The sequence below is a fragment of the Streptomyces sp. NPDC002130 genome, from assembly GCF_040296465.1.
Taxonomy (GTDB): domain Bacteria; phylum Actinomycetota; class Actinomycetes; order Streptomycetales; family Streptomycetaceae; genus Streptomyces.
Genome location: NZ_JBEOXI010000034.1, coordinates 1 through 46,104, shown reverse-complemented (window position 1 = coordinate 46,104; position 46,104 = coordinate 1). Strand labels below are relative to the sequence as shown.

41 protein-coding genes and 4 pseudogenes are annotated in these 46,104 nt (G+C 70.9%); 18 read left to right on the top strand and 27 right to left on the bottom strand.

The features are described 5' to 3' along the window. Positions 1-565 (bottom strand): bile acid:sodium symporter (locus ABT116_RS09370; protein WP_351630078.1); only part of this gene is annotated, 565 nt, incomplete at its 3' end. Between the two features lie 313 nt (positions 566-878). On the opposite strand from ABT116_RS09370, the pseudogene ABT116_RS09365 reads away from it, so the two are divergent. Further along, a pseudogene (locus ABT116_RS09365) lies at positions 879-1,805 on the top strand (inorganic phosphate transporter); the annotation flags it as partial. A gap of 17 nt (positions 1,806-1,822) precedes the next feature. After that, entirely contained in the window at positions 1,823-1,972 is a 150-nt protein-coding gene (locus ABT116_RS09360; protein WP_351630075.1) for a hypothetical protein, read from the top strand. 110 nt (positions 1,973-2,082) lie between these two features. Here the strand turns inward: ABT116_RS09360 and sodN are convergent, their stop codons facing one another. Continuing rightward, positions 2,083-2,478: a superoxide dismutase, Ni gene (gene sodN / locus ABT116_RS09355; protein ID WP_031140564.1), complete on the bottom strand. Its 396-nt coding sequence runs from the start codon at positions 2,476-2,478 to the stop codon at positions 2,083-2,085. Here sodN and sodX point away from each other — a divergent pair. Next, positions 2,390-2,875 (top strand): annotated as a pseudogene (gene sodX / locus ABT116_RS09350) (nickel-type superoxide dismutase maturation protease); the annotation flags it as partial. The gene sodN and the pseudogene sodX sit on opposite strands and share 89 nt — an antisense overlap. 65 nt (positions 2,876-2,940) lie before the next feature. On the opposite strand, the gene ABT116_RS09345 reads toward sodX, so the two are convergent. Beyond that, entirely contained in the window at positions 2,941-3,600 is a 660-nt protein-coding gene (locus ABT116_RS09345) for a CGNR zinc finger domain-containing protein (RefSeq protein ID WP_351630072.1), read from the bottom strand. Positions 3,601-3,695: 95 nt separating this feature from the next. Between ABT116_RS09345 and ABT116_RS09340 the strand changes: the two are divergent. Next, positions 3,696-4,254: pseudogene (locus ABT116_RS09340) on the top strand (class I SAM-dependent methyltransferase); the annotation flags it as partial. A gap of 59 nt (positions 4,255-4,313) precedes the next feature. On the opposite strand, the gene ABT116_RS09335 reads toward ABT116_RS09340, so the two are convergent. The 3 genes from ABT116_RS09335 to ABT116_RS09325 are packed head-to-tail and all read right to left on the bottom strand — an operon-like array spanning position 4,314 to position 6,993. Further along, the gene (locus tag ABT116_RS09335) at positions 4,314-5,075 is read right to left on the bottom strand and encodes an amino acid ABC transporter ATP-binding protein (protein WP_033313541.1); all 762 of its coding nucleotides are present in this window, start codon (positions 5,073-5,075) and stop codon (positions 4,314-4,316) included. Continuing rightward, the gene (locus tag ABT116_RS09330; protein ID WP_351630069.1) at positions 5,072-6,010 is read right to left on the bottom strand and encodes an amino acid ABC transporter permease; all 939 of its coding nucleotides are present in this window, start codon (positions 6,008-6,010) and stop codon (positions 5,072-5,074) included. Before ABT116_RS09330 ends, ABT116_RS09335 begins: the two co-directional genes overlap by 4 nt. A 32-nt stretch (positions 6,011-6,042) precedes the next feature. Beyond that, positions 6,043-6,993, bottom strand: coding sequence for an ABC transporter substrate-binding protein (locus ABT116_RS09325; RefSeq protein WP_351630066.1), 951 nt, complete (start codon positions 6,991-6,993; stop codon positions 6,043-6,045). Positions 6,994-7,618: 625 nt separating this feature from the next. On the opposite strand from ABT116_RS09325, the gene ABT116_RS09320 reads away from it, so the two are divergent. The 4 genes from ABT116_RS09320 to ABT116_RS09305 all read left to right on the top strand — a co-directional run bounded on the left by ABT116_RS09320 (position 7,619) and on the right by ABT116_RS09305 (position 11,100). Continuing rightward, positions 7,619-8,851, top strand: coding sequence for an NAD(P)-dependent malic enzyme (locus ABT116_RS09320; protein WP_351630063.1), 1,233 nt, complete (start codon positions 7,619-7,621; stop codon positions 8,849-8,851). Between the two features lie 400 nt (positions 8,852-9,251). Next, positions 9,252-10,217: a zinc-binding dehydrogenase gene (locus ABT116_RS09315; protein WP_351630060.1), complete on the top strand. Its 966-nt coding sequence runs from the start codon at positions 9,252-9,254 to the stop codon at positions 10,215-10,217. A 101-nt stretch (positions 10,218-10,318) separates the two neighbouring features. Then, positions 10,319-10,528, top strand: coding sequence for an HTH domain-containing protein (locus ABT116_RS09310; RefSeq protein WP_003992902.1), 210 nt, complete (start codon positions 10,319-10,321; stop codon positions 10,526-10,528). Continuing rightward, a complete protein-coding gene (locus tag ABT116_RS09305) occupies positions 10,528-11,100 on the top strand; it encodes a Clp protease N-terminal domain-containing protein (RefSeq protein WP_351630058.1) in 573 nt (190 codons plus the stop codon). Before ABT116_RS09310 ends, ABT116_RS09305 begins: the two co-directional genes overlap by 1 nt. A 19-nt stretch (positions 11,101-11,119) precedes the next feature. On the opposite strand, the gene ABT116_RS09300 is transcribed toward ABT116_RS09305, so the two are convergent. Together ABT116_RS09300 and ABT116_RS09295 are read right to left on the bottom strand one after the other, a co-directional pair. Next, a complete protein-coding gene (locus ABT116_RS09300; protein ID WP_351630054.1) occupies positions 11,120-12,187 on the bottom strand; it encodes a PadR family transcriptional regulator in 1,068 nt (355 codons plus the stop codon). Between the two features lies 1 nt (position 12,188). Beyond that, positions 12,189-13,160 (bottom strand): DUF4097 family beta strand repeat-containing protein, encoded by a 972-nt coding sequence (locus ABT116_RS09295; protein WP_351630082.1) that lies wholly within the window; start codon positions 13,158-13,160, stop codon positions 12,189-12,191. 148 nt (positions 13,161-13,308) lie between these two features. Between ABT116_RS09295 and ABT116_RS09290 the strand changes: the two genes are divergently transcribed. Further along, on the top strand, positions 13,309-14,145 hold the full coding sequence (locus tag ABT116_RS09290; protein WP_351630053.1) for a hypothetical protein: 837 nt from the start codon (positions 13,309-13,311) through the stop codon (positions 14,143-14,145). Between the two features lie 138 nt (positions 14,146-14,283). Here the strand turns inward: ABT116_RS09290 and ABT116_RS09285 are convergent, their stop codons facing one another. From ABT116_RS09285 to ABT116_RS09265, 5 genes are all read right to left on the bottom strand, one after another. Further along, on the bottom strand, positions 14,284-14,463 hold the full coding sequence (locus ABT116_RS09285) for a DUF6104 family protein (RefSeq protein WP_003992906.1): 180 nt from the start codon (positions 14,461-14,463) through the stop codon (positions 14,284-14,286). Positions 14,464-14,551: 88 nt separating this feature from the next. Beyond that, entirely contained in the window at positions 14,552-18,373 is a 3,822-nt protein-coding gene (locus tag ABT116_RS09280; protein ID WP_351630052.1) for a multifunctional oxoglutarate decarboxylase/oxoglutarate dehydrogenase thiamine pyrophosphate-binding subunit/dihydrolipoyllysine-residue succinyltransferase subunit, read from the bottom strand. 281 nt (positions 18,374-18,654) lie between these two features. Beyond that, positions 18,655-19,764: a HAMP domain-containing sensor histidine kinase gene (locus tag ABT116_RS09275; protein ID WP_351630050.1), complete on the bottom strand. Its 1,110-nt coding sequence runs from the start codon at positions 19,762-19,764 to the stop codon at positions 18,655-18,657. After that, positions 19,761-20,501, bottom strand: a complete 741-nt coding sequence (locus ABT116_RS09270; RefSeq protein ID WP_030851757.1) for a response regulator transcription factor — start codon at positions 20,499-20,501, stop codon at positions 19,761-19,763. Before ABT116_RS09270 ends, ABT116_RS09275 begins: the two co-directional genes overlap by 4 nt. A 135-nt stretch (positions 20,502-20,636) precedes the next feature. Next, the gene (locus tag ABT116_RS09265; RefSeq protein WP_351630047.1) at positions 20,637-21,314 is read right to left on the bottom strand and encodes a spermine/spermidine synthase domain-containing protein; all 678 of its coding nucleotides are present in this window, start codon (positions 21,312-21,314) and stop codon (positions 20,637-20,639) included. Between the two features lie 179 nt (positions 21,315-21,493). On the opposite strand from ABT116_RS09265, the gene ABT116_RS09260 reads away from it, so the two are divergent. After that, positions 21,494-22,291 carry a rhomboid-like protein gene (locus ABT116_RS09260; RefSeq protein ID WP_351630080.1) on the top strand — a complete coding sequence of 266 codons (798 nt, stop codon included), beginning with the start codon at positions 21,494-21,496 and terminating at the stop codon, positions 22,289-22,291. 43 nt (positions 22,292-22,334) lie between these two features. On the opposite strand, the gene ABT116_RS09255 is transcribed toward ABT116_RS09260, so the two are convergent. Continuing rightward, positions 22,335-22,994 (bottom strand): GNAT family N-acetyltransferase, encoded by a 660-nt coding sequence (locus ABT116_RS09255; RefSeq protein ID WP_351630045.1) that lies wholly within the window; start codon positions 22,992-22,994, stop codon positions 22,335-22,337. Positions 22,995-23,170: 176 nt separating this feature from the next. Here ABT116_RS09255 and lon point away from each other — a divergent pair, with 176 nt between their 5' ends. Both lon and ABT116_RS09245 read left to right on the top strand, forming a co-directional pair. After that, positions 23,171-25,585, top strand: coding sequence for an endopeptidase La (gene lon, locus ABT116_RS09250; RefSeq protein WP_351630042.1), 2,415 nt, complete (start codon positions 23,171-23,173; stop codon positions 25,583-25,585). Between the two features lie 190 nt (positions 25,586-25,775). Further along, positions 25,776-26,267, top strand: a complete 492-nt coding sequence (locus ABT116_RS09245; protein WP_351630037.1) for a MarR family winged helix-turn-helix transcriptional regulator — start codon at positions 25,776-25,778, stop codon at positions 26,265-26,267. A 14-nt stretch (positions 26,268-26,281) separates the two neighbouring features. Here the strand turns inward: ABT116_RS09245 and ABT116_RS09240 are convergent, their stop codons facing one another. Then, positions 26,282-27,067 (bottom strand): protein phosphatase 2C domain-containing protein, encoded by a 786-nt coding sequence (locus tag ABT116_RS09240; protein ID WP_351630034.1) that lies wholly within the window; start codon positions 27,065-27,067, stop codon positions 26,282-26,284. Positions 27,068-27,424: 357 nt separating this feature from the next. On the opposite strand from ABT116_RS09240, the gene ABT116_RS09235 reads away from it, so the two are divergent. Genes ABT116_RS09235 through ABT116_RS09215 form a run of 5 tightly spaced genes read left to right on the top strand, consistent with a single transcriptional unit; the run spans position 27,425 to position 33,466 of the window. Beyond that, on the top strand, positions 27,425-30,613 hold the full coding sequence (locus ABT116_RS09235; RefSeq protein WP_502983845.1) for a sensor histidine kinase: 3,189 nt from the start codon (positions 27,425-27,427) through the stop codon (positions 30,611-30,613). Next, positions 30,610-31,134 (top strand): roadblock/LC7 domain-containing protein, encoded by a 525-nt coding sequence (locus ABT116_RS09230; protein ID WP_351630030.1) that lies wholly within the window; start codon positions 30,610-30,612, stop codon positions 31,132-31,134. Before ABT116_RS09235 ends, ABT116_RS09230 begins: the two co-directional genes overlap by 4 nt. Next, the gene (locus ABT116_RS09225; protein WP_351630029.1) at positions 31,131-31,553 is read left to right on the top strand and encodes a DUF742 domain-containing protein; all 423 of its coding nucleotides are present in this window, start codon (positions 31,131-31,133) and stop codon (positions 31,551-31,553) included. Before ABT116_RS09230 ends, ABT116_RS09225 begins: the two co-directional genes overlap by 4 nt. Then, the gene (locus ABT116_RS09220; protein WP_351630026.1) at positions 31,534-32,181 is read left to right on the top strand and encodes a GTP-binding protein; all 648 of its coding nucleotides are present in this window, start codon (positions 31,534-31,536) and stop codon (positions 32,179-32,181) included. Before ABT116_RS09225 ends, ABT116_RS09220 begins: the two co-directional genes overlap by 20 nt. 13 nt (positions 32,182-32,194) lie before the next feature. Continuing rightward, on the top strand, positions 32,195-33,466 hold the full coding sequence (locus ABT116_RS09215; RefSeq protein ID WP_351630024.1) for a styrene monooxygenase/indole monooxygenase family protein: 1,272 nt from the start codon (positions 32,195-32,197) through the stop codon (positions 33,464-33,466). On the opposite strand, the gene ABT116_RS09210 is transcribed toward ABT116_RS09215, so the two are convergent. From ABT116_RS09210 to ABT116_RS09155, 12 genes and pseudogenes are all read right to left on the bottom strand, one after another. Continuing rightward, positions 33,421-34,680, bottom strand: a complete 1,260-nt coding sequence (locus ABT116_RS09210) for a C40 family peptidase (RefSeq protein ID WP_351630021.1) — start codon at positions 34,678-34,680, stop codon at positions 33,421-33,423. The two genes, ABT116_RS09215 and ABT116_RS09210, sit on opposite strands and share 46 nt — an antisense overlap. Positions 34,681-34,786: 106 nt before the next feature. Beyond that, the gene (locus ABT116_RS09205) at positions 34,787-35,086 is read right to left on the bottom strand and encodes a DUF8847 domain-containing protein (RefSeq protein ID WP_351630018.1); all 300 of its coding nucleotides are present in this window, start codon (positions 35,084-35,086) and stop codon (positions 34,787-34,789) included. 4 nt (positions 35,087-35,090) lie between these two features. After that, the gene (locus tag ABT116_RS09200) at positions 35,091-35,750 is read right to left on the bottom strand and encodes a TetR/AcrR family transcriptional regulator (protein ID WP_351630016.1); all 660 of its coding nucleotides are present in this window, start codon (positions 35,748-35,750) and stop codon (positions 35,091-35,093) included. A gap of 27 nt (positions 35,751-35,777) precedes the next feature. Continuing rightward, positions 35,778-36,912: pseudogene (locus ABT116_RS09195) on the bottom strand (RNA-guided endonuclease InsQ/TnpB family protein). A 168-nt stretch (positions 36,913-37,080) separates the two neighbouring features. Continuing rightward, on the bottom strand, positions 37,081-38,019 hold the full coding sequence (locus ABT116_RS09190; RefSeq protein ID WP_351630013.1) for an AurF N-oxygenase family protein: 939 nt from the start codon (positions 38,017-38,019) through the stop codon (positions 37,081-37,083). 171 nt (positions 38,020-38,190) lie between these two features. After that, on the bottom strand, positions 38,191-38,700 hold the full coding sequence (locus tag ABT116_RS09185) for a DUF3291 domain-containing protein (RefSeq protein ID WP_351630010.1): 510 nt from the start codon (positions 38,698-38,700) through the stop codon (positions 38,191-38,193). A gap of 48 nt (positions 38,701-38,748) precedes the next feature. Beyond that, a complete protein-coding gene (locus tag ABT116_RS09180; protein ID WP_351630001.1) occupies positions 38,749-40,215 on the bottom strand; it encodes a penicillin-binding transpeptidase domain-containing protein in 1,467 nt (488 codons plus the stop codon). Continuing rightward, positions 40,212-41,576 (bottom strand): FtsW/RodA/SpoVE family cell cycle protein, encoded by a 1,365-nt coding sequence (locus tag ABT116_RS09175; RefSeq protein WP_351629999.1) that lies wholly within the window; start codon positions 41,574-41,576, stop codon positions 40,212-40,214. The genes ABT116_RS09180 and ABT116_RS09175 overlap by 4 nt, the downstream gene beginning before the upstream one ends. Positions 41,577-41,628: 52 nt before the next feature. Beyond that, positions 41,629-42,135: an SH3 domain-containing protein gene (locus ABT116_RS09170; protein WP_351629997.1), complete on the bottom strand. Its 507-nt coding sequence runs from the start codon at positions 42,133-42,135 to the stop codon at positions 41,629-41,631. Positions 42,136-42,249: 114 nt separating this feature from the next. Further along, complete coding sequence (locus ABT116_RS09165) at positions 42,250-43,497, bottom strand: ATP-binding protein (protein WP_351629994.1); 1,248 nt, start codon at positions 43,495-43,497, stop codon at positions 42,250-42,252. After that, positions 43,494-44,339 carry a hypothetical protein gene (locus ABT116_RS09160; RefSeq protein ID WP_351629992.1) on the bottom strand — a complete coding sequence of 282 codons (846 nt, stop codon included), beginning with the start codon at positions 44,337-44,339 and terminating at the stop codon, positions 43,494-43,496. The genes ABT116_RS09165 and ABT116_RS09160 overlap by 4 nt, the downstream gene beginning before the upstream one ends. 160 nt (positions 44,340-44,499) lie before the next feature. Next, positions 44,500-45,003, bottom strand: coding sequence for a protein-tyrosine phosphatase family protein (locus tag ABT116_RS09155; RefSeq protein WP_351629990.1), 504 nt, complete (start codon positions 45,001-45,003; stop codon positions 44,500-44,502). Positions 45,004-45,122: 119 nt separating this feature from the next. Between ABT116_RS09155 and ABT116_RS09150 the strand changes: the two genes are divergently transcribed. Further along, the gene (locus ABT116_RS09150) at positions 45,123-45,926 is read left to right on the top strand and encodes a nuclease-related domain-containing protein (protein WP_351629987.1); all 804 of its coding nucleotides are present in this window, start codon (positions 45,123-45,125) and stop codon (positions 45,924-45,926) included. Positions 45,927-46,104: the final 178 nt, after the last annotated feature.

Below are 46,104 nucleotides of genomic sequence, written 5' to 3'. Positions count from 1 at the left end.
GGATGATCGATCCACGATCAACGTACTTGGTGGGTTCGGCGTACTTCTGCAGCCATCCGATCACCAGCGGGCGGATCAGCTGACCGACGATGAACGGGATCAGCAGCTGCACGACGATGTCGAGGATCGACGAGAAGTCGACGGTCGCCTGGCCGGTGGTGTTCATCAGCAGAACCACCAGCAGCGGCGTGACGAAGACGCCGATCAGGTTGGAGAACGACGCACTGACGATCGCGCCGGCGACGTTTCCCTTGGCGATCGAAGTGAACGCGATCGACGACTGAACCGTCGACGGAACGAGGCACATGTAGAGGAGGCCGGTGTAGAGGTCGTCGCTGATCAGGGTCGGCGACAGGAATCGCAGAGCTAGGCCGATCAACGGGAAGAGCACAAATGTCGCGGCAAGGACGACGGTGTGCAGTCGCCAGTGCTTGACGCCCTTCCAGGCTTCCTGCGGCGAGAGTCGTGCGCCGTAGAGCAGGAACAAGAAGCCGATGGCGATCTTGGTGGCCCAGTTCAGAATGCTCTCCGCGGTACCCGATACCGGGAACACACTTCCGAGCACGCCGGCGATGATGATGCCGAGGATGAACCCGTCGATGTAGAACCTACTGAGAAACTTCACCTGGCTAAGGATAACGGCGTGCGTCGACGGGCGGCCCGATGTGCCACTCGATCACTTTCTGGCGTCAACCTTCGTACCGACTTCGTGTCACACTGCGAGGCTCACAACTCGCCAACATCACCCGCATAGACAACGTGCTCAGCGATCGCGGATGGACGCGAGATCTCACCCCTCCGCCAGCAAGTTTCGACCAGCGGCCGCCGGAGACAGGGTTAACGCCATCATGAGCGACGACGAACACGACGCCTGGCACGTCTCCCCGGGCATGATCTTCGCGGGGCTGGTCGGCGCGATCCTGTGGAATCTGCTGACCTGGCTGATCGGTCTGCCCTCGAGCTCCTCGCACGCCCTGTTCGGCGGGCTGATCGGGGCCGTGTGGGTCGGGGCGGGCAGCCACGGCGTCGACTTCGGCAAGGTCGTCGAGAAGGTGCTGGTGCCGGCGGTGGCCTCGCCCGTCGTGGCCGGTGTCGCCGCGCTGCTCGCCACCCACCTCGCCTACCGGCTCACCGACCGGGCCGGCGGCGACTCCGTCACCCGGGGCTTCCGCATCGGCCAGATCGCCTCCGCCTCGCTGGTCTCCCTCGCCCACGGCACGAACGACGCGCAGAAGACCATGGGCGTCATCACCCTCACGCTGATCTCGGCCGGTGCCCTCGGCCACCATGCCGGTCCGCCCCTGTGGGTCGTCGCGTCCGCGGGCCTGGCCATCGGCCTCGGTACCTACCTCGGCGGCTGGCGGATCATCCGCACGTTGGGCAAGGGCCTCACCGAGATCCGGTCGCCGCAGGGCTTCGCCGCCGAGACCGCTTCCGCGACCGTCATCCTGACCTCCACGCACCTCGGCTTCGCGCTGTCCACCACCCAGGTGGCCTCGGGCAGCATCCTGGGGGCGGGTCTCGGCCGCAGGCTCGCGGAGGTCCGCTGGGGCGTCGCGGGCCGGATGGCGGTCGCCTGGACGGTCACCCTGCCCGCCGCCGCGCTGGTCGGTGGACTGGCCGCCGCCATCGTGCGGGTCGGCGGTGACATCGGCACGGCTGCCGTCGCCCTGGTCGGCGCGGCCCTCGCCGTGGGCATCGTCGCCGTCTCGCGCCGCGACCCGGTGCACGCGCACAATGTCAACGACGCCCGAGAGCCCGCCATCCGCACCGAGCCGTCGGCCGAGGTCGGCACGGCTGCCTGAGCGACAGGGAAGCGAACGTGGAGGACATCGATCTGGCGGCCGGAGGCGGCAGCGGCTTCTGGCCCACCGGCGTCGTGATGCTCGTCGTCATCACCGTCATCGTGGTGCTGATCGGTGCCCGGCGAAACCGCAACGCCAGAAAGGGAACCGGAGGGCCGGGGAAGTAGGAAGGGCGAAGAGCGAAGGCCCCGTACCCGGCACGGGTACGGGGCCCACCGTCCCCTCTTCCCTTCTCACCCGACCGGCGACATCGCGGGTCAAGCGATACGGAGGAGGATCAAGCCTTCTTGGTCTCCCAGAAGATCTTGTCGATCTGGGCGATGTAGTCCAGCGCCTTCTGGCCGGTGGCCGGGTCGGTCGAGCCCTTGGCGGCCGAGAGGGCCTTCAGGGTGTCGTTGACCAGCTGGTGCAGCTCCGGGTACTTCTCGAAGTGCGGGGGCTTGAAGTAGTCGCTCCAGAGCACCGAGACGTGGTGCTTCGCGAGCTCGGCGCGCTGCTCCTTGATGACGGTGGCGCGCGCCTGGAAGTGCGGGTCGTCGTTGGCGGCCATCTTCTCCTGCACGGCCTTCACCGACTCCGCCTCGATGCGGGCCTGGGCGGGGTCGTACACACCGCAGGGAAGGTCGCAGTGGGCACTGACCTTGACCTTGGGGGCAAACAGGCGGGAAAGCATGGAGCATTCCTTCCTCGTGATCGTCTTCTCACAGGGGACATTACTCCGTGAGGGACGGCTTTTGGCGGGTGCCCCCATGGGCTTAGGACAAAAGTCCGGGGTGAGACTGAGACTGGTGGAGGAAGAACCGGGGAGGTGCCGGGTGATGCCGGAGCTGTCGCAGGAGTCCGGGCGGGGGAGGCCGGCCCCGCCCTTCGGGGTGGCCGAGGTCACCGGGCCGTCCATGGTGCCCACGCTGTACCACGGGGACCGGCTCCTGGTGCACTACGGAGCCCGGGTCGGGCCCGGCGACGTCGTCGTGCTGCGGCACCCCTTCCAGCAGGACCTGCTGGTCGTCAAGCGGATCGCCCAGCGCCGTGACGGCGGCTGGTGGGTGCTCGGGGACAACACGTACGCCGGCGGCGACAGCACCGACTACGGCGTCGTGCCCGACGACCTGGTGCTGGGGCGGGTCCGGTTCCGCTACCGGCCGCGCAGGTCCGGTCGGCGGTCGCCCTGGGCGCTGCTGGGCTGGGCGCTGTCGGCGGCCAGGCCCGTGCTCTCGGGCAGGTCGGGCCGGGTGGCCTCCAGGCGCTTGCGGGCGCGGTAGGCCGCCACGTTGGCGCGGGTCGCGCACCGGTCGGAACAGTAGCGCCGGGAGCGGTTGGTGGAGGTGTCGAGGTAGGCGTTGCGGCAGGGCGCGGCCTCGCACAGGCCGAGGCGGTCCGCGCCGTGCTCGGTCAGGTGGAACGCCAGGCCCATCGCCGCGATCGCCGCGTAGCCCGCCGTCGCGTTCGACGGGTGGTCCGCCAGGTGCATGTGCCACAGGGGGCGGCCGTCGTCGTCGCGGAAGTCGTGCCCGGAGATCTGCGGGCTCACCGGGAACTCCAGCAGCAAGGAGTTCAGCAGGTCGACGGCGAGCCTCTCGTCGCCGATGTCGGCCGCCTCGAAGACGGCACGCAGCCGGGCCCGGACCGAGCGGAAGCGGGTCACGTCCGCGTCGGTGGCGCGGCGGGCCGCCGACTGGCTGGGCCCGAACAGATCGCGGACGGCCTCCACCGACGTCAGGGCGTCCTTGCCCCGGGCCGGTTCCTCGGTGTTGACGAGGCGCACGGCGTAGTCCGAGTAATAGGCCAGTTCCACTTATAGTCCTTACGAAGGGGCTTTGAGGTCGAGAGCGTGCACGTGTAAGAGCTGATGGCGCTTCCAGGGTATTACGAGGGAGGGGCAGGGGCTCGATGACGGACGCCGACACCACCACGGCCACCGCCGGCTGGCATGCCTGGCAGGAGAGCTGGGACCGGCAGCAGGAGTGGTACCTGCCCGACCGCGAGGAGCGGTTCCAAGGACCCCGACTGGCCGTCGAAGCTGCCGTACGACTCGTACGACGCCGTCCTGACCGCGACGGCCCTGCACTGGCTGCACCGGGAACCCCTCGCGGACCTCTACGGCCGGATCGCGGGACTCGTCCGCGCCGGCGGTGTCTTCATGAACGCGGACCACATGATCGACGAGACGACGCCCCGGATCAACGCGGCGGAGCACGCGCAGCGGCACGCCCGTATGGATCAGGCCAAACGGGACGGCATCCTCGACTGGGCCGAGTGGTGGCAGCTCGCGGCCGAGGACCCGGTCCTCGCGGAGCCCACCGCCCGGCGCCACGAGATCTACGGCGAGCACGCGGACGGCGACATGCCGTCGGCCCAGTGGCACGCGCGCGTGCTGCGCGACAAGGGGTTCGGCGAGGCCAGGCCGGTGTGGTGCTCGCCCTCGGGCACCCTGCTGCTGGCCCTCAAGCAGCACAGACGAAGGGGGCGGCACGGAAACTCCGTACCGCCCCCTCGCCGTGCGTACCGTCAGAGCACCTTGGACAGGAACGACTTCGTCCGCTCGTGCTGCGGGTTGGTCAGCACCTCGCGCGGGTGACCGGATTCGACCACCACACCGCCGTCCATGAAGACCAGGCTGTCGCCCACCTCGCGGGCGAAGCCCATCTCATGGGTGACGACGATCATCGTCATGCCGGACTCGGCCAGGTCGCGCATGACGTCCAGGACGTCACCGACCAGCTCCGGGTCGAGCGCCGAGGTCGGCTCGTCGAACAGCATCAGCTTCGGGTCCATGGCGAGGGCCCGGGCGATGGCGACGCGCTGCTGCTGACCGCCGGAGAGCTGGGAGGGGTAGTTGCCCGCCTTGTCGGCGAGGCCCACCCGGTCCAGGAGCTCCTGGGCGCGCGTGCGGGCCTGACTCCTGCTCACGCCCTTGACCTGGACCGGCGCCTCCATGACGTTCTCGACGGCCGTCATGTGCGGGAACAGGTTGAAGCGCTGGAAGACCATGCCGATGTCCCGGCGCTTGACCGCGACCTCGCTGTCCTTCAGCTCGTAGAGCTTGTCGCCCTTCTGCCGGTAGCCGACCAGCTCGCCGTCGACGTACAGACGGCCGGCGTTGATCTTCTCCAGGTGGTTGATGCACCTCAGGAAGGTCGACTTGCCGGAGCCGGAGGGGCCGATGAGGCAGAACACCTCGCCGGACTTCACCTCCAGGTCGATCCCCTTGAGGACTTCTACGGGGCCGAAGGACTTGTGGACGCCCTCGGCCTTGACCATGGCGGTCATGCGGTGCCTCCCGTCGACGAGCGGTTGGACAGGGACAGCACGTTCGCCTTGATCTTCTGGAACGGGGTGGCCGGCAGCGACCGGCTCGAACCACGCGCGTAGTACCGCTCCAGGTAGTACTGGCCGATGCTGAAGACCGAGGTCAGCAGCAGGTACCAGGCTGCCGCCAGGAACAGCATCTCGGCGGGGGCGCCGGAGGTCTGGCCGATGTCCTGAGCCGCTCGCAGCAGCTCGGGGTACTGGACGACCGAGACCAGCGAGGTCGTCTTCAGCATGTTGATGACCTCGTTGCCCGTCGGCGGCACGATGACGCGCATCGCCTGCGGGATGACGATCCGGCGCAGCGTCTTGGTGTGGCTCATGCCCAGCGCGTGCGACGCCTCGGTCTGGCCCTCGTCGACCGAGAGCAGACCGGCACGGCAGATCTCCGCCATGTACGCGGCCTCGTTCAGGCCGAGGCCCAGCAGCGCCGTCAGGAACGGGGTCATGAAGTCCGACCACTCGTCCTTGTAGAACGGCCCGAGGTTGATGTACTCGAAGACCAGGCCCAGGTTGAACCAGACGATCAGCTGGACCAGGACCGGGGTGCCGCGGAAGAACCAGATGTAGAACCACGCGATCGACGAGGTCACCGGGTTCTTCGACAGGCGCATCACGGCGAGCAGGACGCCGCCGATGATGCCGATCGCCATGGACAGGACGGTCAGCAGGAGGGTCTTGCCGACGCCGTCCAGGATGCGGTCGTCGAAGAAGTAGTCCGGGATCGCGTCCCAGTTGATCTTGCCTTGGGAGAACGCGTAGACGATGCCGCCCAGCAGGGCGAGCGCGACGACGGCGGAGACGTACCGCCCGTAGTGCCGGACCGGGATGGCCTTGATGGCCTCCGGCCCGGCAGGGGGCGTGTCAGCCGGCGTCTTGTCGATGTCAACAGTCACGGGTGTTGCCTTTCAGTGCCGCTAGGGCGCGGTCACTTGCCGCCGTTGATGGTGGCTTCCTGCACGGAGCCGTCCGTGACGCCCCACTTCTTCATGATCTTCTCGTACTCGCCGTTCTTGATGACGGCGTCGAGGGCGGCCTTGAGGGCGTCCCGCAGCTGCGTCTGGTTCTTGGCGACCGCGATGCCGTACGGGGCGGCCTCGACCTGCTCGCCGACCAGCTGGAAGTCCTTGCCGCCGCCGGAGGTCTTCACCGCGTACGCGGCGACCGGGAAGTCGGACGAGCCGGCGTCGGCGCCGCCCGCGCGCAGGCGGGTCTGGGCCTGCTGGTCGTTGTCGAAGGGCTCGATGGCGATCTTCTTGCCGGCCGGGCACTTCTTCGACTCCGCCTTGGCGAGGTCCTCGGAGACCGTGCCGCGCTGCAGCACGATCTTCTTGCCGCACAGGTCGGACCAGGTCTTGATGCCCTGGTCGTCGCCCTTCTTGGTGTAGATCGACACACCGGCCGTGAAGTAGTCCACGAAGTCGACGCCTTCACCGACCTTCTTGCCGGTGTCGGAGTCGATGCCCTCCTGGCGGTCCTTGGTGTCGGTCATCGCGGACATGGCGATGTCGTACCGCTTGGAGCGCAGACCCGTGATCAGCGTGTCGAAGGTGCCGTTCTCGAACTGGAAGTCGACCCCGAGCTGCTTGCCCATGGCAGCGGCGAGGTCCGGGTCGATGCCGACCGTCTTGCCCGAGTTGTCCTTGAACTCGACCGGGGCGTAGGCGATGTCGGAACCGACCTTGATGACACCCTTGTCGCGGATGGCCTGGGGCAACTTGTCGGCGAGCGGGGCCGAGGCCGCCGTGTCGCTGGAGCCGTTGTCCTTGGTCTGGTCACCGCATCCGGTGAGCATCAGCGCGCCTGCGACCGCGATCGCACCGACCGCTGCTAGCCGGGAGTGCGCGGCGGTCGTACGACGGGTGGAGCTTGCGGTCATGGTGGGTTCCTCCGGCGGATGGGTGGAGTTGCCGATGGGGCGGGCCGCTGCCGATGGGTTCGGTACGGCCGAGGCATGCCGAAGGGTTCGGCAGTGCCGTGGGTCGACGAGAGCACACCTCTTCGAGTGTCGCGACCTCGTGTGATTACGGCATCTTGCCATTCGGACTGCGCGATTCTGGGGGCCAGCCATGTCAAAATCGGATAACGGGCGACCCCCGAACCGCACCACTCCGGTACATCACGGCCGGACCTTCTGCAGGAATCACCCGTTCCGGCCGGAAGATCTTCGGTAAATCCCGAGATTTCGATACGGGGACCGCGGGCTTCACAGATGGTTGAGTGGGTGTGGCTGGTTTGTCCAGGTCTTGTCCCGGTTTTGGACGAAGAGTCAGGGCCTTGTCATGTGACCTTCGCGTTATGGACTCGTCCCCGATGCCGTCCGTCCGGTAAGAAGGGTCTTTACACCCCTCATCCGGGGCTCAGGGCGCGTGTGCGGCGCGCCCGTCGCGTACGCGCCCGTACGAATACACGTACAAGCACGACATGGGTCTACGCGGTGCCCGCCCACCCCTCACCAGGAGTGGCCACCCTCAAAACAATGAAGATTTAAGGGGTAAAACGAAGTGGCAGCGGAGATCGTCAATCCTCGCAGCGAGAGCAAGACCGGCGATACGGAACACGAGGGCAGTGCGGAGCCCCTCGACTCCTTCGATCCGGCGTTCGCCCTGCACCGCGGCGGCAAGATGGCCGTGCAGGCCACCGTGCCGGTCCGTGACAAGGACGACCTGTCCCTGGCGTACACGCCCGGCGTCGCGAAGGTGTGCAGCGCGATCGCGGAGCAGCCGGAGCTCGTGCACGACTACACGTGGAAGTCGTCGGTCGTGGCCGTCGTGACGGACGGTACGGCCGTGCTGGGGCTCGGTGACATCGGGCCCGAGGCCTCCCTCCCGGTCATGGAGGGCAAGGCGATTCTGTTCAAGCAGTTCGGCGGCGTGGACGCGGTGCCGATCGCCCTGAACTGCACGGACGTCGACGAGATCGTCGAGACCGTGGTGCGGCTCGCGCCGTCGTTCGGCGGGGTCAACCTGGAGGACATCTCGGCACCCCGGTGCTTCGAGGTCGAGCGGAAGCTGCAGGAGCGGCTCGACATCCCGGTCTTCCACGACGACCAGCACGGTACGGCCGTGGTGACGCTGGCGGCCCTGCGGAACGCCGCGCGGCTGAGCGGGCGGGCGCTCGGTGAGCTGCGGGCGGTCATCTCCGGCGCCGGTGCGGCCGGTGTCGCCATCGCCAAGATGCTGGTCGAGGCCGGCATCGGGGATGTCGCGGTGGCCGACCGCAAGGGTGTCGTGTCGGCGGACCGGGACGACCTCACGGCGGTCAAGCAGGAGCTGGCCGGGTTCACGAACAAGGCCGGGATCACCGGGTCGCTGGAGGCGGCGCTGGACGGGGCCGATGTGTTCATCGGTGTGTCCGGTGGCACGGTTCCGGAGTCCGCGGTGGCGACGATGGCCGAGGGCGCGTTCGTCTTCGCCATGGCGAACCCGAACCCCGAGGTGCATCCCGAGGTCGCGCACAAGTACGCGGCGGTCGTCGCGACCGGGCGGTCGGACTTCCCGAACCAGATCAACAACGTGCTGGCGTTCCCGGGGATCTTCGCGGGTGCGCTGCAGGTGCGGGCCTCCCGGATCACCGAGGGGATGAAGCTGGCCGCCGCCGAGGCACTGGCGGCCGTGGTCGGGGACGATCTCGCCGCCGACTACGTCATTCCGTCGCCGTTCGACGAGCGGGTCGCTCCGGCGGTCACGGCCGCGGTGGCGGCGGCGGCTCGGGCCGAGGGTGTGGCCCGGCGCTGACGTGACGCCGGCGTTTGTGTGATGTGGCCCCGCCCGAGATCGGGCGGGGCCATTTCTTTGCGTTCGGGTGGGGCTGTTCGGGTGACTGTTCGGGTGGTGCGGGTCGTGTCGCCTGTGGCTGCTCGGTGGGGGTGCGCGTCTTCGCGTGCCGCCGGGGGTGGGTCGGGCCGCGCCGGGGGGTGTCCGTCCTCGGAACGGCGCGATGGGGTTGCACGCCGCCTGACTGTTCGTTGACGCGCCAACCGCTGCGGGCGGACACCCCCCGACACGGCCCCTTCTCGCCGTGCGCGGGTGCGGGCCGCTCGTACGGCGGCACCGACCCCCGGACCTTGGCAAGAGGGTGTGTCTCACAGACGTCGGTGGTTCCACTCGGCAGGTGGGGGAACCTATCGTCAAGGTCATGTTCGCTGTCTACGCCGCCCGAATCGACCGCGACCAGCCGCTGTCCGGCCTGGAGTTGGGGGAGCGTCCGGCTCCCGAGGCCCGTCCCGGCTGGAGTACCGTCACGGTCAAGGCCGCCTCCCTCAACCACCATGACCTCTGGTCCCTGCGTGGCGTGGGCCTCGCAGAGGACAAGCTGCCGATGATCCTCGGCTGTGACGCCGCCGGGGTCGACGAGGACGGCAACGAGGTCGTCCTGCACTCCGTGATCGGACAGAGCGGGCACGGGGTCGGACCCAAGGAACCCCGTTCCATCCTCACCGAGCGTTATCAGGGCACCTTCGCCGAGCAGGTCTCCGTGCCGACCTGGAACCTCCTGCCGAAGCCCAAGGAGCTCTCCTTCGCGGAAGCCGCCTGCCTGCCCACGGCGTGGCTGACCGCCTACCGGATGCTGTTCACCAATGCGGGGGTACGGCCCGGGGACTCCGTGCTGGTGCAGGGCGCCGGTGGTGGTGTCGCCACGGCGGCGATCGTGCTGGGGAAGGCCGCGGGGCTCCGGGTCTTCGCCACCAGCCGGGACGAGGCCAAGCGGAAGCGGGCCCTGGAGCTGGGGGCCGTGGAGGCCCTTGAGTCCGGGGCGCGGTTGCCTCAGCGCGTCGACGCGGTGATCGAGACCGTCGGGGCTGCCACGTGGTCCCACTCGGTGAAGTCGCTGAAGCCCGGCGGCACGCTGGTCATCTCCGGCGCCACCAGCGGCGACCGGCCCTCGCACGCCGAGCTGACACGGATCTTCTTCCTCGAACTCAAGGTCGTCGGGTCCACGATGGGGACCAAGGACGAGCTGGAGGACCTGCTGTCGTTCTGTGCCGCCACCGGGGTGCGGCCCGTCATCGACGAGGTCATGCCGATGGACCGGGCGCGTGAGGGCTTCGAGCGGCTGGCCTCGGGTGAGCAGTTCGGGAAGGTCGTGCTGACGAATCCCTGAGTTCCCTCCGAGGTGCGTTGACGGTCGGTCCCGGGAGGGCCGGCCGTCTTCTTGTGTCAACTGTGGTTGACGTGGATGGGTTGTCAACGTAGGTTGACTGCATGACCGAAGCAACGGATCTGGCCGAGCGTGCGGGTGACCGCGATCCACGGGTCGGCCTGCGGGCCGTCGCCGCGCTGCGTCGGCTGCTGGAGCAGCTGGAAGCCGTGCAGGTGCGCAATGCGCGCAACCAGGGCTGGTCGTGGCAGGAGATCGCCACCGAACTCGGTGTGAGCAGGCAGGCCGTGCACAAGAAGTACGGGAGGCATTGATGTTCGAGCGGTTCACCGAAGACGCCCGTGATGTGGTGAAGGGCGCTTACGCGTATGTGGAGGGGGGCGGCGGGGGCGGGCGGTGTGTGGAGCCTGAGCATCTGCTGCTGGCTCTGCTGGACAGGGAGGGGAGTCGGGGGTCCTTCGCGCTCGCCGCTCTCGGGCTCGGTGAGGGGCGGGAGTCCGTGCGCGAGGCGCTGCGTGAGGCGCGGCGGCGGGCCGGGCTGACGCAGGCCGAGACCGATGCGCTCGCGGGGCTGGGGATCGACGTGGCGGAGGTCGTCGCCCGGGTGGAGGAGGCGCACGGGGTCGGCGCCTTGGCCGGTGACCGGACGGACAAGCGATGGTGGTCGGGGCGCACCTCCTTCGGGCGGGGGGCCAAGGACGTGCTGGAGCGCTCCTTGCGGGCCGCTCTCGCCCAGCGGGACCGGCACATCGGAGACGAGCACATCCTGCTGGCCCTGACCATCCGTCCCGGAGTGCCGGCCGAGGTCCTCGCCGACCACGGGGTCACGTACGCGTCCCTGGTGCGGGTGCTGTACGGGAGTGGCGGCGAGGCCAAGGCCGGCTGACGGGCTGCGCCCCGGGCGCCTACTTCTGCTGCGTGCGCAGGAGGGCTCCTATGTGGGCCGCCGCCGTCGAAAGATGGCGGCGGGCGTCCCGCAGTTGGTCGGGGGTGACGCCGTGGTCGCGGGCCGCGTCACGGATGTCGTCCCGGAAGCGGTCGAGCAGGCGGTCCAGGTCGCGGGCCGGGTCGCCGGTGGAGTCCGCGGTGTCCTCGTGGGCCCAGGCCGGTTCATAGGCGGCCGGGAAGTCCTCCGGGGGCTGGGCGTGAGTCGGCTCCGCGGCGGGCTTGCCGGTGCCGGGCCAGTCGAAGCCCAGGTCCTTGCCGAAGTCCTTGCCGTAGTCCTTGCCGAACTCGCCCACTTCCTTGACCAGTTCGCTCAGACCCTCACGCAGACCCGTCGGCCAGTCGCCGCGGGCGAAGTGGTCCTGCACCTGTTCCTGGACGCGGCGGGTGATGCGCTGCACCTGCTCCTGGGCCTGGACCCGGGCCTGCTCCTGGGCCTCCTTCGCCTGGCGGCGGGCGCGCTGGGCGTCCTCGCGGGCGCGGCGGCTTTCGTCCTTGGCGCGCCGGGCCTGCTCCTTCCACTCCTGCCGGGCGCGGCGCATCTCCTCCTTGGCGATGCGCCAGGCCTCCTTGTCGCCGTACTGCGAGAAGTCGCCGTAGGGGGTGCCCGTCGTGCCGTCGGTCGTGGTGCCGTTGCCCCGGCGGGCCTCCGTCGCCGCCGCGCGCATCTCGCGGCGCAGGTCTCCGGCGGCTCCACGCACGTCGGCCTGGATCTCCGCGGCCAGTTCCGCGACCGACTCCCGGATCTCCAGCTCCAGGTCGGCCAGCTCGCCGCTGCGGTCGGCCAGTTCTGCGCGGCCCGCGTCCGTGATCGAGTAGACCTTGCGGCCGCCCTCGGTGGTGTGGGTGACCAGGCCCTCGGCCTCCAGCTTGGCCAGGCGCGGGTAGACCGTGCCCGCCGACGGCGCGTACAGCCCCTGGAAGCGCTCCTCGAGGAGGCGGATCACCTCGTAGCCGTGGCGGGGCGCCTCGTCCAGCAGCTTCAGCAGGTAGAGGCGGAGGCGGCCGTGGGCGAAGACGGGGGGCATGTCAAAGCACCTTCTTGTCGGTTGTGCCGTCGGCCGGGAGGGTGGTGGGGTCATCGCCCGGGCCGGAGACGGAATTGTCTCCCGAGCCGTCCCGGGGGCCGCTCGCCGGGGCTGCCGCCGCGCCGCTGCCGCCGGGCCGGGCATCCCATGGTTCGTCGTGATCGTCCTCTCCGGCCGGGCGGCGGAGCAGGGCGATCGAGCCGGAGACGGTGGTGGCGCGCAGTTTGCCGGTGCCCGCGCCGAGCCGGCCCGTGATCTTGTGGGCTCCCCACTGGCCGTGCACCCGCAGGCCCTCGAAGGCGTTGGAGAGGGAGCCGCTCGCCGTGTTCGCCTCGACCTCCGCGTCCGCCGGGTACGGCAGCCGGATGGCGATCTCGCCCGAGACGCTGGTCAGCCGGACGTCCGTCGGGCCGTTCGGGTCGAGGTCGACGATCATCGAGCCACTGACCGAGTCCGCCCGCACGGAGGGGCCGGAGCCCTCGATCACGGTGAGGTCGCCGGAGACCGAGTTGAACCGCAGGTCGCCGGTCACGTCCTGGGCCTCCAGACCGCCGGAGACCGTGTCGGCGCGCACCGGGCCGGACAGGCCCACCAGTGTCGTGTCGCCGGTGACGCCCTTCACGACCGTCGGGCCGTGGATTCCGGAGATCACGGCGGCCGCGCCCACCACGCCGACCTCCACGCGGGTGCCGACCGGGACGGCCAGGGAGACCACCGCGCTGCGGCGCCAGCCCTTGCGGTCCAGCCACTTCAGGAAGCCCTTCCAGGGCAGGTCCTCGTAGGCCACCGTGAGGACGCCGTCCTGCTGGGTGACCACCAAGGGCGGACCCTCGATCTCGGAGATCTCCAGGCGAGCGGAACCTTCGTCCGTGCCCACCACGTTCACCGTTCCGTTGACGAGACGCACCCGCAGGTCGCTCACGGGCTCGTCGAAGGTGAGCTTCCTCGGTTCTGTGACGGACCACTCGGACATGGTGGAGACCTCCCCGACTCGACGCGCCATATCGCGTCCTCTCCCATTCACGATATATCGCGGTCGTGGAAAGTCAAGACACCCGTTTCGGGGAGGGCTGGACGGTCAGAACTGCTCAAAATGTGATGATCCGGCCTAGCGTGTGACCATGTCGACGGAAGCTGCCCACACCGGACCCGCGCCTGGGGCGCTCCTGCTATGCCGGGCGGCACCGGCGTCCGTCGCTCCTGTCGCCCATCTGCTGCGCGAACCGATGCGGCTCGTGCGCGCGGGCGACGCATGGAGCGTCCTCGTCCCCGGCGGCGGGCCCTGGCGGGACGGCACCGAGCCCGTCGACCGCGTGGTCACCGGCTGGGCCACGGCCCTCGCCGTCGGCGCGCCCTGGCCCGTCCTCGCCCTGTGGTGGGACACCGACCACGCGGGATTCACGCTCGCGTCCGGCTTCCGCCGCCCGGTCGGCTTCGTGTGGCTCGCGAGCGGCGTGGCGGTGGGGGAGGTCGAGGCCCTGCACACCTTCGCCGCACGGATGGGTCTCGACCCCGTCCTGGACGTCCAGGCCCTCGACGAGCTGGCCGAACCGGCTCCCGAGGCCGACGCCGGCACCCGTCTGCGCGGGCTGCTCGCGGTCCTCGCGCGCGGGGGCGTCGTACTGCCCGCCGAACTCGCCCCCGGCGAACCCGCCGGGCACCTGCTGGAGGCCGCCGCCCGCATGCCGGACAGTCTGCCCGTCGAATGGCCGGGTTGGCGTGACGCGGTCGCGGAACGCGACACCGTCGACCACAGCCGCCTCGGCCCCTGGATGCCCTGGACCGGCGGCCCCAGGGCGCGCGCACTGGCTCTGGTGCAGGTGGCGGCGGGCGCGCCGCTGCTGTCCTGGGGCCTGCGCAGGCGCAGCGGCGGCTGGGGCTGGGTCACGGCCGGCGCCCTGCTTATCGCACACGGCGCGCTGGGTCTGGCCTACGCCTTCACGCACCCACGCGACTGAGGTCCCGGGAGTGGCCGGCGCCCCGCTTCTCGTGCATGGCGCGCTGGGCCTGAGCTACGCCTTCACGCCCTACGCGTCGTCCTCGCAGCGGCCGGAACCCGTCTCTACGCGTTGTCCCCGCAGCGGCCGGAACCGGTCCTACTCGTCGTCCTCGTCGTCCAGCCGCGCCAGCCATGTGGCCAGCCGTTCCACCGGCACCTCGAAGTCGGGATTGAGATCGACGAACGTCCGCAGCTGCTCGGCGAGCCACTCGAAGGTGACTTCCTCCTCGCCGCGCCGCTTCTCCAGTTCCTCGATGCCACGGTCCGTGAAGTACATGCCTCAAGGATAGGTGCGCGAAAACGGCCGGGCCGCACCCCCCGAGCAGGGGATGCGGCCCGGCCACGCACGAACTGCGCGAGGGCGATTACGCCTCGAACACCTCACGCACCAGCTGCTCCTGCTCGGCCTGGTGACGCTTCGCGGAACCCACCGCCGGGGACGAGCCGTGCGGGCGCGAGATGCGCCGCAGCCGCTCGCCGTGCGGGACGTCCGCGCCGACCGCCAGGTCCAGGTGGTCGATCAGGTTGAGCGCGATGAACGGCCAGGCACCCTGGTTCGCCGGCTCCTCCTGGGCCCACAGGTACTTCTCGGCGTTCGGGTACTTCTTGATCTCCGCCTGGAGCTCGGCACCCGGCAGCGGGTACAGGCGCTCGATGCGGATGATCGCCGTGTCCGTGACGCCGCGCTTCTGACGCTCGGCCTCCAGGTCGTAGTAGACCTTGCCGGCGCAGAAGACGACCTTCCTGACCGCGGCCGGGTCCACCGACGCGTCGCCGATGACCGGCTGGAACTGGCCCGTCGTGAACTCCTCCGCCTTCGCCGCCGCGGCCTTCAGGCGCAGCATCGACTTCGGCGTGAAGACCACCAGCGGCTTGTGGTGCGGGTTGTGCACCTGCCACCGCAGGAGGTGGAAGTAGTTCGACGGCGACGTCGGCATGGCGACCGTCATGTTGTTCTGCGCGCACATCTGCAGGAAGCGCTCCGGGCGGGCCGAGGAGTGGTCCGGGCCCTGGCCCTCGTAGCCGTGCGGCAGGAGCAGGACGACGCCGGACGTCTGGGCCCACTTCTGCTCGGCCGACGAGATGAACTCGTCCACGACCGTCTGGGCGCCGTTGACGAAGTCGCCGAACTGCGCCTCCCACATCACGAGCGCCTCGGGGCGGGCCAGCGAGTAGCCGTACTCGAAGCCCATCGCCGCGTACTCGGAGAGGAGGGAGTTGTAGACGTTCAGCCGCGCCTGGTCCTCGGAGAGGTACTGCAGCGGCGTGTACTCGTCGCCCGTGCTGCGGTCGATGATGACCGCGTGGCGCTGGCCGAACGTACCGCGCTGCGAGTCCTGGCCCGCCAGGCGGACCGGGACGCCCTCCAGCAGGAGGGAACCGATTGCGAGGGTCTCGCCCATGCCCCAGTCGATCGTGCCGTCCTCGACCATCGACGCCCGGCGCTGCAGCTGCGGCAGCAGACGCGGGTGCACGGTGATGTTGTCGGGGATGTTGACCTGGGACTCGGCGATCCGCTTGACGACCTCCGTGGTCACCGCGGTGTTCACGGCGACCGGGAACTCGGCCTGCGGGTCCGTGGACTCGACCGTCCCCGGCTGGGACGTGGCCTCACGGACCTCCGTGAAGACCTTCTCCAGCTGGCCCTGGTAGTCCTGCAGCGCCTGCTCGGCCTCTTCCAGGGTGATGTCGCCGCGACCGATGAGGGACTCGGTGTAGAGCTTGCGCACCGAGCGCTTCTTGTCGATCAGGTCGTACATCAGCGGCTGGGTGAAGGCCGGGTTGTCCGACTCGTTGTGACCGCGGCGGCGGTAGCAGATGAGGTCGATCACCACGTCCTTGTTGAACGCCTGGCGGAACTCGAAGGCGAGCCGCGCGACGCGGACCACGGCCTCCGGGTCGTCGCCGTTCACGTGGAAGATCGGGGCCTCGATCATGCGGGCCACGTCCGTCGCGTACATGGAGGAACGCGAGGACTCGGGGGCCGCGGTGAAGCCGACCTGGTTGTTGATGACGATGTGGACCGTGCCGCCGGTGCGGTAGCCGCGCAGCTGCGACATGTTCAGGGTCTCGGCCACCACGCCCTGGCCCGCGAAGGCCGCGTCGCCGTGGATCGCCACCGGCAGGACGGTGAAGTCCGTGCCGCCCTTGTTGATGATGTCCTGCTTGGCGCGCGAGACGCCCTCCAGGACCGGGTCCACCGCCTCCAGGTGCGAGGGGTTCGCGACCAGGGAGACCGCGATCTGCTCGCCGTCGAGACCGGTGAAGGTGCCCTCGGCGCCCAGGTGGTACTTCACGTCACCGGAGCCGTGCATCGACTTCGGGTCGAGGTTGCCCTCGAACTCGCGGAAGATCTGCGCGTACGACTTGCCGACGATGTTGGCGAGGACGTTCAGCCGGCCGCGGTGGGCCATGCCGATGACGACCTCGTCCAGACGGGACTCGGCGGCCGAGTCCAGCACGGCGTCCAGCAGCGGGATGACGGACTCGCCGCCCTCCAGGGAGAAGCGCTTCTGGCCGACGTACTTCGTCTGCAGGAACGTCTCGAACGCCTCGGCCGCGTTCAGCCGGCGCAGGATGCGCAGCTGCTCCTCGCGCTCCGGCTTGGAGTGCGGACGCTCCACGCGGTCCTGGATCCACTTGCGCTGCTTCGGGTCCTGGATGTGCATGAACTCGATGCCGGTGGTGCGGCAGTACGAGTCGCGCAGGACGCCGAGGATGTCGCGCAGCTTCATCATCGACTTGCCGGCGAAGCCGCCGACGGCGAACTCGCGCTCCAGGTCCCAGAGCGTGAGGCCGTGCTCGTTGACGTCCAGGTCGGGGTGCTTGCGCTGCTGGTACTCCAGCGGGTCGGTGTCGGCCATGACGTGGCCGCGGACCCGGTAGGAGTGGATCAGCTCGAAGACGCGGGCGGCCTTGGTGACGTCGTCGTCGTGGCTGGCGTCGATGTCCTTGAGCCAGCGGACCGGCTCGTAGGGGATGCGCAGCGCCTCGAAGATGTCGTCGTAGAAGCCGTTCTCACCGAGCAGCAGGTTCGCGACGATCCGCAGGAACTCGCCGGAGGCGGCGCCCTGGATGACCCGGTGGTCGTAGGTCGACGTGAGCGTCATGACCTTCGAGATGCCGAGCTTGTTCAGGGTGTCCTGGGAGGTGCCCTGGAACTCCGCGGGGTAGTCCATGGAGCCGACGCCCATGATCACGGACTGGCCGGGCATCAGGCGCGGCACGGAGTGGACGGTGCCGAGGCCGCCGGGGTTGGTCAGGGAGACCGTCACGCCGGTGAAGTCGTCCATGCCCAGCTTGCCGTCGCGGGCGCGGCGGACGATGTCCTCGTAGGCCTGCCAGAACTCGAAGAAGTTCAGCGTCTCGGCCTTCTTGATGCCCGCGACCACGAGCTGGCGGTCGCCGTTGGGCTTGACCAGGTCGATGGCGAGGCCGAAGTTGACGTGCTCCGGCTTGACCAGGGTCGGCTTGCCGTCCTTCTCCGCGAAGGAGTAGTTCATCGACGGCATGGCCTTGATGGCCTGCACCATCGCGTAGCCGATCAGGTGCGTGAAGGAGATCTTCCCGCCCCGGGCGCGCTTCAGGTGGTTGTTGATGACGATGCGGTTGTCGAACAGCAGCTTCACCGGGACCGCGCGCACGGACGTGGCCGTGGGCACCTCCAGCGAGGCGTTCATGTTCTTGGCGACCGCGGCGGCGGGGCCGCGCAGCACGACCTGCTCGGGGCCCGAGGGGGCCTCGGCGGCAGGCGCGGCCTTCTTCGGGGCCGCGGCCGGCTTGGCGGCGGGCTTCGCGGCGGGGGCGGCCTGCGCCGGAGCGGGGGCCTGGGCCTGCGCGGCGGGCTTCGCCTGGGCCGGAGCCGGAGCCGGAGCCGGAGCCGGAGCGGGCGCCGACGCGGCGGCGGGCTTCTCGGCGGCCGGGGCAGGGGCCTGTGCGGGAGCGGTGGTGGTCCCCGCGGCCCCCGCGGCCGCGGTACCCGCCGGAGCCGAGGCGGCAGCCGCCCCCGGCTTGTAGTCGGCGAAGAAGTCCCACCAGGCTCGGTCTACCGAATTCGGGTCCTGGAGGTACTGCTGATAGATCTCGTCGACGAGCCACTCGTTGGCACCGAACGACGCGGCAGGGTTCTTCCCCGCTTGGTCGGTGTCGGTCGAGATGCTCGAGTTACTGGGGGACTGTGGCGACACGGCGGCAACCGCCCTCTTCCGCTTCACAAGATGATGGACAGCGGGAATCAAGGCTACGCCCCCTGGAGGGGGAAGGTCAGGCCGGGCCCGTTCAACGTCGTGCACATCACATCTGGAACCGTGTTTCGGGGCTTGAAATGGCGGGAAACAAGCGTGGTTCCGCTTAATGAGGCAAGAGCGGGGCGGGGCCCAGGGCGCCGATGGCGCGGGCCCGTGCCTGATCACACGTGTCCGTCAGCGCGGACATCCGTGGATCTTGTGGCTCCGCTTCGAACTTTACGTCAACTTGGCACAGATGACAGTCCCGGAAGAGTGACAAGAATCCGGCAACCCCGCTCGGATTCGGCCACTCCGATCCGGCCCCCGTGCAGGTCCACGGCCCAGCGGGCGATGGCCAGGCCCAGACCCGTACCGCCGTCGCTGCCCGGACCCTGCGGGCGCTTGGCGCTGCCGCGGTTGAACCGCTCGAAGACGCGGTGCCACTCGGACTTGGGAATGCCGGGGCCCTCGTCCAGGACCTCCAGCTCCAGCGACTCCGGCAGTGCGCCGCGCCGCGCCTTGACCGTCACCCGGCCGTGCGGCGGGCTGTGCTTGACCGCGTTGTCGATGAGATTGGCGACGACCTGGTGGATGCGCTCCGGGTCGGCGTGCGCGGTCAACTCCGGTGGATGGACGTCGAGGTGGAGATGGACGTCCGTACGGGTGTGACTGCCCGAGCCGGTGGCGATGCCCGCGCGCACGGAGGCGACCATGTTGGCCTCCTTCAGCACGCCCGACAGGTACGGCCACACCTCGAACCGCCGCTGTTTCAGCGGTACGACGCCGTTGTCCAGGCGGGACAGGTCCAGCAGCGTCTCCACCAGCCGCCCGAGGCGCTCCGTCTGCTTCAGGGCCGTGCGCATGGTCTCCGGGTCGGCCTGCGTGACGCCGTCGACGATGTTCTCCAGCACCGCGCGCAGACCGGCGATGGGCGTGCGCAGCTCGTGCGAGACATTCGCCACGAGTTCCTTGCGCTGGCTGTCCTGGGCCTCCAGCTCGTCGGCCATGGCATTGATCGTCACGGCCAGGTCGCCCAGCTCGTCACGGCGGTTCTCCCGCGTGCGGCGGGTGTAGTCGCCCTGGGAGATGGAGCGGGCCACCGCGGTCATCTCGTCCAGCGGTGCGGTGAGTGAATGGGCCACGAACTGCGTAATGAGAAGCGTGGCGATCATCGAGAAGACCGTGATGAAGCGCAGCTCCGTCTTGGTGTGCACCGCGATCACCGACAGGCCCGTGGTGATCAGCACCGAGATGACGACCAGCGCGCCCAGCTTGGTCTTGATCGAGAACGGGCTCACCCCGCCCCAGGGGTTGTCCCCGGGGTTTCTCCGTGCGGCCGGCCCGCCGCTCATGGCGTCGGGGTCTCCAGGGCGTAACCCACGCCGTGCACCGTGCGGATCCGCTCGGCGCCGATCTTCCGGCGCAGGGCCTTGATGTGGCTGTCGACCGTGCGGGTGCCGGAGGCGTCCGCCCAGTCCCAGACCTCGGCAAGCAGCTGCTCACGGGAGAGCACCGCGCGCGGGGTGTTGGCCAGGCACACCAGCAGATCGAACTCGGTGGGCGTGAGGTGGACGTCCTCGCTGCGCACCCGGACCCGGCGCTGTGCGTGGTCGATCTCCAGCTCGCCGAGGCGCAGGATGCCGGAGCGGGGGGTGGCCGCCGCGATGGCGGCCCGCTCCACGCGGCGCAGCAGGACGTGCACGCGCGCCGCCAGCTCCCGCATGGAGAACGGCTTGGTCATGTAGTCGTCGGCGCCGACGCCCAGGCCGACCAGCATGTCGGTCTCGTCGTCGCGCGCGGTGAGCATCATCACCGGCACCGGGCGGGCGGCCTGCACGCGTCGGCAGACCTCCAAGCCGTCGAAGCCGGGCAGCATGATGTCGAGAATCAGCAGGTCGGGCTGCCACGCCTCGGCCGTGTCGACCGCGGCCGGGCCGTCGCCCGCCGTTTGCACGAGGAATCCCTCGGCTCGCAGGCGGGTCGCGATGGCGTCCACGATCGTCGCGTCGTCCTCGACCACCAGGACCCGGCGCTGTGCGCCCGGAGTAGCCGTCGCCGAACCGTTGTGGGAGGTCTGTGTCTGCTCCATCGCCCGCCCCTGGGGTGTGCTTTCCGGAATCAGTGGGGTGATTCCTTCTGACTGGCTATGCCTGCGCATGGTTGCGATTGACGCTTGAATGATCGGCGTCAGGGGAGCAGCGTACGGGGAGTCAGTACGCCTTTGCTATCCAGGGCTGATGGCGAGGTGTACGACGTCCGGAACGCCCCGGGCAACCGGGATCTCTTCGGTACGCACCTGTTGGAACCCGGCATTCCGCAAGGTTTCTTCGAATTCCGGCGAGGGCTGGGCGGACCATACGGCCAGAACCCCGCCGGGTCTCAACACCCTTGCACAGCTTGCCAGTCCGGCATCCCGGTAGAGATTTCCGTTGCCCTCGGTGACCGTCCAGCCGGGTCCGTTGTCGATGTCGAGGCACAGGGCGTCGTACGTGTCGGATGTCTCATTGACGTGTGCGACGAGATCGGCCTCGACGATCTGCGTGCGGGGGTCCGCCAGGGCCCGGGCGGACAGCGCGGAGAGCGGGCCGTCGCGGTGCCATTCGACGATCGCGTGCTCGCGTTCCACCACCGTGATCCGTCCCCAGCGCGGCTCCGCCGCTGCGTGCGCGAGGGAGAAGCCGACGCCGAGTCCGCCGATCAGGACGTCGGGGTGGTCCCGGCCGGCCAGGGCGTCCAGTGCCGCGTCGACCAGCCGCCGCTCCGAGCGGCCGTCGGAGGTGTCCATCAGGAAACAGCCGTTGGCGATGATCTCCAGCCGGTCGCCGTGCCGCCGCAGCACCACCTCACCGTGGGGGCCCTCGCGACGGTCCAGGACATCGGGAATGTCGTACGAGGCAGGCATACGGGCATCCTGACAGGGGTGGAGGGGGAGGCGCCTCGCATTTCGCCGGGCCTCCGGGGGATGCGGGGGACGCGGGGCGGGGCTTTCGGGTTGCTGTGAATCGGCTCTCGCGTGGCGAGGGTCACAGACAGCGGAGTGTCCGGAGCGAAGGCTGGGACGTGACGGAAGGAGTGCCCGTGGTGGAACGCGCCGCGCCGCCCCCCGAGACGGCCGCACCGACGCCGACGGGAGCGCCCGAGGCCCACGTGCCGGGGCTGCTGGACGGGGTGCCGCGGCAGCGGGGACCGGGCGAGCGGGGGGTCGCGGGAGTACGGCAGCCCGGTCCCACGGCGGGGCCCCGGCGGCGACTGCGCCCCTGGCGGCTGCTGCCCACCCCCACCGGCACGCCGTTCACCTTCGGATACGCGCTCCTCCTCTGCCTCACCTCGCTGATCTCCGCGCACGCGGATCCGGCTCTCGTGCACGCCCTCCTCCAGGGCTCCAGCACGGATGTGACGCACCTGGTGCGCACGCCGGAGCTGGTGCTGGTCGGCAGCGCGCTGTGGGTCGCGGGCGGGGTGACCTCGCCCTTCGCCATCGCCTTCGTGCTGGTGCTGACCGCGCTGGAACGGCGGATCGGGGGCGTGCGCACAGCCGGCGTCTTCCTGCTCGGGCATGTCCTCGCCACCTTCGCGACCGAGGTCCCGGTGGGCCTCGCGGTCCTGGCCGGGCACCTCCCCGACAGTTCCCTGCACCGCCTCGACTACGGCGTCAGCTTCGGCGTCGCCGCCGGTATCGGCGCCCTGGCCGGTCTCTTGCCGCTGTGGCAGCGTCTGCCGCTGCTGGCCGGGTTCGGCTGGATGCTGCTCCAGGACCTGCTCGCCTTCGCCGATCCCATGACGAACTGGGGACACCTCATCGCCCTGGGCATCGGGATCGCGACCTGGCCGATGGTCCGGCGGTGGTACGCGACCCGCCTCGGAGTGGCCGGGGCCTGACCGGGCCGCCCTTCAGGTCCTGGGGGCCTGACCGCGCGGCCCTTCAGGTCCGGGCGGAGGCCGGCGGGTCGTGCCTGGCGCTGGTCAGCGGGGCCACCATCTCCCAGCCCAACGCCTCGTAGAGCCCTCGGCCCGCGGGGGTGCCGGCCAGGACTCCGGTCCGCGCCCCCTGCCGGACGGCGGCGTTCTGCAACGTCCGCACGACGAGGCTGCCCAGACCCTTGCGGCGGTGCTCGGGGGCCGTCTCGATCCGGTCGACGACGGCGGTCTCGCCCGTCGGGGTGACCTGTCCGCGGGCCGCCAGGGATCCGTCCGGCGCGGCCACCATCAGATGGGTCACTCCACCGCGCGACCATTCGCGCAGCCGGAAGCCCTCGGGGACGGCCGGAGCGCCGTCTGCCTTCAGGGGGACCGTCATCAGGCAGCCGGGCTCGGGGTCGATCCACCAGTTGCCGTCCAGCCAGCCGGAGACCACCGAGGGATCCCGGAAGGCCTTCAGCCACACACCCTGGCCGGTCACCCCGTCGGCCACCTTGCGGACGGTCGTCTCGTCGAGGTCCTCGCCCGTCGCGCCGAACACGTGCCGTGTGACGTGCCCGTACAGGCCCATGTCGATCGTCCAGCCCCACGGCTCGGTCGTGGGCGGGGCGGCCCCGCGCGACACGACCCACCCGTCCACCCATGCCTGCACGGTGCCGTCCACGCCATCCCCCTGTAATGAGTGAGATACCTGATCGTCTATTACCTCACCTGAGCTTACGCGCCCTCCGGGTCCCGGTGTCATCGGTGATCGCTGACAGCGAACAGCCCATGGGGAACATCCGGGCGCGCCCAAGCATTGAGTCGGCATAACTCAACTTGACTGCCGAAGGGGAGATCATGGCTTCGACGTCCACACCGCTCACCCTGCCCGTGCTGCCGCTCGACGGCGAGGTCGTGCTGCCCGGCATGGTGGTCCCGCTGGACCTGAGCGATTCCGAGGTCCGTGCCGCGGTGGAGGCCGCTCAGGCCGCTGCCCGCACAACACCCGGAAAGCCCCGGGTACTCCTGGTGCCACGCATCGACGGGACCTACGCGAACACCGGTGTCCTCGGCACCGTCGAGCAGGTCGGCCGGCTGGCCGACGGTGACCCGGGCGCCCTGATCCGCGGCCGGAGCCGGGTGCGCATCGGCGCGGGGACCACCGGTCCCGGTGCCGCCCTCTGGGTCGAGGGGGCCCGCGTCGACGAGACCGTGCCGGAGCCGCTGCCCGGCCATCTCGCCGAACTGGTCAAGGAGTACAAGGCCCTCGCCACCGCCTGGCTGCGCAAGCGCGGTGCCTGGCAGGTCGTCGACCGGGTCCAGGCCATCGACGACGTCTCGGCGCTCGCCGACAACTCCGGATACTCGCCGTTCCTGACCACCGACCAGAAGGTCGAACTGCTGGAGACCGCCGACCCGGTGGCCCGGCTGAAGCTCGCCACCCGGCAGTTGCGCGACCACCTCGCCGAGCAGGACGTGGCCGAGTCGATCGCCAAGGACGTCCAGGAGGGTGTCGACAAGCAGCAGCGCGAGTTCCTGCTGCGCCGTCAGCTGGACGCCGTGCGCAAGGAGCTGCGCGAGCTGGGCGGCGAGCAGGAGGGCGAGGAGTCCGACGACTACCGCACCCGCGTGGAGGCCGCCGATCTGCCCGAGAAGGTGCGCGAGGCCGCGCTCAAGGAGGTCGACAAGCTGGAGCGGTCCTCCGACCAGTCGCCCGAGGGCTCCTGGATCCGCACCTGGCTCGACACGGTCCTGGAGATGCCGTGGAACGAGCGCACCGAGGACGCCTACGACATCCAGGGCGCCCAGGCCGTCCTCGACGCCGAGCACGCCGGCCTGGAGGACGTGAAGGAGCGGATCACCGAGTACCTGGCGGTGCGCAAGCGGCGTACCGACCGGGGACTGGGCGTGGTCGGCGGGCGGCGCGGCGGTGCCGTGCTCGCGCTCGTCGGGCCGCCCGGCGTCGGCAAGACCAGCCTGGGCGAGTCCGTCGCCCACGCCATGGGCCGCAAGTTCGTCCGCGTCGCACTCGGCGGCGTCCGCGACGAGGCCGAGATCCGCGGCCACCGGCGCACCTACGTCGGTGCCCTGCCGGGCCGGATCGTCCGGGCCGTCAAGGAGGCCGGCTCGATGAACCCGGTCGTGCTCCTCGACGAGATCGACAAGGTGGGCTCGGACTTCCGGGGCGACCCGGCCGCCGCCCTCCTCGAGGTGCTCGACCCGGCGCAGAACCACACCTTCCGGGACCACTACCTGGAGGTCGAACTGGACCTGTCCGACGTCGTCTTCCTCGCGACCGCCAACGTCCTGGAGGCGATCCCGGAGGCCCTGGCCGACCGGATGGAGATCGTCCGCCTGGACGGCTACACCGAGGACGAGAAGGTCGTCATCGCCCGCGACCACCTGCTCCCGCGCCAGCTGGAGCGGGCCGGGCTCGGCGCGGACGAGGTGACCATCGACGAGGGCGCGCTGCGCAAGCTCGCCGGGGAGTACACCCGCGAGGCGGGCGTTCGCACCCTGGAGCGGTCCGTCGCACGACTGCTGCGCAAGGTCGCCGCCCAGCACGAACTGGGTCAGCGGAAGCTGCCGTTCACCGTCCGGGACGAGGACCTGCGCGACCTGATCGGCCGGCCGCACCACGTGCCCGAGTCCGCTCAGGACCCGGCCGAGCGGCGGACGTCCGTCCCCGGCGTGGCGACCGGGCTCGCGGTGACCGGAGCGGGCGGTGACGTCCTGTACGTCGAGGCGTCCCTGGCCGACCCGGAGACGGGCGCGGCCGGACTGACCCTGACCGGTCAGCTGGGCGACGTGATGAAGGAGTCCGCGCAGATCGCGCTGAGCTTCCTGCGCTCCCACGGCGCCGAGCTGGAACTGCCGGTGGGCGATCTGAAGGACCGGGGCGTGCACATCCACTTCCCGGCGGGCGCGGTCCCCAAGGACGGCCCGAGCGCCGGCATCACGATGACGACGGCCCTCGCGTCCCTGCTGTCCGGCCGGCTGGTCCGCACGGACGTGGCGATGACCGGCGAGGTCTCGCTGACCGGGCGGGTCCTGCCGATCGGCGGTGTGAAGCAGAAGCTGCTCGCGGCGCACCGGGCCGGTGTCACCACGGTGATCATCCCCAAGCGCAACGAGCCCGACCTGGACGACGTCCCGGCGGAGGTGCTGGACAAGCTCGACGTCCACGCCGTCACCGACGTACGCCAGGTCCTGGAGCTGGCGCTCTCGCCCGCCACCGCGGGCGTGACGCCGGAGGTTCCGGTGGCCGCGTGACGGAGGTCATCGGTTGAGAGAAGGCCCGGGTCCCCTTGCGGGAGGCCCGGGCCTTCACCGTGTGGTGGCCCTGTGGACACGGACGCCCTGACCTGCGGAATACTTGCCGAACTGCGGTGATGGCGGCAGGTGGCGGAAAATTCAGGTACCGGCGTTCTCACGACCGGCGACGACCGAGGCAGGGGCTGACGTGCACGAGGGCGGCAACCACGACGGACACCGCGACGCCGGTGTGGCCGCGAGCGGTGTGGATCAGCCCGCCTTCCTGGCGCTGGAGCGCGAGCTGACCGTGCTGCTGCGGCGCGCCCGGGCCAGCCAGGGCGAGATGGCCCGCGAGGTCCACCCCGACCTGGAGTCGTCCGCCTACGGCCTGCTCGTGCGGCTGGACGAGTACGGGAAGCAGCGGGCCACCGAGCTGGCCGCCTACATCGGGGTCGGCAAGGCGACGATGTCCCGCCAGCTGCGCGCCCTGGAGGAACTCGGGCTGGTCGCGCGCGAGCCCGACCCCGCCGACGGACGTGCCTGGCTCGTCGCCCTCACTCAGGAGGGCCACGACCGCGTCCGCCGGGTCCGGGAGGCCCGCCGCGCCCGCTACGCCGGACGCCTGGCCGACTGGGACTCCCGTGAGGTCACGGAACTTGCCCGGCTGCTGCACCAGCTCAACCGGGGCATGGAGAAGTAAGCCGGGGCAGCCGCTCAGAACTCGACGTAGACGGCCGTCGCGTCGTCGTGCCGCTTGCTCCGGCCCAGGAACGCCGTGGCGGCGTCCGACCGCTCCAGCGTCCGGACGCGGTCCACCAGCGCCTGGGGCCCCTCCTTGCGGATCAGGCGGAAGCAGTCCGTCCAGTCGCCCTCCTCGAACCGCTCGACCCAGCGCGTCGCGCCGTCCGTGAGCGCGGCCAGGGCACGGACCTCGCCACGGGGCACGGTTCCGGTCACCGCCCGGGCCGCCACCGAGGGGTCGGCGGCCGCCGTGAAGAAGCCGCCCTCCAGGTTGCGGAACGTGGAGTCCACCAGCGCGTCCGTGGCGAGCGCCGAGCGGGGGAGCAGGGCCAGCCGGTCGTCGAGGAGGGGTGTCACCACGCCGTCCGGCGACTCCAGGAGCAGGGCCGAGTCGGACAGGACCAGATACTCGACCCTGTCCGGATTCCAGCGGGCGACGATCACCGTGGCCTGAGGAGTTCGAGGGTGAGAAAGGTCACAGGTTGCGGCGTGTGCCTCGGAGGTACGCGCGATGGCGCGGGACAAGGCGTCGACCAGGGGGGCATCCGGGAGTGAAACGGTCAGTTCGGTCAGTGCCCCACCGAGGCGTGCGGTGAACCAGGGAACGGAATGCAGACAGCCCGTCCCGGTCCTCGGTGGCGTGACCCCGTCCAGGACGACGACCGAACCGCCCTGTCCCGAGGCCGGTAGCCCGACACCGGCGAAGTCCTCGTTGGGGCGGTCGGCGTCTCCCGGCTCCGAGGCGAGTTCAGTGCGCATCCAGCCAGTCTGCACGAGCCCTTCACAACGCCCGCAGGAGACCGGCAATGGTTGCCGGACCGGCGCAGTCACGCAGGTCAGACGCCAGGTTTGGGATGGAATGATTTGTTCCGGGAAGGCGTGGTGGCGAATACTGCCACCGGCCGTCGCCGTCGTCCAACCGGCGTGCCGCGCAAGGTCGCTGCATGGGCCTGCGGAACTTGCCCCTCAACTCCCGTCCGGGGTTCACTCCTTCGGGTGGCGGGTCAGGTGATGCGCGTGCGCTGCCCACCGGCGCTGGGAGGGTCGGGAAGTGTACCGGGAGTACGCGCCAGTTGACGGAGCGTCATCCGGGCCCATGGGTTCACGAGTTCAGGAATGCGAGCACCGGTGCAGAAGACGCGGCCTCGTCGCACAGGCAAGCAGGAAGCCCCCGTTCAGGGCGCTGAGCCGACGCCCCCCACCGGCACGGGCCGCCCCACTCACGTACGCAACCGGCTGATCGTGGCCGTGGCCGTGGTCGCGGCGGCCATCGCCGGTGCCGGCACCCCGTCCGTCCTGGCCGCCTCCGGGCAGCTCCACGACTCCCAGGAACTGGTGACGCTCGCGGAGCAGACGCAGGACGCGCTCGCCCTCGCGCACTCCCTCGCCGACGAGCGGGACGACGTCACCTCCTACATCGCGGCCGGGCGCCCCAAGTCCAAGGCGCCCTCCGAGCAGCGCAGCGCCCGGGTGGACCGGCAGGTCGAGGAGCTGCGCTCCGACACCGACACACCCGCCTCGCTCCGCTCGGACCTCGACGGCATAGCGGCCGTGCGCAGGGCGGCGCTCACCGGCAAGAGCAGCGCCCTCGAAGCGCACCAGGCGTACTCCCGCGCCATCACCGAGCTCCACGACCTGGCCGAGCAGCTGGCGCAGCGGACCCCGCCGCGCGCGGGTGCCGGCGGTTACGCGCTGGCCGAGCTGGACTCCGCCGTCCAGCAGGCCGCAGCGGCCCGCGGGCTGCTGCTCGCCGCGCTGAGCGTGCCGCGCGGCACCGAGACGGTCATCGACCCCGTCACCGGCCTGCCGACCGAGACCTCCACCTCCTCGGACGCCGACGCCCGGCAGCGTGACGCCCTCAGCGCCGCAGCCCAGCAGGCCCGGCTGCGCTCCGACGCGGCCCTGGCCGACTTCCGCGGCACCGCGCCCAAGCCGGCCCGCGCCTCCTTCGACTCCACGGTCACCGGCACCGAGGTCAACTCCGCCGACAAGTACCTCGCCACCCTGACCGACCAGCCGACGCTCTCCCGCACCGACCTCGCCACCAGCTCCAAAAAGCTGGACGCGGCCCTGTCCGCCCGCGTCGACCTGATGCGCGGCGTGGAGTCGGCCCTCTACGACCGCCGCACCAAGGACCTCGAGGCGCTGCGTGACGACGACGTCACCGCGCTGGAGATCCGCATCGCCGTGCTCGGCGCCCTGATGCTGCTCGCCGTCGGCGTCGCCACGGGCATGGCCCGCAGCCTCACCCGCCCGCTCGCGGTGCTGCGCCTGGGCTCCAAGCGCCTCGCCGAGGCCGAGGACCCGGCGGCCGAGGAGCCGGTGAAGTTCACCGGCCGCAACGACGAGTTCGCCCAGGCCGTCCGCTCCGTCAACGCCCTGCACGCGCACGCGGCCGCCCTCGCCGAGCGGATCACCACGCTGGAGTCCGACCGCAAGCACCTCGTCGGGCAGCGCCAGAAGATGGCCGACGCGCGTGAGGAACTGCGCGGCGAACTCGCCGAGTCCGCCGCCCAGCTGGAGCGGCTGCGCACGGCCATCGGCGGGACGTTCGTCAACCTCGCCCTGCGCACCCTCGGTCTGGTCGAGCGGCAACTGGGCGTCATCGAGAACCTGGAGGAGCGCGAGCAGGACCCGGACCGGCTCGCCACGCTGTTCAAGCTCGACCACTTCGCCACGGTCATGCGCCGGCACAGCGAGAACCTGCTGGTCCTGGCCGGCACCGAGCACGTCCAGCACGCCGCCGGGCCCGTGCCGCTGGTGGACGTCGTCCGGGCCGCGGTCAGCGAGATCGAGCGCTACGAGCGGGTCCGGATCGCCGCGCTGCCGCCGCACGCGCACATCGCCGGGTTCGCCGCGGACGACCTCTCCCATCTGCTGGCCGAACTCATGGAGAACGCCACCTCGTTCTCGCCGCCCGACCTGCCCGTCGAGATCTCCGGCTGGCTGCTGGAGAACGGCGAGGTCATGCTGTCCGTCCAGGACGAGGGCATCGGCATGACCGAGGAGAGGCTGGAGCGCCTCAACTCCCGCCTCGCCGACTTCGACCCCGAGGCGCCCTACGACCAGGAGGGCGAGGACGGTCTCGGCCTCGGCCTGTACGTCGTGGCCCGGCTCGCCCACCGCCACGGCGTGCGCGTCCAGTTGCGCGAGCAGAAGCAGGGCGGTGTCGCGGCGGTCGTCGTCCTGCCCCGCACACTCCTCGCCGCCGCCCCGGCCGTGGCCGTACCGACCTCCGGCCCCCTCACCGGTACGGCCCACTCCTACTCCTTCCCGGGCGCCGACGCCGAGGCCAACTCCAACGTCCTGCACGGCCGTGCCTCCGGCGACGACCCGTTGGTGGCCCTGGCGGAGAAGGCGGTACGCCAGGACGAAGCCGCGGACACCACGACGCCCACCCATCAACCGGAACCGACCGGGGAGCCGGAACCGGCGGATGCGTCCGAGGCGCCCAGGGCGCTGGAGGTGCCGGAGTCGCCGGAGGCGGCAGACCTGGCGACATCCGCCGAGTCGGAGGCGCCCGCCGAGTCGGAGGCGCCCGGTGAGGCGACCGCACACGCCGAGTCGGGAGCACACGCCGAACCGGTGACGCCGGACGCCCCCGTGGCGCCCGCCGATCAGGCCGCCCACGCCTCCCCGGCGGGGATCGGCGATCCGGCCGCCCACGTCGACCCCGCGGCGTCCAACGACCCGGCGGTGCCCAGCGACCCGGCGGCGCCCGGCGAACTTGCGGCAGACCCCGAGTCGAGGCCGCATGCCGACCCGGACGAGACCGCCGCAGCCGTGGAATCCCCCGCGGAGACCACGATGGAGCTGCTGATCCCGGCACAGGCGGGTGAGTCGGACCCGGCGGGGCACGGACCCGCGGTCGACGGCGCCGAGACCGACCCGCACGAGCGGCACACGCCCGACGCCGCCTACCGTACGGGCGAGACCGGCCCGCACGGGCGGCCCGGGCCCGAAGGCGAGGCCCCCACGGGCGGCGTGGACCGGGACGAGAGCCCGGAGCACGAGCGCGCGCCCGACGAGGAGGAGGACCGCGTCACCGACAAGGGCCTCCCCAAGCGCACTCCGAAGATCACCGCTCAGACCACCGCCCCGCGCCAGCGCAGCGGCTCCGTCGACGCCGAAGCCCTGCGCCGCCGTCTCGGCGGCTTCCGCCAGGGCGCCCAGGCGGGGTACCGCGACGTGGAGGCGGAGATCGCCGAGAGGACGGCCTCGCACCAGCGGCCGGCCACCGGCGCAGCACGACCAGCTGGATCCGAAGAATCCACGGGGGGCACAGTCGAGGAGGCAAGCAGTTGACCGCTCCCAGTACCTTCGGACTGATCGGACTGAGCAGTGAGGCCCGCAACCTGCACTGGCTGCTGACCAACCTCGTCGAGGAGGTGCCCGGCATCCTCTCGGTCGCGGTCGTCTCGTCCGACGGACTGCTCCTGCTCTCCTCCGACGACCACCGCAACAGGGAGGCGAGGGAAGCCCTGCAGGCCCGCGGCACCCGCCGCACCGGCCCGCGCGGCTCCGCCGCCGACCTGGCCACCATCGTCTCCGGCATCGGCAGCCTCACCATCGGCGCCGCCCGGCTGATGGACTTCGGCGGCGTCCGGCACACGATGATCGCGATGGACGAGGGCAGCCTCTTCGTGATGTCGATCAGCGACGGATCGCTGCTCGGCGTCCACGGCTCCGCGGACTGCGACATGAGCGTGGTGGCGTACCACATGGCCCTGTTCGTCGGCCGCGCCGGTCACGTCCTGACCCCGGAACTCCGCAGCGAGCTCCGGAAGTCCCTGGAGGATTCCCAGACGACGGGGAGTGCCCGATGAGCAGTACGCCGAAGCAGCACCTCCCGGTCCGCGGCGGTGACCGCAAACCCTCCCGGGTCCGCCCCTACTCGCTCACCGGCGGCCGCACCCGGTTCGGCCACGTCCTCCTCGTGGAGACGTTCGTGGCGAGTACGGCCGCGCTGGACGCCCCGGAGGAGCGCAGGGAACTGACGAACGGCCACCTCTCCACCCGCGTCATGCCGGAGCTGCGGGCCATCGTCGAACTGTGCCGCCGGATGCGTACGGTGGCCGAGATCGCCGCGCTGCTGAAGATGCCGCTCGGCGTGGTCCGCGTGCTCCTGAGCGACCTCGCGGACCAGGGAAAGATCCGTGTGTACGGAACGGGCACCGGCCATGGCACGGGCCGCCCGGACCGGGCTCTGCTGGAAAGGGTGCTGAGTGGACTCCGTCGTCTCTGACGCCGCTCACGGCGTCGCTGGTTCCTCCCCGTTCGGACGGCCGGACGACAGCATGCACGCCTGGGAGACGGACCGCACCCGTGCCCCCATAGCCACGAAGATCGTGGTGGCGGGCGGCTTCGGCGTGGGCAAGACCACGCTGGTCACCGCCGTCTCGGAGATCACGCCCCTGCAGACCGAGGCGCTGATGACCGAGGCGAGCGAGGCGACCGACGACCTCACCGCCACGCCGGGCAAGTCCACCACCACCGTGGCCATGGACTTCGGGCGCATCACGCTCGACGACGACCTGGTGCTCTACCTGTTCGGCACGCCGGGCCAGCAGCGGTTCTGGTTCATGTGGGACGACATCGTGCGCGGCGCGATCGGCGCGGTCGTGCTGGCCGACACCCGCCGCCTGAAGGACTGCTTCCCGGTCCTGGACTACTTCGAGAGCTCCGGGCTGCCGTACGTGGTCGCGGTCAACCACTTCGACGGCAGCGAGCTGTTCGAGCCGGAGGACGTGCGGGAGGCCCTGACCATCCCGCGACACATACCTGTCATGATCATGGACGCGCGTCGCCGGATCTCCGTGATCGAGACCCTCCTGGCCCTCGTGGGCCACGCGCTCGACGAAACCCCCGAGTAGAGGACAGCCCCGCATGCGGAAGATACTCGTCGTCGGAGCCGGTCAGTCCGGGCTCCAGATCGCCCTCGGCCTCCAGTCACAGGGGTACGAGGTCACCCTGATGTCCAACCGGACGGCGGACGAGATCCGCACCGGCCGGGTCATGTCGACGCAGTGCATGTTCCACACCGCCCTGCAGCACGAGCGCGATCTCCAGCTGAACTTCTGGGAGTCCCAGGCCCCGAAGATCGAAGGACTCGGCGTCTCGGTCGCCGCCCCCGGCTCCTGGGCCGAAGGCCCCTCCGCCCGCGCCATCGACTGGCTGGGCAGGCTCGACGGCTACGCCCAGTCCGTCGACCAGCGCGTGAAGATGGCAGGCTGGATGGAGACGTTCGCCCAGCGCGGCGGCCAGCTCGTCATCCACGGCGCGGCCGTCGGCGACCTGGACTACTTCTCCCGCACCTACGACCTGGTGCTCGTCGCCGCCGGCAAGGGCGAACTGGTCCAGATGTTCGGCCGCGACGCGGAGCGCTCCCCGTACACCGAGCCGCAGCGCGCGCTGGCCGTGTCGTACGTCCACGGCCTCGGCCCGCGCCCCGAGCACCCGGACACCGAAGCGGTCCGCTGCAACCTCGTGCCGGGCGTCGGCGAACTGTTCGTCATGCCGACCCTGACCACCTCCGGCCGCGCCGACATCCTGTTCTGGGAGGGCATACCCGGCGGCCCGCTCGACGCCTTCAACGGCGTCAAGGACCCCGCGGAGCACCTCTCCCTGACCCTGGAACTCATGGAGCGGTACGTCCCCTGGGAGTACGCGCGGGCCACCAAGGTCGAACTGACCGACGCCGGCGGCACCCTGGCCGGGCGCTACGCCCCCACCGTCCGCAACCCGATCGGCCGTCTCCCCGGCGGCGGACTCGTGCTCGGCGTGGCGGACGTCGTCGTGGCCAACGACCCCATCACCGGACAGGGCTCCAACTCGGCGTCCAAGTGCGCGGCCGCCTACCTCTCCTCGATCACCGAGCACGGCGACAAGCCGTTCGACGAGGAGTGGATGCGCGCCACCTTCGACCGCTACTGGAACACCGCCCAGCACGTCACCAAGTGGACCAACGCGATGCTCGCGCCGCCGCCGGAGCACATCCTGAATCTCATCGGCGCCGCCGGTGAGCTCCAGCCGGTCGCCGACCGCTTCGCCAATGGCTTCGACAATCCGGCCGACTTCGAGAACTTCTTCTACGACCCGGACAAGACGCAGGCCTACCTGGCCGAGGTGTCCGGCGCGGGCGCCGCGTCACCGTCGTAACCCTCGTCGGACCCGTCCGTGGCACCCTCGGGGAGCTCCGGCGGCTCGTAGCGCCGCAGGGGCTCCCCGCCCGGGTCCGGTCGTACGGCACCCAGGACCGGGTTGGCCGCGATCGGTGACGCCTTCACCTTCGCGCCCGGACGGGGTGCGTGGACGACCATGCCGTCGCCGAGGTACAGCGCCACGTGCGTGGCCTTCGGGAAGTACACGACCAGGTCGCCGGGGCGCAGTTCGTGCAGCGGGATCCGCTCCAGCTGCTTCCACTGCTCCTGGCTGGTCCGGGGGACGGGCGTCCCGGCCTCGGCCCACGCCTGCGAGGTCAGCCCCGAGCAGTCGTACGTCCGCGGGCCCTCCGCGCCCCACTCGTACGGCTTGCCGAGCTGCCGCACGGCGTAGCGCACGGCCCGGTGGCCTTCGGCGGACGGGGTGCGGACGGTGTCGCCGATCCCGCGGCTGTCGCTGTTCTTGCCGTTCTCGCTGCTGTCGCCGCTGCCACCGCCGTCTTCGTCGTCTTCGTCGTCCTCGTCGTCCGGGCCGTCTTCGCTGCCGAGCGCGCCCGACGCGATGAACTCCGACTGCGCCTTCGCGATGCCCTTCCGCTCCAGCTCGGCAAGCTCGGTGAGCTGGTCGCGGCTGAGGGAGGCGAGCAGTTCCTCGACGTCGTGGAGGCGGGTGCGGACCTCGTCCCGTTCCTTCTTGCGCCGCTCGGTGAGGGCGAGCTGCCGGTCGAGGGCGGTGCGGGCCTTGCGGGCCAGTTCGTCGGCCTTGTGCTCGTCGCCGGACAGCCGGGTGATGGTGCCGGCCCGTTCCCGCGCGAGCCGGCCGATCACATGGCCCTGCTCGATCGCGTGCTGCGGATCGCGGGCCAGGAGCAGGCGGACGTAGGGGGAGAGGTCGGTGCTGCTCTGGTACTGCTGCCGGGCCAGCCGGCCGGCCGCGCCCCGGCTGTCGTGCAGGGAGAGCCGGGCGCGTGCGAGGGCGCGGTCCAGACGGTCGGTCTCGGCGCGCTGCTTCTTCAGCTTCTCCTCGGTGGCGTTGTAGGCCTCGGTGGCCTCCTCGGCCTTCCGGTACAGCCCCTGAAGGTCCGTCAGGAGATCCGCCACCTGCGGCTGTTGCGGGTCCGGCTCGGAGACGGCCGCGGCCGGGACGGGTGCCAGGACGGTTCCGGCCGCCGTCGCCGCGACACAGACCAGACGCAGCAGCTTTCCTGACATGCCATCACCTCCGTAACGGGGGCGGCGTGGTGCCGCCGGACACCGTGAGGATCAGGCGAGTGCGTGCGCTGCGCGCGGTGGGTGTGCGCGGTTCGGCGCAACGGGGTCACCCGTCGGCGTCGTCCGGCTTGCCGGGCGGCGTGGCGGCTGGCCTCGACCAGGGCCAGTTGAGCCGGCGGGGCGGGACGCCCTCCGGGGTGTACGCGTACTTCCAGCGGTTGGACAGGCCGACCTTGCCCGGCCCCCGGGGGACGCGACGGTAGACGAGCACGGTGTCCGGTCCGCCGTCGGGGTCCGGGACGGGGATGCGGTACGTCTTGGGCGGGTGGCCGGTGATGCCGAGGAGGACGGGCAGGACCCTGCCGTCCATGGGGCCGCCCTCGAAGGGGGTGTCTTCGCTTCTCACGGGATCAGTGTCCGGGATCCTCGGCGAGCGCCCGGACCAGGGCGTCGGTCTGCGGGTCGCGGCGGGCGGTCACCGTCAGCATCGCCACGAACTGCTCGACGAGCCAGTCGCGGAGTTCCCCGGCGGGGGGCTGCTTGTCCTCGTCGAGCCAGATGAGCGACGACGCCTCCACGGCCGTGATCCACATGCGGATGGTCATGCGCAGGCCGGGACCGGGGCCGGTGACGCCCAGGTGGCTGACGATGTGCTCGGCGGCGACACGGCGTACACCGTCGACGATGGCGGTGGTGCGGGACGTCTCCACGACGCTGCCGCCCTGGAGGAGGGCGCTGAAGCCGGTGTCGTGCTGGTCGACGAACGTGAGGTAGCGGTCGAGGGCGCGGGAGAGGCGGGGCACGAGCGGGCCTTCGCGGGGTTCGTCGAAGCAGTGCTGGAGCTCGTCGGCGGCGGAGCGCAGGGCGGCCTCGTAGAGCTGCTGCTTGCCGCCCGGGAAGTACCGGTACACCAGCGGCCGCGAGACCCCGGCCGCCTCCGCCACGTCGTCGAGGGACACCTCCTCCGGGGCGCGGTGGGCGAAGAGGTCCAGCGCCGAGGCGAGGAGTTGACTACGGCGTTCCTCGACGCTGAGTCGCCGGTAGGCGGGGGTGGGGGCGGCTGGTGTCATGCATCGCAGCTTGACGTGCTCCCCGGCCTAAAGTCCAGGGAGTCCGGCCTGGGTCGTCCGACCCTTCCGGTGGCTTCCTGCTTCACCGCGCTGTGCGGGCGCGTGGGCCCGTCTTACCGGCGCTCCACAGGCGTTTTGCGTCTCCGCCCGTCCGGCGGCGACGATACGGCGTCCTTCGAAGAGGACGTTGCGTGCGGCGTTGTGGTCGCGGTCGTGCACGGTGCCGCACGCGCTGCACGTCCACTTTCGGACGTGCAGCGGCTTGGGGCCGTCCCGGAACCCGCAGGCCGAGCAGACCTGCGAGGACGGAAAAGCGCGGTTCACCTTGGCGAAGGTGCGTCCGTGCTTGACGGCCTTGTACTCCAGCATGCCGACGAACCTCGACCATCCCGCGTCGTGTACGGCCTTGGCGAGCCGGGTGCGGCCGAGGCCGGACACCGATAGGTCTTCCACGTAGACCGCTTGGTTGTCGCGGATGATCTGTGTGGATCCCGGCCAAGGCGCTTGAGCTTCTTCTCCGCCCGGCGCAAGAAGCGCGGGCTGTCGATTCTCCGGCCGTCGGACAGGACCGCGAAAGCGGACAAGCCCAGGTCATACCTGTATCGGCCTCCAGTTCGGGGAGGATGTCAGGCTCGGTGTCCACGACGAAGCTGAGGAAGTACCGGCCGCAGCTGTCCTTGGTGACCGTCAGGGACGTGGGTGTGCCAGGAAGCGGGCGGGACCACTTGACCTTGAGATCGCCAACCTTTGCCACGTAGACCGCGCCGTCGGCCTGGACGCGGAAAGCGTTGGTGTTGAGGCGGATCGACTGCCGGGCATCCTTCTTCGACTTGTACCGGGGCGGCCCCACCTTCCGGCCTCGCCGCTTGCCGCTCAGACTGTCGAAGAAGTTCCTGTAGGCGGTGTCCAGATCCCGCAGGGACTGCTGCAGGACAACCGCCGACACGTCGGCCAGCCACGCGCGTTCCTCGGTCCGCTTGGCCTGGGTGATGCGCAGCCGGGAGAGCTCAGCCGACGTCACATATGGCATCCCCGCCGCGTGCGCTTCCCTGCGGTCGCGCAGGCAGTCGTTCCACACCACGCGGGCGCACCAGAACGCCTTCGCCAGCGCACGACACTGGGCGGCATCCGGGTAGGCCCGGTAGTTGTAGCGGAGCTGCATATTGATCACCGTAGGGATGCTCGGTGACCGCTCACGGCGAAAGATCACATTCAACCGGAACTGCACACGATCTGAGCAAGCGTGTTCGGGACCTGTGAGGTGAGTCTCTCCATCGCGTCAGGCAGCCGCTCAGTAATCGTCCTGTACGGGCTCGACGGAGTCGGGTGGTCAGGCCAGCAGCCCCGACGACTTCCACAGGCGTCGGCCGACCCCGCGCAGTACGCCGATGTCGTCGAGGAAGTCGGTCAGGCGCTTGGAGCCGTTCTGCATGACCTCGCGGCGGTGGCCGCTCGCGCGGACCTGGGCGAGGGCCTCCCGTTTGTCCAGGCCCACGTTCGTGTAGACGTCGGGGTTCACGAAGGCCACCGAGAAGACGCGGGCGAACTCGCCGGAGGTGATGCGGGTGAACTCCTGGGACCACTTGGGGGCCGTCACCATCTGGCGGCGGAGTTCCTCGCGGGCGTAGCGGACGTGCCGGGCCTCTTCGACCACGTGGATGCGGGTGACGCCGCGGACCAGGGTCTGGACCCGCTCGTCGGGGAACGTCAGCCGCTGCATCCAGTCCAGGACCTCCTCGCCCAGCAGGGTCGCAGTGAAGGAACCCGGCGTGGTCGAGATGGTCTTGAACAGCCGGCCCAGCTGCTGGTGGGCGCGGCTGACCGGGTACCAGGGCGTGTCGCCCTGGGCTATCAGCCGGGCGAACATCTTGGAGTGCCGGCACTCGTCCTCGATCTCGGTGAGTGCGTAGCGGACGTGTGCGCTCGTCGCCGCCTTGTCGTAGATGTGCCGGACCAGCAGCTGCATCAGGATGATCTCGAACCAGATGCCCAGGGAGGCCAGGGCCGCCGCCTCGTGGTGGGAGAGCAGGATCCGCTGCTCCTCACCCATGCGCTTCCACAGCGGGGTGTCGTAGAGCGAGACCAGTTCCGGCGGCCAGAACCACTTGCCCTCCTCGAAGGGCGCGTCCCAGTCCAGTTCCTCGTCCGGGTCGAAGGAGTGCTTGGCGGAGGAGTCGAGCAGCCGCTGGGCCACCTGCTCCCGGTCCTTCAGCAGGCCGAGGGCATCGCGCAGGCCGTCGAGCGCGTCGGCTTCCGTCAGGGTCGTCATGGCTGCCCACCTCGTTGTGCACACGTCACTGATGCACTTATGAGACTGCTTGTCAGCAAGCTCGTCAATCCCCCGCGCGTCACTTGTTTACTCGGCGTCTACTTCGTGACGCGGCGGCGCGGAGGTGCGGGGGCGATCGACCTGGGGCGACGCGCCACCGGCTGGACTCCGTCAGAGCGCGCAGCCCAGCCCCTCCGGCACCTCGCCGATCAGCGGCTGCGCCCCCTGGGGCGGGAACTGCGTCCGCAGCGTGAAGGCGTACGGCGTCGGGCCGTGCGTGCGCAGGTGCAGGACGCGGGACTCCGCCTCGGCGACCGTGGGGCGATGGCCCGCCGGGACCCACCAGAGGGCGACCATGGCCTCCTGCACCCGTTGGAACCACTCGCGTCGGCGTGCGAGCACCTCCCGGTGCCGGCCCTGGTACATGTACGCCGTCAGCGCGTCGGCGTCGCGCCACACCGACATGTTGATGATCAGCCAGGAGTCGCCGAAGACGGGCACGTCCGTGGCGTCGTCGCCGGCCTCGCCCTGCAGGCGCCAGACGAAACCGTCGGCGCGGTCCGCGTCCGCGTTCACCGGGTCGAGGTTGTCGACGAAGTCCTTCAACTGCGGAGAGTCCAGCGGGGCCTTGAGGCGGCCGAGGTTAACCTGGGCGAGTTCGTACGCGGCGGGTTCAGTCATGAACCGAACGGTAGGTCGGGGTCTCCTGGCCCCGGTAGCCCCGTCTCATCAACCGGGCAGCGACTTGAGCACCGCCTTCATCACCGCCCGCGCGATCGGCGCCGCGTCGCCGCCCCCGCTGATGTCGCCGCGCTTCGCCTCCGCGTCCTCCACGACGACCGCGACCGCCACCCTCGGCACCAGGTCACCCTCTCCCTGTGCCCAGGAGATGAACCAGGCGTACGGGATGCCGGAGTTGCCGAGGCCGTGCTGGGCCGTGCCGGTCTTGCCGCCGACCTGGGCGCCGCGGATGGCGGCTTTGCGTCCGCCGCCGTTCTCGACCGCGTCCCGCATCATCGCCCGCAACCGGTCGGCGGTGGCCGGGTACATCGCCTGGCGGATCGGACGCGAACCGGCCGCCGCCAGGGTGCTGCCGCCCGGCCGGGTCGTGCGCTCCACCAGGTAGGGGTCCCGCACCTGGCCGCCGTTCGCCACGGCCGCCGCGACCATCGCCATCTGCAACGGTGTGGCGCGGGTGTTGTACTGGCCGATCGACGACAGGGCGAGCTGAGCCTTGTCGAGGGTGGTGTCGAACGTGGACCGGGCCACCGGGAAGGGGATCCGCAGCCCTCCGTTGTTGAAGCCGAAGGCGTGCGCCGTGGCCGTCATGTCCGTCACGCCCACCTCCACGCCGAGCTTGGCGAACACCGTGTTGCAGGAGAAGGTGAAGGCCTCCCGGACAGAGGCGTCCGCGCAGCCCTTCGACGCGTTCGTCAGGCGCGTGCGCGTTCCGGGCAGCCGGTAGGGGTCGGGGGAGTCGGTCGGCGTATCGAGGTCCGTGACCACACCCGCGTCCAGCGCGGCGGCCGCGGTGACGACCTTGAACGTCGAGCCAGGCGGATAGGTCTGCCGCACCGCCCGGTTGAGCATCGGCTTGTCCTTGTCCGCGGTGAGCCGCCGCCAGGCCCGGGCCGCCGCCGAGCCGTTGCCGGACAGCGGCTGGGGATCGTAGGACGGGGCGGACACCAGGGCCAGGATCCGGCCGGTCGACGGCTCCAGCGCCGCCACCGCGCCCTTGCGGCCCGAGAGTCCCCGGTACGCGGCCTCCTGGGCGGCCGGGTGGAGCGTCGTGACGACGTCCCCGCCCGCGTTGCGCGCACGCGTGAAGTCGTTCCACAGCGGGAACGGCGCGAGCATCGGATCCGCGCCGGACAGTACGCCGTCCTCGGCGCTCTCCAGCAGCGTCGTCCCGTACAGCTGGGAGGCGAAGCCGGTGACCGGCGCGTACATCGGGCCGTCCGTGTAGGTCCGTTCGTAGCGGAGGTGCTCGCGGGTGTCCCGGGAACCGGTGACAGGGCGCCCACCGACCCAGATGTCTCCGCGCGGCTGCTCGTAGCGGGCGATGTCGGGGCGCCGGTTGGCCGGGTTGCGGTCGTACGACGGCGCCTGGACGACCTGGACCCGGGCGGCGTTCACCAGCAGGGCCACCAGCAGCAGCGCACAGAAGTACCCGGCGTGCCGGATGTTCCGGGTCACCGGGTGTCCTGCCCGTCGTAACCGCGCCGGGCGGAGTCGCTCACCCGGACCAGCAGCGCCACGATCGCCCAGTTGGTGACCACCGACGAGCCGCCCTGCGCCAGGAACGGCATTGCCATGCCGGTGAGCGGGATCAGGCCGGTCACGCCGCCCGCGATCACGAACACCTGGAGCGCCACCAGTGAGGCGAGGCCGACCGCGAGCAGCCGGCCGAAGGGCTCGCGCTGCGCGAGGCCCGCGCGAAAGCCGCGCTCCACCAGCAGGCCGTAGAGGAGGAAGACGGCGCAGAGACCGGCGAAGCCGAGCTCCTCGCCCGCGGTGGCCAGGATGAAGTCGGACTTCACGGCGAAGCCGATGAGGAAGGAGTGCCCGAGTCCGAGACCCGTGCCGAGCATGCCGCCCTCCGCGAAGGCGAACAGCGACTGGGCGAGCTGGTTGGCGCCCTCGCCCGCCTCGATGGAGGCGAAGGGGTGCAGCCAGGTCTCGATCCTGCTGTGCACGTGCGGTTCCAGCCGGCCCACGGCGACCGCACCCAGCGCGGCGAGCAGCAGGCCGACCGCGATCCAGCCGGTGCGGCCGGTTGCCACGTAGAGGAGCACCACGAACAGGCCGAAGAACAGCAGCGAGGTGCCGAGGTCGCGTTCCAGGATCAGCACACCCACGCTCACCAGCCAGACGGCGACGATCGGACCGAGCACGCGGCCCGTGGGGAGCTGGAGCTTCCAGACGCGGCGGCCGGTGTAGGCCAGTGCGTTGCGGTTCGCCGCCAGGTACGCGGCGAAGAACACCGCCAGCAGCACCTTCGCGAACTCGCCCGGCTGGATGGAGAACCCGGCGATCCGGATCCAGATGCGGGCCCCGTTCACCGCCGGGAAGAGGATGGGCAGCGTGAGCAGGATCAGGGCCACGACCACGCAGACGTACGTGTAGCGCTGGAGCACCCGGTGGTCCCGCAGCAGCAGGCCGACCAGGATGAACAGCGTCACGCCCAGCGTCGACCACACCAGCTGGGCCGGCGCCGCCCGGTCGCCCGGGGTCTCCAGGTCGAGCCGGTAGATCAGCACCAGGCCCAGCCCGTTCAGCAGCACCCCGATCGGGAGGAGCAGGGGGTCGGCGTACGGGGCCCGCAGACGTACCGTCAGATGGGCCAGCAGCGCCAGTACGCCGAGGCCGGCGCCGTAGCCGGCGGCACCGGGCGGCAGCGTTCCCTGCCGGGCGAGGCCCACGGCGCAGTAGCCGTACACCGACAGCAGCACGGCCAGCACGATGAGGGCGAGCTCGATGCCCCGGCGTCGGGGGAGGCGACGGACGGCGGGGGCGGGCGCGTCCGCCGTCACCACGGTGATTCCGGCCTTGCTCATGTCCGGAATCTACCCAAACCGTGCGTCTTGCGTGTCTTTGGGTGACGAGGTGTCAGCACCAGCGTGGCGCGGGGCCGATGTTGTCGATGTACCGGGCCGCGCCCCAGGCCCAGGTGCCGTCCGTCAGCAGGTACCAGAGCGGGTTGCCCTGCACCTTCTCGCCGCCCGTCTTGCAGAAGATCTTGACGACGTCGCCCCGACGGGCGAACCGGATGATCTGCGAACCTCGGTTCGGAGCGCTGCGCAGCGCCAGCCTGTTCGCCGTGACGACGCCCTCGTAGAGACGCTGGTCGTGATGGCCCTGGTGGTTCCCGTTCCCGCCGCTCGGGTCGTGCCGGCCGTTGCCGCTCCCGTCGTTCGAGTTGTTGTTGCCGTTGCCGCTCCAGCCGTTCGGGTCGTTGTTGCCGTTCCCGTCGCTGGGATCGTGCCGGCCGCTGCTGTTGCCATTGCCGTTGCCGCCGCTCGGGTCCCAGTCGTCGGCGGCGGCAGGTGTGATGGCGGCCGCGGCCGCGAGAAGACCGGCGGCGGCTGCTATGCAGAGGCGGAAGCGCAGGGACATGGGGGATACCTCCATGTGGGGGCGAAGGTGCCGAAGCTGACTAATCGCCACATTAGGAGCGGCCTGCGGGTGCCGCCCCTCACGCTGGGCCATAGGAGGACGCGCTCCGGCCCCTCACTCCGCCGCGAGTCTCAGGGTGGCCACCGCCCCGCCCTCCGGCGCGTTCGCGAACTCCAGCCGCGCCCCCAGCACCTCGGCCTGCCCGCGTGCGATGGTCAGCCCCAGACCGTGCCCCCGTGTACCGCCCTCCGTGCGGAACCGCTGCGGGCCGTGCGCGACCAGGTACTCCGGGAATCCGTCCCCGTGGTCGCGAACGGTCACCACCGGCCCGTCCACGGTCAGCACCACCGGCCCCCGCCCGTGCTTGTGCGCGTTCGCCACGAGATTGCCCAGCACCCGCTCAAGCCGCCGCCGGTCCGTCTCCACGGACACGTCCCGTACGACCCTGACCTCCGTGCCGTTCCCCGCCGCCCGCACCACCCGCTCGGCCAGCGGCCCCACCTGCTCGGTGTCCAGCTCCACCCGCTCCCGGCCGGTGTCCAGCCGGGAGATCTCCAGCAGGTCCTCGGTGAGGGTGCGCAGCGCCGCGACCCGGTCGCGCACCAGCTCGGTCGGACGGCCCGGCGGCAGCAGTTCCGCCGCCGCGTGCAGCCCGGTCAGCGGCGTGCGCAGCTCATGCGCGACGTCCGCCGTGAACCGCTGCTCGGCCAGCAGCTTCCCCTGCAGCGACGCCGCCATGGAGTCCAGCGCGGCGGCGACCGCGGCCACCTCGTCCTGCGGACCGGGCTGCGTGCGCGGACCCGTGCGGGGGTCGTTCACACGCGCGTCCAGGTCGCCCGCGCTGATCCGCCGGGCCACCAGAGCCGTGGTGTGCAGCCGCCGCGTCACCCGGGTCACCGCGAACGCCCCGACCAGCAGCGTCGCCCCGATGGCGAGGCCCGACGACCACACGATCGCCCGGTCCAGGCCCTCGATCGTGCGGGCCTGCTGCGAGTAGTCGATCGCCACGGCCAGCGCCCGCTCGCCGTCGACGGGGCCCGCCGCCCACATCGTGGGGCGTCCCGCCCGGTCGGCGACCATCGTGCCGCGATCCCCGGCCACCGCCAGCTCCCGCAGCTCCCCGGGCAGCTCCGGCGGATCCACCCCGGCGCCGTGCCGCAGGGTGTCCCCTGCCTCGTACCGCTGCGTCGCCTGCGTCAGCCTCTGCAACGCCTGGTCACGGGCCTGACCGACGGTCTGGTTCGTCACCTGCACGTGCACCAGGACGCCGAGCAGGGCCGCGAGCGCGCAGCACATGACCGTGATGAAGGCGGCGGCCTTCGCGGCGAGCGTCCCCGACCACGGGGGGAGCAGCGGCCTCATCCGCCGCTCACCGAGGGGGAGCCGGAGGGCGAGGCGGACAGGGGAGCGGACGGTGAGGCGGACGGAGGAGCGGACGGGGGAGCGGACGGCGAGGCCGATGGGGGACCGGTGCGGGAGGTCGACGGAGCACCGGTGCCGGAGTCCGACGGCTGCCGGGGGTGCTTGCGCGGGCCCGTGCGCAGCATCTCGTCGTGGGTGAGGAGCATGGCCCGCTGATCCCGGTCCCAGGTCCACTGCAGACGGTACTCGTAGCCCGCGACCTCCGACGGTGAGCGGATCACCAGGGAACGCCCGGCCAGCTCGACACCGCTCAGCGCGTCCTCCCACGCCATCACCTGCACCAGCCGGTGCTTGTCGACGGTGTAGACGCGGACCGCGGTCGTCTTGCCGGGCCGCAGCGGGAAACCCAGCGTCAGGTCGTCGCGCCCGTCACCGGTCAGATCCCGGTAGTACGGCCGGAGCACCGGGCACTTTCCGTGCCCCGGGCCCTTCGCGCAGCCGGTCATCGCGCGCCCGGTGTCGCGGTAGGGCGCCCTGGCACCGTCGTAGTCGCCCGGGTTCCCGGCGATCTCGGCCCGGACGATCCCGACCGGATTCACCCGGCGGATGTCGTCGCCGGGCACCTTCACCCCTTTGACCACCTCGGTGTTCACCTCGCCGATCTCGAACGCCGGGCTGGACGCCGGGGTCAGCTCCGGCCAGAGGCGGGCCGGCCCCTGTGCGGTGGGCGTCGACCCCGCGCCCTCCAGCCCGCCGGTGTCCCCGCAGCCCACGGCGGCGGCCAGCAGCAGTGCGACGACGGCGAGGCGGCGGGCGGCCTGCCCGGTGCGGCTGAGGGGCACTGCACTCCTGGCGGTTCATGGGTGAGCACACGGCGGACACACGGTGGACGGATGGTGGACGGACGGCAGGGGTGACCGTCGGCCGCGTACACCTTATTCGCGGGGAAGTCCCATTTGCGCGAGAGGGTGGCCGTGTGCGCGCAGCCGTACGGGCGTCCTGCTACTCGGTGAGTTCCTCCGGCAGCCGGGCCGTGGCCAGCCCGGCCCGCAGGTACTCGACGAACAGGTCGTTGTGCAGCGCCCAGGGCGAGCGGCGGGCCCGGATCAGCCGGATCGCCGCCTCGGCGGACCGGCCCTGGCGCATCAGGGCGTGCGCGACGACGAGGCCGGAGCGGTTGTACCCGTGGTAGCAGCGGACCAGGACCCTGCGGCCCTCGTCCATCGCCTCGCACGCCGCCTCGGCCAGCCGGATCACCCCGGCGAGCTGCGTCCCGTCCAGCGGCCCGTCGGGGATCGGCCACACATGGTGCAGGACGCCCGGATCGGGCCCGTGCCCCGGCAGCCGCAGCAGCGTCTGCACGAGGTCGAACTCGTCCCGTACGACGGCGAACTCCAGGTGCCCCAAGGTCCCCGTGTACTCGTGACCGCCCATCCAGAGCCCGGGGACGACCTCGTTCCACGGACTCTCCGGAGCGGGCACGTCGGGTTTACTGCGGGTACGCAACGGCGCCTCCCCACCATGACCGCCCGAGGGTCCGCGGGCAGGCTCAACTCCTCTCCAAGGTAACCGGGTTCTTGCCCCCGCAGCACCCCGCCTGTTCCCATGGACTGGGGTGATGGTGCATGAACGGACTGCGCGTCATACCGACCTGGCGGCACGGCCGCGAGCGGCTCTACGTCTGCCTCCCGGACGGCAGGAACATCGCCTGGTACGACCGTGAGGCCGCCCGGGTGAACCTGCTCGGCGAGGACCGCGAGGACGACGTCCTGAGGGCCCTCGGGCCCTTCATCACGGGCCCCGTGACAGTGGGGCCGCCGCCGGTGCCGACCCCCGCAGAGCTGGCCCGCCTCGCCCTCCACCCCGACGACGACCTGGCCCCCAACCGCCCCGGCGAAGCCCTCGTCGTCGCCCTCGACCGCGACCCCGGCCCCACGCACCGGCTGCGCCCCGACCCGCGCCGCAGGGACCTGGCGGCCGAGCAGACGGTCGGCGACGCCCTGGACCGTCTCGACGGCGCGGGCTGGCACACCCTGCACTCCGTTCCGCTGCCCGGCGGCGACCGCATCCACCACCTGCTGATCGGCCCCGGCGGCCTCTACGCCGTCCACACCCTCCACGCGCGCAAGCAGCGCGTCCGGATCGCCGACCCCATGATCACCCTGGGCCGCCGCGACCCCCACCCCCTCCTCAACCGCCTGCGCACCGACGCCGACCGCGCCTCCTACGCCCTGACGGCGGAGGTCCGCCCGGTACTCGTCCTGGTGGACCCGGCGGCGCTGTCGATCCCGGCCGCCCCCCGCGACGTCCACGTCCTGACGGCGGCGGAGGTGGAAGGCCTGTCACGACGGGGCGGCGTCCTGAAACCGGCGGACGTGGAGGCCCTGCACGCGATGGCCCGCGACCGGAACACGTGGGCGCGGGTGTGAGGGGGTCGGGGGTCGGCGGGGTGTTCGGGGGCCCGCGGGGCCGGGAGGGGGTCCGGGCGGCGGGGGTGTTCGCGGGTCGCGGCGGGACGGGCGAGGGCTCGGCGGGTGTTCGCGGGTCCGCGGGCCGGTCGGGGGTCCGGGCGGCGGGGGTGTTCGCGGGTCGCGGCGGGACGGATCG

Excerpts from the sequence above, each read along its gene's own strand:
- sodN (WP_031140564.1), bottom strand. The coding sequence starts at position 2,478 with ATGCTTTCCCGCCTGTTTGCCCCCAAGGTCAAGGTCAGTGCCCACTGC.
- ABT116_RS09335 (WP_033313541.1), bottom strand. The coding sequence starts at position 5,075 with ATGACCGCCATGGTCAAGGCCGAGGGCGTCCACAAGTCCTTCGGCCCC.
- ABT116_RS09325 (WP_351630066.1), bottom strand. The coding sequence starts at position 6,993 with ATGACCGCAAGCTCCACCCGTCGTACGACCGCCGCGCACTCCCGGCTA.
- ABT116_RS09315 (WP_351630060.1), top strand. The coding sequence starts at position 9,252 with ATGTTCGCTGTCTACGCCGCCCGAATCGACCGCGACCAGCCGCTGTCC.
- ABT116_RS09310 (WP_003992902.1), top strand. The coding sequence starts at position 10,319 with ATGACCGAAGCAACGGATCTGGCCGAGCGTGCGGGTGACCGCGATCCA.
- ABT116_RS09305 (WP_351630058.1), top strand. The coding sequence starts at position 10,528 with ATGTTCGAGCGGTTCACCGAAGACGCCCGTGATGTGGTGAAGGGCGCT.
- ABT116_RS09300 (WP_351630054.1), bottom strand. The coding sequence starts at position 12,187 with ATGCCCCCCGTCTTCGCCCACGGCCGCCTCCGCCTCTACCTGCTGAAG.
- ABT116_RS09295 (WP_351630082.1), bottom strand. The coding sequence starts at position 13,160 with ATGTCCGAGTGGTCCGTCACAGAACCGAGGAAGCTCACCTTCGACGAG.
- ABT116_RS09290 (WP_351630053.1), top strand. The coding sequence starts at position 13,309 with ATGTCGACGGAAGCTGCCCACACCGGACCCGCGCCTGGGGCGCTCCTG.
- ABT116_RS09285 (WP_003992906.1), bottom strand. The coding sequence starts at position 14,463 with ATGTACTTCACGGACCGTGGCATCGAGGAACTGGAGAAGCGGCGCGGC.
- ABT116_RS09275 (WP_351630050.1), bottom strand. The coding sequence starts at position 19,764 with ATGAGCGGCGGGCCGGCCGCACGGAGAAACCCCGGGGACAACCCCTGG.
- ABT116_RS09270 (WP_030851757.1), bottom strand. The coding sequence starts at position 20,501 with ATGGAGCAGACACAGACCTCCCACAACGGTTCGGCGACGGCTACTCCG.
- ABT116_RS09265 (WP_351630047.1), bottom strand. The coding sequence starts at position 21,314 with ATGCCTGCCTCGTACGACATTCCCGATGTCCTGGACCGTCGCGAGGGC.
- lon (WP_351630042.1), top strand. The coding sequence starts at position 23,171 with ATGGCTTCGACGTCCACACCGCTCACCCTGCCCGTGCTGCCGCTCGAC.
- ABT116_RS09240 (WP_351630034.1), bottom strand. The coding sequence starts at position 27,067 with ATGCGCACTGAACTCGCCTCGGAGCCGGGAGACGCCGACCGCCCCAAC.
- ABT116_RS09235 (WP_502983845.1), top strand. The coding sequence starts at position 27,425 with ATGCGAGCACCGGTGCAGAAGACGCGGCCTCGTCGCACAGGCAAGCAG.
- ABT116_RS09225 (WP_351630029.1), top strand. The coding sequence starts at position 31,131 with ATGAGCAGTACGCCGAAGCAGCACCTCCCGGTCCGCGGCGGTGACCGC.
- ABT116_RS09215 (WP_351630024.1), top strand. The coding sequence starts at position 32,195 with ATGCGGAAGATACTCGTCGTCGGAGCCGGTCAGTCCGGGCTCCAGATC.
- ABT116_RS09210 (WP_351630021.1), bottom strand. The coding sequence starts at position 34,680 with ATGTCAGGAAAGCTGCTGCGTCTGGTCTGTGTCGCGGCGACGGCGGCC.
- ABT116_RS09200 (WP_351630016.1), bottom strand. The coding sequence starts at position 35,750 with ATGACACCAGCCGCCCCCACCCCCGCCTACCGGCGACTCAGCGTCGAG.
- ABT116_RS09190 (WP_351630013.1), bottom strand. The coding sequence starts at position 38,019 with ATGACGACCCTGACGGAAGCCGACGCGCTCGACGGCCTGCGCGATGCC.
- ABT116_RS09185 (WP_351630010.1), bottom strand. The coding sequence starts at position 38,700 with ATGACTGAACCCGCCGCGTACGAACTCGCCCAGGTTAACCTCGGCCGC.
- ABT116_RS09175 (WP_351629999.1), bottom strand. The coding sequence starts at position 41,576 with ATGAGCAAGGCCGGAATCACCGTGGTGACGGCGGACGCGCCCGCCCCC.
- ABT116_RS09170 (WP_351629997.1), bottom strand. The coding sequence starts at position 42,135 with ATGTCCCTGCGCTTCCGCCTCTGCATAGCAGCCGCCGCCGGTCTTCTC.
- ABT116_RS09165 (WP_351629994.1), bottom strand. The coding sequence starts at position 43,497 with ATGAGGCCGCTGCTCCCCCCGTGGTCGGGGACGCTCGCCGCGAAGGCC.
- ABT116_RS09150 (WP_351629987.1), top strand. The coding sequence starts at position 45,123 with ATGAACGGACTGCGCGTCATACCGACCTGGCGGCACGGCCGCGAGCGG.